Below are 56702 nucleotides of genomic sequence, written 5' to 3'. Positions count from 1 at the left end.
ACCATCGGGCTCGCCATCGGCGTGGTGCTGGACCGGGGCGGCGCGCGATTCGCGCGGCGCAGCCTCGACATCCTGGCGCCGGCCTACCTGCTGGCGGCGCTGGTGTGGGCGCAGCTCCACTTCCCCCTCTCGCTGGAGGTGTGGCCCCTGCCCGCCTTCATGTGGGATTTCGACAAGTCGTCGCTGGACCTGCCGCGCGTGCTGCACGTGCTGGCGCTCGCCTATTGCGCGGCGCGGCTGCCGGTGGAACGCTGGCTTCGCGCCACCCCCTTCAGCGCGCCGCTCACGCTCATCGGGCGGCACGGGCTGCCGGTGTTCTGCCTGGGCACGGTGCTGAGCCTCGGCGCCCAGGTGCTGCGGCCCGCATTCGATGGCGCTGTGTCGTTTGATTTGTTAATCGTTCTCGTCGGGTTTTCGCTTCAGTGGTTGCTCGCATGGGCGCTCGAATGGCAGAAGGGCGGACGCACGGCGGATGCACGTGCGCGAGGGGAAGGCGCGCCCGCGCCCCGGCCTCTCGCGCCGGGGGCGTGAGGGCGCTTCTGGCCCTGCTCCTGGCCGTCCTTCCCCTGCTGGCGGGGCCGGCGTGGGCGGATATGTCGAAGCCCTGCCGGGTGCCCGACATCCTCCTCACCTTCGACAGCGAGCTGAAGCGCACCGAGCGCCTGGTGGACCGTTCCCAGCCCGTGCGCATCCTGCTCATCGGCCCGCAGCCGGACCGGCAGGCATTCACCCCGCACAAGCGCAGCCGGCTGGAGGTGGAGCTGAACCGCCGCCTGCCCGACATCGCCTTCACCATCATCGAGGAAGGCCCCCAGCCGGGGCTGGCGCGGGAGGATTTCCAGCGCATCCGCAGCGCCATCGAGCAATACGAGCCCGACCTCGTGATCTGGCAGGTGGGCACGGGCGACGCCCTCGCCGCCACCGACCCCGAGGATTTCGGCCACACGCTGGAGCAGGCGTCCGATTATCTGAAGGGACGAAACATCGATCTCGTCCTCATCGATCCGCCGTTCGTGCCCAACGTCTCGCACGAGCAGCTCTACGGCCGCATCGTCAACCAGATCGACGCCGTCTCCGACCAGGAGAAGATGAACGTGGTGCAGCAATACGCGGCCACGAGCTACCTGCTCTCCCAGCCCGCCGCGCCCGGCCAGGCGCCGACACCGGTGAACGGCCCCTCCCCCGCCGAGCAGCGGACCCGCCTGTGCATGCCCGAGCTGGTGGCGGAAGCCATCGTGCGCGCCGTGACGCGGTGATGCGGAGGGCCCGCGACTTGGCGCATGGGCCTTTGCCAAGTCCGCGCTGCGCTTGAGCGAATGCGCCCGGCCCCGGCCGAAGAGCGGGCCGGCGGCACCGGGCGCCGCGCCCTTCACCCCGCCTTAACCCCTTGCAGCCATACTCCCTTTCGTGAGTAAGCGTTGCGTAGGGTTGCGTCATGCGTAGTGTGGTCAAGGGGGCACCCGCGCGGGCGCCCCGCCGGTCCGGCGAGCACCCGAGTGAGTTTGCGTCATTCGCCCCCTTGACCACAAAAACTCCGCCCGCATTGCCTCTCGACGAGGTGCTGGTGGGCGACAGCATCCTGGAGCTGTCCCGGCTGCCGGCCCATTCGGTGGACCTCGTGTTCGCCGATCCCCCGTACAATCTCCAGCTCGGCGGCGTGCTGAAGCGCCCGGACGAGAGCCGCGTGGACGCGGTGGACGACGCCTGGGACCAGTTCGAGAGCTTCCAGGCCTATGACGCCTTCAGCCGCGCCTGGCTCATGGCCGCGCGCCGCGTGCTGAAGCCGAACGGCACGCTGTTCGTCATCGGCTCCTATCACAACATCTTCCGCGTCGGCGCCACGATGCAGGATCTGGGCTTCTGGATCCTCAACGACATCATCTGGCGCAAGGCGAACCCCATGCCCAACTTCCGGGGCCGGCGCTTCACCAATGCGCACGAGACCCTGATCTGGGCCGCGCGCGACGCCGATGCCCGCTACACCTTCAATTACGAGGCGCTGAAGGCCGGCAACGAGGACGTGCAGGTGCGCTCCGACTGGCTGTTCCCCCTGTGCACCGGCCAGGAGCGGCTGAAGGACGAGAAGGGCCGCAAGCTCCATCCCACCCAAAAGCCGGAAGCGCTCCTGGCGCGCATCCTGCTCTCGGCCACCAAGCCGGGCGAGGTGGTGCTCGATCCCTTCTTCGGCTCCGGCACCACGGGCGCCGTGGCCCGGCGCCTGCGCCGCCGCTTCATCGGCATCGAGCGCGAGGAGAGCTATGCCGAGGCCGCCCGCGCCCGCATCGCGGCGGTGGAGCCCCTGCCCGAGCACACCCTGGTCGCCCCCCCGAGCGCGCGGGAAGCGCCGCGCGTCGCCTTCTCCGCCCTCGTGGAGCGCGGGCTGGTGACGCCGGGCGCCGAGCTCACCGACGCCAAGGGCCGCTTCCGCGCCGTGGTGCGGGCGGATGGCACCATCGCCCTTTCGGGAGAGGGGCAGAAGGTGGGCTCCATCCATCGCGTCGGCGCCCTCGCCCAGGGGGCCGAGGCCTGCAACGGCTGGACCTTCTGGCACGTGGAGCAGGACGGCCGGCGCCACCCCATCGACGTGCTGCGCGCCCGCCTGCGCTCGGAAATGGGCATCGCGGCGGAATAGGCCCCGCCCGCGTCAGCCCTTCGGCGGCGGCCGGTCGGCCCGGCCGTGGGCGATCACCTTGCGCATGAGGGAGGGCAGCGCCTCGCCCTCGAAATCGCGCGGCAGCACGAATCGCAGCCCCTCGGGGGCCCCGGCGCCGGCGGGAAGCTCCGCCCGCCACACCGTCATCTCCAGCGCGAAATGCGTGAAGACGTGCCGCACCGTGCCCGGCAGCGCGCGCCAGGGCGCCTTCACCGGCGCATGGCGGGCGGGATCCGTCGGAACCGTCCCCTGCGATGCGGACCAGGGAGTGGCCGGCACCTCGGTCATCTTCGCGAGCAGGCCCTTGTCCGGGCGGGTGCGCAGCAGCACCGCCCCGTCGGCCCGCACGGCCAGGAAGGCGACGGCGGCGCGCTCGGGCTTCGCCGCCTTCTTCTCCTTCAGCGGATAGCGCAGCGCCGTGCCCTCGGCCTCCGCCCGGCAGGCGCCGGTGAAGGGACAGAGCGCGCACGCCGGCGACTTGGGCGTGCAGATGGTGGCGCCGAGGTCCATCATCGCCTGGGCATGGTCTCCCGGACGCGCCCGCGCCACCAGGGCCGCCGCCAGCGCCTTGATGCGCGGCTTCGCCTTCGGCAGCGCCTCCTCCACCGCATGGAGGCGCGAGACCACCCGCTCGATGTTGCCGTCCACCGGGCTCGCCGGCAGGTCGAAGGCGATGGCGGCGATGGCGGCCGCCGTGTAGGGGCCGATGCCCGGCAGGTCCAGCAGTGCCGTCTCGTCGGCCGGGAAGCGCCCGCCGTGGCGCGCCGTCACCGCCTTGGCGCAGGCGTGGAGATTGCGCGCCCGCGCGTAATAGCCGAGCCCCGCCCAGGCCGAGAGCACTTCCTCCAGCGGCGCGGCGGCGAGATGCGTCACGCTGGGCCAGCGCCGCAGGAACGCGCCGAAATAGGGCACCACCGCCTTCACCGTGGTCTGCTGGAGCATGATCTCGGAAAGGAAGACGTGGTAGGGGTCCGCGCGCCGGCCCTTCTCCGCCCGCCACGGCAGGCGGCGGCGGTGGATATCGTACCAGGCGAGCAGGGCTGCGGGGTCGGGCGCCTTGGACGGCCTTGTCCCCGTGGCGGCGGCGGGCGAAGATGTCATGCGCCCAAGGTGGCCGCGCCGGCGCGTCGGAGCAAGGGGCGCGGCTGGGCGCGAGGCGCGTACCGCGCGCTCAACCCACAGCAAGCCGAACCCAGGACCCATGAAAAGCCCAGCCCCCCGCGTCTTCCGCCCGCGCGCCGCGCGCCCGCTCGCCGATTTCGTGGCCCCCACCATCGCCGACGTGTGCGGCAAGGCGGGCTTCTCGGTGGTGGAGGTGGTGACCCACTGGGACGAGATCGTGGGGCCGGATCTCGCCCCTCGCTCCCTGCCCGTGAAGCTGCAATGGGCGCGCGGCAGCGAGACAGAGCCGGCCACGCTGGTGGTGCGGGTGGAGGGTGCCTACGCCATCGAGATGCAATATGCGGCGCCGGTGGTGATCGAGCGCATCAACGTCTATTTCGGCTGGCGCTGCGTGGGGCGAATCGCGCTGCGCCAGGGGCCCGTTCCCCCGCGCCACGCCCGCCCCCGGCCCATGCCGCCGCCGGAACCCGCCACCGTGAGCGCGGTGCGCCGCGAGATCGGCGCCTTCGAGGACGAGGCGCTGGCGGCCTCCCTCGCCCGGCTCGGCGCCCTGGTGCGGCGCGAGCGCCGCGGGCCGGAGGGGGGCCGCAAGGGCGGCTCCTGACCCATCTGTGATCGCGCACCATTTGCCGCCGCCCGCCCGGCATGCTAGCGCGCTGCACATTGGCGTCAGGCCCCTCATTTCACGCGAATTCCCAGCGTTTTCGGCTTCCCATGGAGACGACCATGACCTTCGACCGCCGCCGCGTCCTTGCCGGAGCGGGCGTCGCCGCCCTCCTCGCCGGCTTCGGCCTGCCCCTCACCGCCCATGACGCGAAGGCCCAGTCGGCCGACGTGGCGAAGGTGATGGCGCCGGCCGCGAGCCCCCTCACCGTTCAGGCGCTGGGCAATCCCGACGCGCCGGTGACGGTGGTGGAATACGCCTCCATGACCTGCAGCCACTGCGCGGACTTCCACACCAAGGTGTTCCCGGAACTGAAGACGAAGTATGTCGACACCGGCAAGGTGCGTTTCATCTTCCGCGAGTTCCCCTTCGACCCGGTCGCCACCGCCGCCTTCATGCTGGCGCGCTGCGCCCCGCAGGACAAATACTTCCCCATGGTCTCGACCCTGTTCGAGACGCAGAAGACCTGGGCCTACGGCAAGGACCCGGCGGCCGCCCTGCTCGCCGTGGTGCGCCAGACCGGCATGAGCCAGGCCGAGTTCGAGAAGTGCCTGAGCGACAAGGACCTCGCCCAGAAGGTGCAGGATAGCGCCAAGTATGCCAACACCGAGCTGGGCGTGAACGCCACCCCCACCTTCTTCGTGAACGGCAAGAAGCTCTCCGGCACCCTCGACATCGCCGAGTGGGACAAGGAGCTGGCCCCGCTGCTGGCCGGCAAGTAATCTCCAAGCACGCCTCAAGTCATTCCATCGGAGGCGCCCTTCGACGGGCGGACCAGGAAACAAGAACGGCCCGGAGCCACCGCTCCGGGCCGTTCTGCCGTTCCGGCCTCCTCAGGCCGCAAGGCCCTCCTGCGCGAGGCGCCGCGCGATATAGCGCCGCTCCTGCGTCTGCCCGCCATAGCCGTAGGCGTCGGCCTTCACCTCGCGCACCAGAATGTAGCTTTCCGGGTCGAGGCCCGGCAGCAGGCCCGCCATGGCGGCGAACACCGCCTCCAGATAGGCGGCCTTCTCGTCCTTCGTATTGGTGCCGTCCACCACCAGAATGTCGAGCGAGAAGGAGGACGCCCCCCTCGCCGCCAGCGACACCCCGCCCGTGAACCAGCGCTCCGGAGGAACGAAGGCGACGGACACCGCCGTCACGGCGGGGTCCTTGCGCAGGATGCGGGCGGTGAGCGCGCTCAGGGTTTCGGCCACGGCGGCGGCCAGAGCGTCGTCGGGCGCGGCGGAAAGGGTCACGTTCAGCAAGGGCATGGGCGCCTCCTTTGGTGCTCGGGGGATGGGCTCACCCTAGCCGGCGCTCATCCATGAAAAAAATTGAATTCAAAAATTCAACTCTTTTGCTAATCTCATGGAATGATCCGGAACCTCGATCTCGATCTCCTGCGCAGCTTCGTGGCGGTGGCGGAGCTGGGCTCCATCTCCTCCGCGGCGCGGCGGGTGGGGCGCAGCCAGTCGGCCGTGAGCCTCCAGATGGACCGCCTCGCCGATACGCTCGGTTTCCCGGTGCTGGCGCGCAAGGGGCGCGGCGTGGTGCCCACCCCGCGCGGCGGCGCCTTCCTGGATGACGCCCGCCGCCTGCTCGACCTCAACGACCAAGTGCTCACCCAGCACGTCCACGGCAGCTTCGCCCAGCCGCTGCGGCTGGGCTTCGTGCAGGATGTGGGCGAGGCGGTGATGCAGCGCATCCTGGCGCGGGTGGCCTGCTCCTTCCCCCAGGCGCCCATCACGGTGCGGGTGTGCTCCACCGCCGCCATGCTGGAAAAGCTGATGGTGGAGGAGCTGGACCTCACCGTGGGCTTCCGCCACGACACCGACCTGCCCTCCACCGTGCTGCTGCGCGAGCCCATGGTGTGGATCGCCGCGCGCCACCTGAGGCTCGACCGAGAGGCGCCGGTGCCGCTGGTGCTGTTCGAGAACCCCTGCGTCTGCCGCAGCGCCGCCATCGCCGCGCTGACGGCGGCCGGGCGCGGCTTCCGCATCGCCTTCACCAGCCCTTCCCTGCCAGGGCTCATGGCGGCGGTGGGCGCCGGGCTCGGTGTCACCGTGCGCTCGCCCCGCTCGCTGCGGCACGATCTCGCGGTGGTGAACGACCTCGCCACCGCGCCGCTGCCGAACATGGAGTTCGTGCTTTATGCGCGGCCCGGCGCCCGCACCGCCGCCTTCATGAAGGTGGAGGAGATCCTCGGCGAGGAGATCCGCCGCGAGCATCCGCTCTACGCCGTGGCCTGAAGCTTGGCACATGTTGCGCTGGCGATGGGGCGCGCGATCTGTCACCTTGCGGCGCAGCACGGCGGGAGGCTTCGCGCATGGTGTTCTGGGTCCCGATCATCTCCTGGGCGGCGGCCCTGGCCTGCGCCCTCCTCGCCATCGCCCGCGCCCCGGCGCCGCGCACCTTCGGCCTGATCGCGGACCGGCTCATGCGCTACATCTGCCTGTTCCCGCTGGGGCTCATGGGGCTGTGGGGCGCCCTCGGCCACATCGCCTTCGCGCAGGAAGCGGCGCGCGCCATCGGCTGGGCGCCGAGCCCATTCCAGTTCGAGGTGGGGGTGGCGAATCTGGGCATCGGCCTCGCGGGCGTCATCGCCGCCATCTCTTCCAATCGGGGCTTCCGGGCCGGGGTGGCGGTGGTGGCCGCGGGCTTCCTGGGCGGCGCGGCGGTGGGCCACCTCGTGCAGATCTTCGAGACCGGAAACATGGCGGCCGGGAATGCCGGCCCCATCCTCTACACCGATGTGCTCACCCCCCTGTCGCTGCTGGTGCTGCTCGCGCTCACGGCGCGGACGGCGCGAAGCTGAGGCCGGGGCCCCGGCGCGGCGGAGGCAAGCATGGCTGACGACGAGAGAAACCGCTTTTCGGCCCGCGCCGCGCGCTACGCGAAGGTGGGCGCCAACGTGGGCGGGGTTGCCGCGCGCATCGCCGGCAACCGGCTGCTCGGCCGCGCCGACCGCGAGGGAGACAACGCCGCCGCCCTCGCATCCGCCCTCGGCGGGCTCAAGGGCCCGTTGATGAAGGTGGCCCAGCTCATGGCCACGGTGCCGGACCTCCTGCCCCCCGAATACGCGGCCGAGCTGCGGCGCCTGCAATCGGACGCCCCGCCCATGGGCTGGTCGTTCGTGAAGCGGCGCATGAGCGCCGAGCTGGGCCGCGACTGGGAGAAGCGCTTCGCCCGCTTCGAGCACCAGCCTTCCGCCGCCGCCTCCCTCGGCCAGGTGCACAAGGCGGTGACCCTCGACGGCGAGACCGTGGCTTGCAAGCTCCAGTACCCGGACATGCAGGCGGCGGTGGAAGCGGACCTGACGCAGCTCCAGATCCTGTTTTCCCTGCACCGGCGCATGGATTCCACCCTCGACACGCGGGAGATCGCCACCGAGATCGGCGCGCGCGTGCGCGAGGAGCTGGACTACCGGCGCGAGGCCCGCCACGCCGCCCTCTACACCTTGATCCTGAAGGACGAGCCGCGGGTGCGCGTGCCCTCCGTGCGGGCCGATCTCTCCACCGGCCGCCTGCTCACCATGCAGTGGCTGGAGGGCGAGAAGATCCTCGCCTTCACCCGCCACACCCAGGCCGAGCGCAACACACTGGCGCAGGCGCTGTTCACCGCCTGGTGGCAGCCCTTCAGCCGGTTCGGCGTCATCCACGGCGACCCGCACCTGGGCAACTACACCGTGTTCTTGGACGAGGCCGGCCATCCGGCGGGCATCAACCTCCTGGACTACGGCTGCATCCGCATCTTCCCGCCCTCGTTCGTGGCGGGGGTGGTGGACCTCTATCGCGGCCTTTTGGAAGGGGATGCGGCGCGGGTGGTGCACGCCTACGAGACCTGGGGCTTCAAGGGCCTCAACCGCGACCTGATCGACGCGCTCAACATCTGGGCGCGCTTCATCTACGGCCCCTTGATGGACGACCGTGTCCGCACCATCGCCGACGGCGTGGCGCCCGGCCAATACGGCCGCAAGGAGGCGTTCAAGGTGCACACGGAGCTGAAGCGTCTGGGGCCGGTGACGGTGCCGCGCGAGTTCGTGTTCATGGATCGGGCGGCGGTGGGCCTCGGCGCGGTGTTCCTGCACCTGCGCGCGCAGCTCAACTTCCACCGCCTGTTCGAGGCCGCCATCGGCGATTTCGACGCGGGCCGGGTGGCCGTGCGCCAGATGGCGGCGCTCGCCGCCACCGGCCTGCACTGAGGGGCGGCGCCGCGCGCCCGTGAGCGAACCCCGCTCTGGCCAGCGACCGGAGCCGATGCGATCAGAGCGCCCGGCCCTCGATGACGAGCCCGCCATCGGGCCCGCGCCGGGCCGGCAGGGGCGCGAGGCGGCGGTGCAGGTGCACCATGAAGGCGGTGCCGAACACCGGCACGATGAGGTTCAGCACCGGCACCAGCAGGATCGGCGTCATCACGAGGCCGGCGATGAACACCGCGGTGGCGTTGGCCTGCCGCAGGGCGCGCGCCTCCTCCGGGCTGCGGTAGCGCATGGCGGCCAGCTCGAAATATTCCCGGCTGATGAGATAGGCATTGGCCACGAAGAAGATGACCACGTTCACCCCCGGCACCAGCAGCAGCAGCAGGGCGGCGAGGTTCACCGCCAGCACCACGCCGAAGAAGCGCAGCGAATAGAGCAGCGAGCGCAGCACCGGCTGCGGCACGCCGCGCGGGTCCTGCGGATAGCTCGCTGCCTCCACCTTCTCGGCCACCTCGTCCAGGAACAGGCCGGCCACCAGGGAGGACACCGCCGGCACCAGATAGAACACCCCGAACACCAGGCCGAGCCCCGCCACCACCGCCAGCGTGGTCTCGATCCAGGGATAGGAGGGCACCTCGACGAAGCGGGTCAGCGCCGCCTCCAACCCGATGGCGAGCACCACCAGCAGGCCGAGGGCGAGGCCGACGGAACGCAGCAGCACGCCGCGCAGCAGGGGCGAGAAGGTCTGGCGCAGGGCTTCGAGGGCGGCGGCTAGCATGGGGCTTCGGGCTCCGGTGTCCGGCGAGAGGTAGGCGTTCCCGCCGCCGGGCTCAAGGGGCGGCGCCGCGCCGCAGCATGCGAACGAACGTTCGCTCTTGCCGGATGGAGCGGAAAGACGGTAGAAGCGCACTGAATGTGAACGAACGTTCGCTCACACCCTGGCGCCACGGCCCGCCGCCGGAACCGGAAACCGCTGCGAAGATGGCATCGCTCCCCACCGCGCGCCCCCACGCACCCCCTGCCGCGCCGCCGGCCGCCGCCGACCGGCGCGCGGAGCAGCGTCGGCGCATTCTTTCCGCGGCCATGGCCTGCTTCGCGCGGGAAGGGTTCCACGCCACCTCCATGCAGAAGATCTGCGCCGAGGCGGGCATGAGCCCGGGTGCCTTCTATCGCTACTTCCGCTCCAAGGAGGAGCTGATCGCCGCCATCGTCGCCGACGAGCGCAGCGCGCGCCAGCACCTGCTGGACGAGCTGGCGCAGGCCCCCTCGGTGCTGGACGCGCTGACGGACTGCATGCGGCTGATGCTGAACGAGCCCTCCCTGCCCACCGTGCAGCTCGGGCCGGAGATCATGGCCGAGGCGATCCGCAACACCGCCCTGCGCGAGGCCATCGAGCCCGCCGACGAGGAGGCCCGCGCCCAGCTGCGCGTGGCCCTCGGCGCCGCCATGGCGCGGGACGAGATCGACCCCGCCCTCGATCTCGACGACGTGATGATCATGCTCCAGGCCATGGCCGACGGGCTGATCCTGCACCACCAGCTCCATCCGGCCTGGAACGTGGCGGCGCGCGTCGATGCCCTCACGGCCCTGGTGCGCCGGATGCTCGCGCCCCGCACGCGGGACTGAGCCGCCATGACGCACCGTCCTTCCCGCCCCCTCCCCTGCCCCCGTCACGGGAATGCCGCCGTGGCCCGGCAGGGTGCCTTCCGCTTTCCGAACGAGGTTCGCTCCACCATGCCCGCCTTCGCCCGCCGCGCCCGCGCTCTCGCGCTCGCCACCTGCCTTCTGGGAACAGCGGGCAGCGCCTTCGGGGCAGCTCCCGTGCGCGCGGAGGGCGGACAGGCGGCCGCCGCCCCCGCGGCGCTCACCGTCTCGGTGCTGCGCCCGCGCCGCGAGACCCTGCCGGAAACCCTTCTCGTGACCGGCTCCCTGCTCCCGCGCGAGGAGATCGAGGTGGGGCCTGAGGTGGAGGGCCTGCGCCTGGAGAGCATCCTGGTGGAAGCCGGCGACCGGGTGGCGAAGGACCAGGTGCTGGCCCGCCTCTCCCGCGAGGTGCTCGACACCCAGCTCGCCCAGAACACCGCCAGCGCCGCCAAGGCGAAGGCCGCCATCGCCCAGCAGCGCGCCGCCCTCGACCAGGCCATCGCCCAGCAGACCGAGGCCGCCGCCGCCGTGGACCGCGCCCGCAAGCTGCGCGTGACCGGCACCGCCTCGCAGGAGACGCTGGACGAGCGCGAGCGCGCCGTGAAGGTCGCCACCGCGCAGGTGGCCGCCGCCCAGGAAAGCCTCGCGGCGGCCGAGGCGGAAGCCGTGCTGGTGAAGGCCCAGCGCGACGAGATCGAGGTGAAGCTCAAGCGCACCGAGATCCGCGCGCCGAAGGCCGGCATCATCCTCTCCCGCACCGCCAGGGTGGGCGCCATCGCCCTCTCCGCGCGCACCGCGCCCCTGTTCCGCATCGCCGAGGACGGCGCCATCGACCTCGACGCCGAGGTGCCCGAGGGCGCCATGCCGCACATGAAGACCGGCCTTTCGGCCGAGGTGACCCCCGCCGGCTTCGACACGCCGGTTCCCGGCACCGTCCGGCTGGTCTCGGCGGAGGTGGACAAGGCCTCGCGCCTCGGCCGCGCCAAGATCGCCCTGCCCGCCGATCCGCGCCTGAAGCCCGGCGCCTATGCCCGCGCGCAGGTGACCCTCGGTGCCCGCGAGGGGCTGGTGGTGCCCCAGTCGGCCGTGATGTTCGATGCCGACGGCGCCTATGTGCTGGTGGTGAGCGACGGCACGGTGGCGGCGCGGCGCATCACCCCCGCGCTCAAGAGCCGCGGCAGCGTGCTGGTCTCGCAGGGGCTCTCCGGCGACGAGCATGTGGTGTCCCGCGCCGGCGGCTTCCTGCGCGAGGGCGACAGGGTCAACCCGGTGGAAGCCCCGCTCTCCCTGGGCGAGGCGCGCTGATGGCCATCAACATCTCCGCCTGGGCCATCCGCAAGCCCGTCCCCACCCTGGTCCTGTTCGTCATCCTCACGGTGCTCGGCCTGGTGCACTTCCGCACCCTGCCGGTGACGCAGATGCCGAACATCGACGTGCCCATCGTCATGGTCACCATCACCCAGACCGGCGCCGCGCCGAGCGAGCTGGAAACCCAGGTGACCAAGAAGGTGGAGAATTCCATCGCCGGCGTGTCGGGGGTGAAGCACATCACCTCCTCCATCTCCGAGGGCACCAGCGTCACCACCGTGGAGTTCCACCTGGAGACCCAGGTGGACCGCGCGGTGAACGACACCCGCGACGCGGTCACCAAGATCCGCTCCGAGCTGCCGCGCTCCATCGATGAGCCGCTGATCCAGCGGGTGGACATCGAGGGCCTGCCCATCGTCACCTTCGCGGTCTCCTCCCCCTCCATGAGCACGGAGGAGATGTCCTGGTTCGTGGACGACACCATCGCCCGTGCCCTGCAGGGGGTGCGGGGCGTCGCCCAGGTGAAGCGCGAAGGCGGGCTCGACCGCGAGATCCGCATCGCCCTCGATCCCGACCGGCTGATGGCGCTGGGCGTCACCGCCGCCGAAGTCAGCCGCCAGCTGCGCGCCACCAATCTCGACGTCTCCGGCGGGCGCGGCGAGGTGGGCACCCAGGAGCAGTCCATCCGCACCCTGGCCGGCGCGGGCAGCGTGGACGACCTAGCGGAAACGCGCATCGTCCTTTCCAACGGCCGCTATGTGCGCCTCAAGGATCTCGGCACCGTCACCGACGGGGCGGCCGAGCCGCGGGTGTTCGCCCGGCTCGACGGCAAGAACGTGGTGGCCTTCGGCGTCTACCGTGCCAAGGGCTTCTCGGACGTGACCGTCTACGACCGGGTGCAGGAGGCGGTCGGCAGCCTGCGCGCCCTGCACCCCGACGTCACCGTCACCGAGATCGACACCACCGTGCGCTACACCAAGGCGGACTACCAGTCCGCCATGCACACCCTCATCGAGGGCGCCATCCTGGCGGTGATCGTGGTGTTCATCTTCCTGCGCGACTGGCGCGCCACCATCATCACCACCCTCGCCATCCCGCTCTCCATCCTGCCGACCTTCTCGGTGATGGACATGCTGGGCTTCTCGCTCAACGGGGTGAGCCTGCTCGCCATCACGCTCGTCACCGGCATCCTGGTGGACGACGCTATCGTCGAGATCGAGAACATCGTGCGCCACATGCGGCAGGGCAAATCCCCCTACCGCGCCGCCATCGAGGCGGCGGACGAGATCGGCCTCGCGGTGGTGGCGACCACGCTCACCATCGTGGCGGTGTTCGCGCCGGTGTCGTTCATGGGCGGCATCGCGGGGCAGTATTTCAAGCAGTTCGGCCTTACCGTAGCGATCGCGGTGCTGTTCTCGCTGGCGGTGGCGCGGCTGGTCACGCCGCTGCTCGCCGCCTACTTCCTGCGCGACAGCGGCCACCGCCACACCCACGACGGGCCGGTGATGGCCGGCTACATGCGGCTGCTGAACTGGTCGCTCCACCACCGCTTCCTCACCATCGCCATGGGGCTCGGCATCTTCGTCGGCACCATCTTCCTCTCGGCACTGCTGCCCTCCGGCTTCCTGCCCACCAACGACATCTCCCGCTCCATGGTCTCCATCGAGCTGCCGCCGGGCACCACGCTCGCGGAGACGCAGGGCGTGTCGGATCGCATCACCCGCATGCTGTTGGAGCGGCCGGAGGTGGCGAACGTCTTCTCCACGGCCGGCGCCGGGGGCGCGGGCGGGCTCGCCATGCTGGCCGGCGAGGTGCGCAAGGCGCAGATCGTCATCAACCTGAAGCCACGCGCCGAGCGGGCCCTGGACCAGAAGGCCTTCGAGGCCTCGTTCAACACGGCGCTCGCCGCCATCCCCGACATGCGCTTCACCTGGAGCTCCAACGGGCAGGCGGCCCAGCGCGGCTTCCAGATGGTGCTCTCCGGAAACGACGGCGAGGCGGTGGAGAAGGCCGCCCTCGCCCTCGAAAAGGAGATGCGCCACGGGGTGCCGGTGCTCACCAACGTGGTCTCCTCCGCCGCCCTGGACCGGCCGGAGATCCGCATCGTGCCCAAGCTGGACGAAGCGGCGGAGCTGGGCGTCTCCGTGGACACCATCGCCGAGACGGTGCGCATCGCCACCATCGGCGACGTCTCCGCCAACCTCGCCAAATTCTCCGCCAAGGACCGGCAGATCGACATCCGCGTGCAACTCGACGAGAAGGCGCGCACCGCCCTGTCCACCTTCGACGCCCTGAAGGTGCCCACCGCCTCCGGCGGCGCGGTGCCGCTCTCGGCGGTGGCGGACATCCAGTTCGGCAAGGGCCCCACCGCCCTCGACCGCTACGACCGCGCCCGCCGCATCGCGGTGGAGGCGGACCTCGTGGGCGACACCCCCCTCGGCACCGCCGTGGATGCGGTGAAGGCCCTGCCCACCGCCCGCGACCTGCCCCCCGGCGTGACCCTCAAGGAGGCGGGCGACGCCGAGATCATGGGCGAGGTGTTCACCGGCTTCGCGCTCGCCATGGGCGCCGGGCTCATGCTGGTGCTCGCGGTGCTGGTGCTGTTGTTCCACGACGTGCTGCAGCCCATCACCATCCTCATCTCGCTGCCGCTCTCGGTGGGCGGGGCGTTCATCGCGCTGCTCATCACCGGCAACTCCGTCTCCATGCCGGTGGTGATCGGCTTCCTGATGCTCATGGGCATCGTGACCAAGAACGCCATCCTGCTGGTGGATTTCGCCATCGAGTCCATCAAGCAGGGCGCGGACCGCTTCACCGCCTTGATGGAGGCCGGGCACAAGCGGGCGCAGCCCATCGTCATGACCACCATCGCCATGGCGGCGGGCATGCTGCCCTCGGCCCTGGCGCTGGGCGAGGGCGGTGGCTTTCGCGCGCCCATGGCCATCGCGGTCATCGGCGGGCTCATCACCTCCACCGTGCTGTCGCTGGTGTTCGTGCCGGCGGTGTTCACGGTGATGGACGACCTGAGCCGCCTGCTCGGCCGCCTGTTCGGCCGCTTCGTGGGCGGCAGGGACGAGCCTGACGAACACGCCGGGCACGGCACCGGCCGCCCCGTGCATCCGGCGGAATAGCCCGGAGCGTCTTCGTCACCGGCCGTGCGGGCGCGTTGCTCCGCCGGCCACGAGGCTCCCTCTCCCCGCGCGGGGAGAGGGCCTGGAAAGCGCCGCAGGGGCGCCTCCCCGAGGCCCAGCCCACATCTTCGTCCCTCCGGCGGAAAAACGCAGCGCCGCCCGTCTCAGGCGGCGTTCCGGTGGCGATGGTCGGGCGAAACGCCGGCCGCGGGAGCCCTCAGGCGGCTTCGGCGCACAGCCCGCGCAGCAGCACGTCGGCGCTCTGGCCCGCCAGCAGGGCCACGTTGGAATCCTTGGTAATCATGGCGGCGACGATCGCGCCGTCGATCAGCAGGCCGAGCTGGTGGGCGAGGCCGTGCGGATCGCGCGCGCCGGCCTTGGCGGCGAGCTCGGTCAGCGTGTCCAGCACCACTTTCTTGTGGTTGAGCGCGATCTGGCGCATGCGGTCGTCGCGCTTGTCGGTCTCGGCCACGGCGTTGATGAAGGGGCAGCCGAAGAAGGCGTCGTCGTTGAACCACTCGCGCAGCACCGGGAACACGCGCCGCAGGCGCGCCTGCGGCGTTGCCTCCCCTTTCAGCAGCTCGCCTATGAACCAATCACGCCAGGCGGCCCCCTCCTTCTCCAGCACTGCCTCCACCAGCCGCTCCTTGGAGCCGAAGGTCTTGTAGAGCGTCGCCTTGGCGGTGGCGGCCTCCGCCACCACGGCATCCACGCCCACGGCGGTGATGCCGTATTGGCAGAAGAGGCGGGTGGCGGCGGCGATGATGCGGTCGCGCGCCTTGGGCTCCGCGCCCTCGGCGCTCTGCGCGGGGGCGCCATGGGGATTGCGCGGCTTGGACGGCGCGGCCGTGGCGGGCGCCGCCGGAACAGGCGCGGCCTTCGAGGCCGTGCGGGAGGGGGGATTGGTCAAGCGCGCCATCTTCGCCTTCGCTCTTTCCTGAAGCAGATCCTGCATCGGGCCTCGCCACTCTGCCGCATTTGCAGGCAAAAAGACAGACCTGTCTGACTACATCTAGCAGGGATCGTGCCGAGACGCAGCCGGCGAATCCCGGCGGGAATGTAGGCCACATGGGCGCTTGAGGCGATTCTCCGAAATCATGGCCGCAGCTCCGTCCGCTTGGCACGCCATCTGCATAAGACAGACCGGTCTGTCTGCACAGGCGCACCAAGGAGATTGAGATGTCTGCACCCGCCCCCAACACCGTGCTCACCGGCTGCCTCGCGCCGGAAGTGGCCACGGGTTGCCTCGCCCCCATCAGCAAGGACGGCCTCGACAAGCTGATCGAAGCCGGCAAGGCCGATCCGAAGGTCATCAAGACCCTCAAGTGCAAGACGGTGGCCGAGGGCCGCTTCCGCCACGCCAACTACATCCGCAGCCTGCCCCCCTACATCGTGGATGAGCCTCCGGGACTGCTGGGCGACGACACCGCCCCCAATCCCTCCGAGGCCTCCCTGGCCGCGCTCGGCTCCTGCATCGCGGTGGGCCTGCACGCCAACGCCATCCACCGCGGCTGGACCGTGCGCAAGCTGGAGCTGCACCTGGAAGGCGACCTCAACATCACCGCCGTGTGGGGCACGGGCGACGTGAGCGAGAAGCCGGTGGGCTTCACCGACGTGCGCATCAAGGTGGAGATGGAGTGCGACGGCGTCTCCACGGAGGAGATCGACGCCCTCATCGCCCACGTGAAGAAGTGGTCGCCGGTGGCCAACACCTTCGTCCGCCCGGTGAACCTCGAGGTCGGCCTGTCCTGAGCCCCGCCGCCGACGACGAACGACGCGCCCGGCACGGGGCCGGGCGCGCGCCCTTCCCGCCTTCGAGGATCGACATGCTCGCCGCCACCGCATCCACGGCCGAAGCCACCATCGCCCCGCCGCCCGAGGCGGTGCTCGCCGAGATCGGCAAGATCGCCTCGGGCGACCTTGCGGCCTGGGCCCGCGCCATCGACGAAGGCACCTACCCCACCACCCTGCTGCAGCGCCTCGCCGAGGCCGGCGCCTTCCGCCTGCACCTGAACGAGGGCCACAGGCTGGGCGACGCCATCGAGGGCATGTCGCTGGTGTCGGCGCAGTGCGTGTCCACCGGCTTCATGGCGTGGTGCCAGAACACGCTGGTGTGGTACCTCGTGAATTCCGAGAACGCCGCCGCCAGCGGGAAGTATCTCGACGCGGCCGCCCAGGGCCGCATCCTCGGCGGCACCGCCCTCTCCAATCCCATGAAGTCGTTCTACGGCATCGAGGCGCTGAAGCTGAAGGGCAAGCGCGTCGCGGGCGGCTATCGGGTGAAGGGCATCCTGCCCTGGGTTTCCAACCTGGGCGCCGACCATTTCTTCGGCGGATGCTTCGCGGTGGAGGGCCGCGACACGCCGGTGATGGCGCTGTTCGACTGCGCCGATCCGGCCATCAGCCTGAAGCCCTGCGAGCGCTTCCTCTCCATGGACGGCACCGGCACCTACGGCGTGCAGGTGCGCGACATGTTCGTGCCCGACGAGATGGTGCTGGCCGACGACGCCATGCCCTTCGTGAAGAAGATGCGCGCCGGCTTCATCCTGCTGCAGGCGGGCATGGCGGTGGGCCTCATCCGCGACTGCATCGCGCTGATGCGCGAGGTGGAAGGCCCCCTCGGCCATGTGAACCGCTACCTCGAGGTCCAGCCCGGCCAGATGGCCGAGACGCTGGCCGCCATCGAGGCGGAAGTGGCCACGCTCGCCGCCGACCCGCTCAATACCTCCGACGCCTTCTGGCGGCGCGTCGTCTCGGCGCGGCTGCTGGCCGGCGAGGTCGGCGTGCAGGCCGCCCACAACGCCATGCTCCATTGCGGCGCGCGCGGCTACGTGGCCGCCCACCGCTGCCAGCGACGCCTGCGCGAGGCCTATTTCGTGGCCATCGTGACCCCGGCCACCAAGCAGCTCCGGCTGATGCTGGACCAGATGCCGGCCTGAGGCCGGTCCCTCCCGCCATTCAAGACGGACGAGGGAAGAATCCCTCGCCGAAAACAAGATGGCAAAGCCATCACACCTTCCAGCCTGTCCCGGTTCAGCCTGATTTCCAGAGGGGATTACCATGAGCGGAGTGCTGATTACGCCGTCCGAACTGTCCACCCTCATGTCGTCCGAGCCCACGGTGGTCATCGACACCCGTGATGCCGCGAGCTATGCGGCGGGGCACATCGCGGGGGCGGTGAACCTCAACGAGATCTTCACCTATCTCGCCACCTCCACCCCGGAGGGCCATGCGGAGCTGCGGCTGAAGTTCGCCGATGCCTTCGGCAAGGCCGGCCTTTCCGGCGCCGAGACGGCGGTGATCTACGAGCAGTCCATGGCCTCGGGCTTCGGCCAGTCCTGCCGCGGCTATTTCCTGCTCACCTTCCTGGGCTATCCGAAGATCAGGGTGCTGCACGGCGGTTTCGCGGCCTGGAGCGCCGCCGGCCTGCCGGTGAGCGCCGAGGTGCCGAGCCCCGCCCCCGCCGCCTTCCCGGTGGACGAGGCGGCCGGCGAGGTCGTCATCGACGCAGCCGCCATGCTCGCCGCCGTGGCCGACCCCAAGGTCGCCAAGCTCGACGTGCGCGACGTGGACGAGTGGATCGGCGAAAGCTCCTCGCCCTATGGCAAGGACTTCTGCCCGCGCAAGGGCCGCATCCCCGGCGCCGTCTGGATCGAGTGGTACCGCATGATGAAGCCCACGGGAGAGGGCCCGCGCTTCAAGTCCGCGCCCGAGATCCTGGCCGAGTGCGCGACCGTGGGCATCTCTCCCGAGACGCCGGTCTATCTCTACTGCTTCAAGGGCGCGCGGGCGTCCAACACCTTCCTGGCCCTCAAGGAGGCGGGGGTGAAGGACGTGAAGATGTACTTCGGCTCATGGAACGAGTGGTCGCGCGACCCCGCCCTGCCCATCGAGGAAGGGCACCCGGCCGCCGCCCTCTGAACGTCGCGGGCGCGGCCGCCCTTGCGGCCCCGGCCGGGGCGGCGCAGCCTCGGCCGATCCCGCTGCGTCCCGATCCGCCGCGCGGCGCCCCCGTGCGGCACCGAGAGGGTTTTCGAGCGTAGTGGAAACCGGTTCGCGTGAAGAAAACGCGTCGGCTCGAGAATCCGGAGCATTTCCCCGTTTCCAAGACGCGGGGAAATGCGCGAGGCGATGCCTCCCCTCTGCCATCCAGGAGACACCCCATGAGCGCGCCCCTCACCATCGTCGGAGCCGGCCAGGCCGCGGCCCAGGCCATCGCCTCCCTGCGCGCGGAAGGCTTCGCCGGCGACATCGCGCTCTATGGCGACGAGCCCTATTTGCCCTACCAGCGCCCGCCCCTCTCCAAGGCCTATCTGGGCGACGAGATGAGCGAGGAGCGGCTGGAGCTGAAGGCTCCCAGATTCTATGCGGAGAGCGGTGTCGAGGTGCATCTCGACACCCGCGTCACCCGCTTGCTGCCGGCAGAGAAGGCGGTGGAGCTGGCCGGCGGCGCGCGCCGGCCCTATTCCACGCTCATCCTCGCCACCGGCACCCGCGCCCGCGCGCTGCCGGTGCCGGGGGCGGACCTGCCCGGCGTCCATTCCATCCGCTCCATCGACGACGTGAAGCGCTTCCGCGCCGGGGCGGTGGCGGGCGCGCGGCTCGTCATCATCGGCGGCGGCTACATCGGCCTGGAGGTGGCGGCCAAGGCGCGGAAGCTCGGGCTGGAGGTGACGCTGGTGGAAGGCCAGCCGCGCCTGCTCGCCCGCGTCGCCTGCGCCACCATCTCCGATTTCGCCCGCGCCCTGCACGAAGGCCACGGCGTGACCCTCCTCACCGGCACGGGGGTCGCGCGCCTCGTCGGCACGGACCGGGTGAGCGGGGTCGAGCTTTCCGACGGCCGGGTGCTGCCGGCCGATCTCGTGCTCAGCGCCGTCGGCGCCGTGCCCAACACGGAGCTTGCCGCCGAAGCGGGCATTGCCCTCGACAACGGCATCAAGGTGGATGCCCAGGCGCGCGCCAGCATCGCGGACGTGTATGCCATCGGCGACGTCGCCTCCTTCCCGAGCGCGCTCTATGGGCGGCGGGTGCGCCTGGAATCCGTGCAGAACGCCATCGATCAGGCAAAGGCCGCGGCGAAGAGCATCGCCGGCGCCGCCGTCACCTATGATCCGGTGCCCTGGTTCTGGTCCGATCAATACGATGTGAAGCTGCAGATCGCCGGCCTGCTGGACGGCTTCACCCGCACCGAATGCGAGGGCGACATCGCCGCCGGGCGCTTCAGCGTGCGGTACTTCGCGGGCGAGCGGTTGATCGCCGTGTGCTCCGTCAACGATCCCAAAAGCCACATGCTGGCGCGCCGCGCCCTGGCCGCCCCCGCCCCCGCCTGAGCCGACCCAGCGTCACCCGCTGGCACGCCTGTTGCGAAGCGTGCGGCGCTTTCCCGTTTCAGCCCCCAGGAGATCTGTCGATGTCGATGTTCTCGAACCCGTTCTCAACAAAGTCGAAGCTGTCGGGGCGGTGCGCCTGCGGGCGCCATGAAAGCGCGGAGGCGCACCTGGCGGCCGAGCGGGCGGGGAACCTCGACGACGAAACCCGCTACCGGGAGGTGGTCGCCTCCGGCCTCATGCGCGCGCTGTTCCCGCAGGACATGAAGCGCCGCGCCTTCCTGAAGGCTGTGGGCGCCTCCACCGCCGCCGCCGCGCTCGCCACCTTCTTCCCCCTGGACGCGGCGACCGAGGCCTTCGCCGACACGGGCAAGCCGGAGAAGACCGACCTGAAGGTGGGCTTCATCCCCATCACCTGCGCCACCCCCATCATCATGGCGCACCCCATGGGCTTCTACACCAAGCACGGTCTCAACGTGGACGTGGTGAAGACCGCCGGCTGGGCGGTGATCCGCGACAAGACCATCAACAAGGAATACGACGCCGCCCACATGCTGGCGCCCATGCCGCTGGCCATCTCCCAGGGGCTCGGCTCCAACCCCATTCCGTTCGTGGCGGCGGCCATCGAGAACATCAACGGGCAGTCCTTCACCCTCGGCATCAAGCACAAGGACAAGATGGACGTGAAGTCGTGGAAGGGCATGAAGCTCGCCATTCCCTACGACTTCTCCATGCACAACTACCTACTGCGCTATCTCCTGGCCGAGAACGGCCTGGACCCGGACACGGACGTGCAGCTGCGCGTAGTGCCGCCGCCGGAGATGGTGGCCAACCTGCGCGCCGAGAACATCGACGGCTTCCTGGCCCCCGACAACGTGGCCCAGCGCGCGGTCTATGACGGCGTGGGCTTCATCCATTCGCTGTCGAAGTCCATGTGGGACGGGCACCCCTGCTGCTCGTTCGCGGCCAGCCGCGAGTTCATGGCCACCATGCCCAACACCTATGCGGCGCTGCTGCGGGCCATCGTGGATGCCACCGGCTATGCCTCCAAGGCCGAGAACCGCAAGGCCATCGCCGAGGCCATCGCCCCGGCCGCCTACCTCAACGCCCCGCCCATCGTGCTGGAGCAGGTGCTGGTGGGCAAGTATGCGAACGGCCTCGGCCAAATCAAGGACGACCCGAACCGCATCGATTTCGATCCCTTCCCATGGGAAAGCTTCGCGGTGTGGATGCTGACCCAGATGAAGCGCTGGGGCCAGGTGAAGGGCGAGGTCGATTACCAGGGCATCGCCAACCGGGTCTTCCTCGCCACCGACGCGGCCAAGGTGATGAAGGAGATGGGCCTCACCCCGCCCGCCGCCACCACCAAGAGCTTCTCGGTCATGGGCAAGGTGTTCGACCCGGCCCAGCCCGAGCAATACCTCAACTCCTTCGCCATCAAGCGGAGCTGACGCGATGAAGAGCCTCGGCGTGCGCGCCGGCATCCTGTCGGTGGTGCTGTTCCTCGCCTTCTGCCTCGCCTGGCAGATCGCCGTCACCCCGAGCGCGAGCTCGGGGCCGGCCCTCGACCCGGAATATGCGAAGCTCATGGGCATCACCACGGCCGGGGCCCAGTCCGCCATGCCGGGGCCGCTCGATGTGGCGCACAAGCTCTGGGATGCCATGAAGGACCCGTTCTACGACAACGGGCCCAACGACAAGGGGCTGGGCCTCCAGCTCCTCTATTCCATCGGCCGGGTCGCCATCGGCTACGGGCTGGCGGTGCTGGTGGCGGTGCCGCTCGGCTTCCTCATCGGCATGTCGCCTTTGGCCTATCGGGCGCTCGACCCGTTCATCCAGGTGCTGAAACCCATCTCGCCCTTGGCCTGGATGCCGCTCGCCCTCTACACCATCAAGGATTCCAACCTCTCGGCCGTGTTCGTCATCTTCATCTGCTCGGTGTGGCCGATGCTGCTGAACACGGCGTTCGGCGTTGGCGCGGTGCGCAAGGAGTGGCTGAACGTGGCCCGCACCCTGGAGGTGGGCGCGTGGCGGCGGGCGTTCACGGTCATCCTGCCGGCGGCCGCCCCCACCATCCTCACCGGCATGCGCATCTCCATCGGCATCGCCTGGCTCGTCATCGTGGCGGCGGAGATGCTCGTGGGCGGTACCGGCATCGGATACTTCGTGTGGAACGAGTGGAACAACCTGTCCATCTCCAACGTGATCGTCGGCATCCTGCTGATCGGCCTCGTGGGCATGGTCCTCGATCTCATCCTGGCGCGCCTCCAGCGGCGCGTGACCTTCCCGGAGTGAGCGCCATGGGCGAGACCGACAGCAAATTCATCTCCATCGAGGGCATCGCCCGGCGCTATCCCCGGCGCGAGGGCGGCGAGACCACCATCTTCGAGAATTTGTGGCTCCAGGTGCCGCGCGGCGAGTTCGTGTGCATCATCGGCCACTCGGGATGCGGCAAGACCTCCGTGCTCAACATCCTGGCGGGGCTGGAGACGCCCTCCGAGGGCGCGGTGATCGTGGACGGGCAGGCCATCTCCGGCCCCAGCCTCGACCGCGCCGTGATCTTCCAGGGCCACGCGCTGCTGCCCTGGAAGAGCGTGCTCGGCAATGTCGCCTATGCGGTCTCCTCCCGCTGGCGCAAGGCGGGCAAGGCGGAGGTGGAGGAGCGTTCCCGCCGGTTCATCGAGCTCGTGGGCCTCAAGGGCAGCGAGGCGAAGAAGCCGGCCGAGCTCTCCGGCGGCATGCGCCAGCGCGTGGGCATCGCCCGCGCCCTCTCCATCGAGCCGAAGATCCTGCTCATGGACGAGCCCTTCTCGGCCCTCGACGCCCTCACCCGCGGCACGCTGCAGGATGAGGTGCGCCGCATCTGCATCTCCACCGGGCAGACCGTGGTGATGATCACCCACGACGTGGACGAGGCCATCTACCTCGCCGACCGGATCGTGCTCATGACCAACGGCCCCGAGGCCATGGTGGCCGAGGTGGTGGAGAACCCGCTGCCCAAGGACCGCGCCCGCGACAGCATCCACCGCCACGAGGACTACTACACGGTGCGCAACCACCTCGTGGACTTCCTGGTGAGCCGCAGCCGCACCTTCCGCGACGAGAAGCCCACCGGCTACGACACCCGCCGTCCGCCCCTCGTCAGGCTCGGAGCCGCCGCCCGCGCGGCGGCGGCCGTCGAGGCCGCCAACACCATCCGCTTTCCCGCCGCAGCCGCCGGCCGCGACTGAGGCGCGAGGACCCCGCTCGCCGACGGTCACGCCGGCGCCGGCACACTCTCCGACATCCGACATCCAAGCGTGGAGACGAAAATGAAGCGTGAGCAGCTCACCGAGAAGATTCTCGATATCAAGCGCGAGAAGGGCTGGAGCTGGAAGTACATCTGCGAGCAGATCGGCGGCATCTCGCCCATCCTCGTCACCGGCGCCCTGCTGGGCCAGATGAAGCTGGTGAAGCCCCTGGCCAAGAAGGCCGCCACCCTGTTCGGCCTCTCCGAGATGGAGGAGCGGATGCTGAACGAGGTGCCCATGCGCGGCACCCCCATGCCCCCCACCGATCCGCTCATCTATCGCTTCTACGAGCTGATCCTGGTGAACGGCCCGGCCATCAAGGCGCTGATCGAGGACGAGTTCGGCGACGGCATCATGTCCGCCATCGACTTCAACATGGATATCGCCCGCGAGGCCAACGAGAAGGGAGACCGCGTCGCCATCTCCATGTCCGGCAAGTTCCTGCCCTACAAGTATTACGGGGCGGAGCAGGGCATCCAGCAGCTCGGCTACAAGGAAGACTGAAGCCGGGAGAGCGGCGGCGCCCCGCGGGCCTGCCGCTCATCTGCCGCGCGCGGCGCGTCCCTTGTCGCGAAGCGTGAGATTCAAGAAAGGCCGGCGCCCTCGGGCGCCGGCCTTTCTCACATCAGCTGCAGCGCACGTAGACCATGGTGCCGTAGCGCTTGGCGACCTCGGAATCGACCCAGCGCAGCACTAGAACGTTGCCGTCGAAGCGCATCACCTGGCGGTCGGTCTGGGCGCCGGCGGGCTCGTCGGGCGGGCCGAGGAAGATGGGGCCGTTGCCCACCTGCTTCGACACCACCTCGGTCAGCTTGTTGTCGTCCGCGAGATACATCATCACGCCCCCGCCGGTGCCGGCGGTGATGACATACGGATTCGAGCACTGGGCCTTGGCCTGGGTCTCGGTGCGGCCGGCGTCATCGGGGCGGTGGTAGGCGGCAAGGCCCCAGCGGCCCACGAGGCGATCCGGCGGAATGGGGCTGGTGAACACCGGCCTTGCGGGCGGCGGCGGCTCGGAAGGCGTGGTGCTGCAGGCAGCGAGCGTCAGCGCCAGCGCGGTGGCGGCGACCCCGGCGAGGCCGGCGCGAGAGGACTTCCCGGAGCGCGCGTTCGATCGTGCAAGCGTGATGTTCATGGGATATTCCGAGGCCTCCGCCGTCTCAACTCCGGTCCTTGCCATCGCCCACACGGGTGCCGGCCGGCGCGCCGACCATAACTGCTCATCCCCGCGGCGTCGATAATGCTTCGTGCCGGCTGCCGCCGCGCGGGGCGAACCGCCTCGCCGGCCTTCGGAAATCGACTTTACGCGGCGCCGGTTACCGGTTCGTATCCCACCCCCGCGCGCAGCGAGTTTCAGCCGCCCGCCTTGACGGAGCGGGGAGGCGCGCTTATCTCCCCGGCGAGCTTGGCACTCCGCTTCGGAGAGTGCCAGCAGTCTGGGCAGCGGCGCGAGCCGCGGCAAATCCATGTTCCGAGAGGAATAGACCCATGTCCTTCCGTCCCCTGCACGACCGCGTGGTGGTCAAGCGCATCGAAGCCGAGCAGAAGACCGCCGGCGGCATCATCATCCCCGACACCGCCAAGGAAAAGCCCCAGGAGGGCGAGGTGGTGGCCGTGGGTCCCGGCGCGCGCGACGAAGCCGGCAAGCTCATTGCCCTCGACGTGAAGGCCGGCGACCGCGTGCTGTTCGGCAAGTGGTCCGGCACCGAGGTCAAGATCGACGGCCAGGACCTGCTCATCATGAAGGAAAGCGACATCCTCGGCGTCATCGCCAAGTGAGTCGTCGCCAGGGGGCCGCCGCCGGGTGCGTCGTCGCCGGGTGATGTGACCCCTCCGGTCGTTTAGAAATTCAAGTCAGGAGGCCGAAATGGCTGCCAAAGAAGTGAAGTTTTCCGCCGACGCGCGCGAGAAGCTGCTGCGCGGCGTGGATATCCTCGCCAACGCGGTGAAGGTGACCCTGGGTCCCAAGGGCCGCAACGTGGTGATCGAGAAGTCGTTCGGCGCCCCGCGCATCACCAAGGACGGCGTCTCCGTCGCCAAGGAGATCGAGCTCGAGGACAAGTTCGAGAACCTCGGCGCCCAGCTCGTGCGTGAGGTCGCCTCCAAGACCAACGACCTCGCCGGCGACGGCACCACCACCGCCACCGTGCTGGCCCAGGCCATCGTGAAGGAAGGCGCCAAGGCGGTTGCCGCCGGCATGAACCCGATGGACCTGAAGCGCGGCATCGACATCGCCGTCGCCGCCGCCCTCAAGGACATCCAGGGCCGCTCCAAGAAGGTCTCCTCCTCCGCCGAAGTGGCGCAGGTGGGCACCATCTCCGCCAACGGTGACTCGTCCATCGGCGAGATGATCGCCGGCGCCATGCAGCGCGTGGGCAACGAAGGCGTCATCACCGTCGAGGAAGCCAAGACCGCCGACACCGAGCTCGACGTGGTCGAAGGCATGCAGTTCGACCGCGGCTATCTCTCTCCGTACTTCATCACCAATGCGGAGAAGATGATCGCCGACCTGGAAGAGCCCTACATCCTCATCTTCGAGAAGAAGCTCTCCGGCCTCCAGCCGATCCTCCCGGTCCTCGAGGCCGTGGTGCAGTCCGGCCGTCCGCTGGTGATCGTCGCCGAGGACGTCGAGGGCGAGGCCCTGGCCACCCTCGTGGTCAACAAGCTGCGCGGCGGCCTGAAGGTCGCGGCGGTGAAGGCTCCCGGCTTCGGTGATCGTCGCAAGGCCATGCTGGAGGATATCGCCATCCTCACCGGCGGCCAGGTGATCTCCGAGGATCTCGGCATCAAGCTCGAGAACGTGACCCTCGCCCAGCTCGGCCGCGCCAAGAAGGTCATCCTCGAGAAGGAGAAGACCACCATCGTCGACGGCGTCGGCGAGAAGGCCGACATCGAGGCGCGCGTCGCCCAGATCAAGGCGCAGATCGAAGGCACCACCTCCGACTACGACCGTGAGAAGCTCCAGGAGCGTCTCGCGAAGCTCGCCGGCGGCGTGGCCGTGATCCGCGTGGGCGGCTCCACGGAAGTGGAAGTCAAGGAGAAGAAGGACCGCGTGGACGACGCGCTCAACGCCACCCGCGCCGCGGTGGAAGAAGGCATCGTCCCCGGCGGCGGCGTGGCCCTGCTGCGCGCCAAGGCCGCGGTGGAGGCTCTCACCTCCGACAACGCCGACATCAAGGCCGGCATCAAGATCGTGCTGCGCGCCCTTGAGGCCCCGATCCGCCAGATCGCCGAGAATTCCGGCGTGGAAGGCTCCATCGTGGTGGGCAAGGTGCTCGAGGCGACCGATCCGAACTTCGGCTTCAACGCCCAGACCGAGGAATATGTGGACCTCGTCGCCGCCGGCGTCGTGGACCCCGCCAAGGTGGTGCGCACCGCGCTGCAGGACGCCGGCTCCGTGGCCGGCCTGCTGGTGACCACCGAAGCCCTCGTGGCCGAGCTGCCGAAGAAGGACGCGGCCCTCCCCGCCATGCCCGGCGGCGGCATGGGCGGCATGGGTGGCATGGACTTCTGAGGACGTCCCTGCCGACCGAGACTTCGGGTGCCGAAGCCGGCTGGGCCGGCTTCGGTGGCGGCGTGGACTTCTGATCCAGCCGCCCCGTCGGTCTGTGAAAAAAGAAAAGGGCGCGGCTTCGGCCGCGCCCTTTTCTTTTGGCTGGAGGCGCCCGGCCTCCCCCGCCCTCGGCCCGGTCCCGCCCACCGGCCTTCGGAGCCCCCACGCGGCGTTCAAGCGAAAGCTGCTTGGGTACCGGTCAGGAACCGGGTCCGTGGCCTCACGTCCCGCAGAAGGTCTGGTAGTCCTTCATCTCCGGCGGCAGATCGGCATAAGCGGAAAAGCGCGGCTGCTCCTCGTAGGGCCTCTGGATCACGCCCAGCAGCTCCTCGAACGGGGCGTAGTCGGCGTTGTCCACCGCCGCCTCCAGCGCCCATTCCACCTGATGGTTGCGCGGAATGTACCTGGGGTTCACGCGGTCCATGGCGGCCCGGACGGCGGCGCCGTCGCGCCCCGCCTGCGCGAGCCGCGCCCGCCAGCGCTCCACCCAGGCGTCGAACGCCTCGCGATCGAGGAACAGGTCGCGCGCCGGGTCGGGGCCCTCGGTGCCTTCCGCGGCCGCGCCCAGGCGGCGGAAGAGAAGGGTGAAGTCCGCCTTCCCCGCCTGCATCACCTGCAACAGCTCCAGCGCCAGCGCCACATCCTCCGCCGTGCCGCCGGAAAGGCCGATCTTCTCCAGCAGGCCCGCGTGGTAGGCCGCCTCGAAGCGGCGCGGGAAGGTGCCCAGCAGCGCGTTCGCCTCCTCCACCGCCGGCTCCCGCTCCGCGTTCAGCAGCGGAATGAGGCATTCGGCCAGGCGCGCGAGGTTCCAGTGGGCGATCTGCGGCTGGTTCTTGTAGGCGTAGCGGCCCATGTAATCGATGGACGAGAACACGGTCGAAGGGTGGTACGCATCCATGAAGGCGCAGGGTCCGTAGTCTATTGTTTCGCCGGCTATGGACATATTGTCGGTGTTCATCACCCCGTGGATGAAGCCGATGAGCTGCCAGCGCGCCACCACCGCCGCCTGGCGTTCCATCACCTTTTCCAGCAGCCCGGCATAGGGCCGCGTGGTGGCGGCAAGCTCGGGATAATGGCGCGCGATGGCATAGTCGGCGAGCGTGCGCAGGCCCTCCACGTCCTTGCGCGCGGCGAAGAACTGGAAGGTGCCGATGCGGATGTGGCTCGCCGCCACGCGCGTGAGCACCGCGCCCGGCAGGGCCCGCTCGCGCCACACCGGCTCGCCGGTGGTGACGGCGGCGAGCGTGCGCGTGGTAGGCACGCCGAGGGCGGCCATGGCCTCGCTCACGATGTATTCGCGCAGCACCGGGCCGAGGGCCGCGCGCCCGTCGCCACGGCGGGAGAAGGCCGTGGGACCGGCGCCCTTGAGCTGGATGTCGCGCCGCCGCCCCGCCCGGTCGATCACCTCGCCGAGCAGGATGGCGCGCCCGTCGCCAAGCTGCGGCACGAACTGGCCGAACTGGTGCCCCGCATAGGCAAGCGCGATGGGCGTCGCCCCTTCGGGCACGCGCACGCCAGCGAACATCTCCACCGCCTCGGGCGTGGAGAGCGCAGCGGGGTCGAGCCCCAGCTCCTCCGCCAAGGCGGTGTTGAGCTTCACGAGGCGCGGCGCGGCGACCGGTGTCGGCCGGGCCGGAGCGAAGAAGCTCTCCGGCAGGCGGGCATAGGAATTGTCGAACGGAATGCGGAACGTCGGCGACGCGTCAGTGAGCGTGGACATGGCAATGCGTTTCTCCCCCGGGGGAAAATTGGGGCAGCCCCGGGACCTGGAAGGGAGGGTGATCGCTTCCGCCGGGCGTGTCCAGCTGCCGCTCATGTCATCGGCCCCGGTCCCGACCGGTGCCATGTGGGCTTTGGCCCTCGGCCTCAGTAGCGGAGCGCCCGGAAGCCGACCGCGCCGCCCTCCGCATCGTAGAGATAGTCGTAAGCGTTCAGGAAGCGCACGGAGGTGTTGAGGAAGGCCGGCTTGCCGGGGCGCCGCACCACGATCACCTCCGTCGGCGCCACCGGATTCATCCAGTCGCCCACCGTGTAGCCGTAGCGGGGCGCGGCGGCACCGGGCGCGGGCTCCACATCCACGCGTGTGCCGTCGGCGAGCCGGGGCGCGCCATCGGGCACGAGCAGGTCCGCGAACTCCGCCTCCGGCACCGTGAGGAAGCTGCGGACGACGCCCGTGTCCACCAGCATCGTGCCGCACGCCGGCGGGGTGCGGCCAGCGAGGGCGTAGCAGGCCGGCGCCGCCTGCCACTCGCCGGGAACGCTGCCCGGCGCCAGCGCCACGCGGGTGAAGCCCGTCCCGGCGGCGGGTGAAAGCCCCACCTGCACGCCCGTGCGCGAGACGATGTAGCCCCGCCCCAGCGGCCCGGCCGGGCCGCCCGGCGCGCCCATGCCCGGCAGGCTGAGGAAGGGGTTCTTTTCGGGCGTGCCTCCGCTCTGGTGATCGCTCTCGCGGGCGAAGCCCACCCCCAGCATGGCGACATGTTCCGGCGCCGCGCTGGGCTCGCAGTCGCGCGCGGTCGCCAGGCAGTCGATGCGGGTGACGGCAAGCACCGGCAGCGGCCGGGTGGTGAGGCTGGCGCCGTCCGCGCCCTTGATCGTCACGGCCGCCTCCACATAGCGCCCCACCATCACGCGGCCGGAGCTGGAATAGGTGAGCGTACCCGGCCCCAGGTCGGGCAGCGATTGCCAGCCGGGAATGGCGCTCGCGGAGATGACGATGCCGGTGGAGCCCGTGTCCATCACCGCCCGGCGCCAGCCGCCGTTGATGGAGAGGCCGAGCTGCGGGCTGCGCAGCAGCGGCTCGCCGTCCGGCGGCGCGTTCAGATAGCGCAACGCCACCGGCTGGGCGGCGCCGGGCGAGGCGGCACGCGCCGGAAGGGCGCCACCCCAGAAGGCGCTTCCGGCGGCTGCGAGCGCCAGCAAGGCCCGCGTCAGCGGCCGGGCCATGAACGGAAAGCGGATGCAGGCCATAAGTCCCCCTCGCCGAAAGGCCGTGCCGACGGCACAAGCCGCATCAAAGCACGCGCCGCCTCCGGCGCGCCGTGGCGTGATACCGCAGGGAACAGCCGCGAACACCGCCGCCGGCCGCGTTGCCGCCACGCCGCGATGCTGCTTGTCTGGGCCGGCGGCACGCCCCCTTCCGGCCGCCGCGCCCCGTCGTGAGCGAGGACGCCATGCGCAGCGAGATCACCGGCACCACCCTTCCCATCGTCACATTCACATTGGAGCCGGGAGAGGGCGTGCTCGCCGAGCCCGACCGCCTCTCCTGGATGACGCCCAATGTCTCCATGCGCACCACCGCCGCCACCGGCGGCGCGAGCGGGCTGTTCTCGGCCATCGGCCGCGCCATCTCCGGCGGCGGCCTGTTCATGACCGAATTCGTGGCGGAGGGCGGCGAGGGGCTGGCGGCGTTCGCCGCCACCGTGCCCGGCAATATCATCGAGGCCAAGGTGGCGCCCGGCCGCGGCTTCCTCATCCACCGGCACGGCTTCCTCGCGGGGTCGCTGGGGCTTTCGCTCGCGGTGGGGGTGCAGCAGTCCCTGGGCGCCGGGGTGTTCGGCGGCAACGGCTTCGTGCTCCAGCATCTCACCGGCTCGGGCAGCGCCTTCGTGGAGCTGGGCGGGGAAATCGTGAGCTACACCCTGCAGCCGGGCCAGGAGCTGCTGGTGCATCCCGGCCATGTGGGCATGTTCGAGGAGAGCGTGTCGTTCGAGATCACCACCATCGCCGGGGTGAAGAACGTGCTGTTCGGCGGCGACGGGCTGTTCCTGGCGCGCCTGCGCGGGCCCGGCAACGTGTGGCTGCAGACCCTCACGCCCGCCAAGCTCGCCCACGCCCTCGCGCCCTACATGCCGGCCCAGCCGCACTGAGGAAGCCGCTCCCGGCCCCGCCGCGGGGACGGGAGCGCCCGGCTCAAGCCGGCTTCGCCGCCTCGCCCCTGGTCTGGTCGTCCACCGTGGCGCCAGGGGCGTTCTTCTTGATGGATTCGATGGCGTCGAGGGCCGAGGCCCGGGCCTTGTAGCCCTCCGAGGAGAACATGATCTCCCCATTGGACGCCTTGTAGCGGAAGCGGAACTCGCCCGCCTTGTCCTTGAAGACCTCGAACTTCGCCATGGCTCGTTCTCCCGCTGACCGGCCGAAGCCGTGCGATGCGTGAACAGTGCAGCAAGTCGCGGTCACACGCCAGACGGCAATGCGACGGATAGCGCGACCATCAAGTGATATGCTTCGAGGGCAGCAACTGGTGCTCTGCTGGTTCAACCAAGGTGACCGAATGCCACGGCGCCATGGTCTACATGCGTTTGCACTACATCAGAGAATTGAATAAATGCAAACTGGCACCAGCTTCCTTGAGGCCCTGGCACGCCCACATCGTCAGCCCTTCTTTTGATTACAGTGTCTATGCACTAATTGTGCATTTTCTGGCACCGTTTTTCCACCATCCCAGTATCGCACGTCATGATCCATTGCTGCATCATCAATCAACATGATCTTCTGATTGCAAATTGCGCACGTTGAGTTACGTTCAAACAGTTCCATTTTTAAATTTTTTGAAAAAACACGAACCTTATCATTTCCATCGCGATTTTTCATAACTTCAGAAAGCCGATTGTTCCAAGTTTCGAATGTATAAAAAAGACGCGTAGTTTCCCCAGTTGCACGCCTAACACGATCAACCCACAACTGATCCGTATTGATTAAATCAACATACTCTTCGTAAATTGCATCTGAAGCCCTCGTAATTGCACCTAGATCATATTTTGCAAATGACGTAGCCATTACCTGAAAAATCGCCGCATTAGGCCTTGTCGACCATTCCCCAGAACTTTTAGAATTTGGTTTAGCTACATCAGACTTCAGGCGAAAACCCGAACGTCCAAAAACAGTTAGACATGCACGCATACATTTTGAGAAAACTTTTCTATATTCATCAATTTTATCTCCCCCCGCACTCCGATATGTTTCCAAAAATTCGTTTAGAAATCTTTTTAGGCCGTGGTCACATTTGAGATAAGTTCTTTCATAAAATGCCAGAAAACGCAAAACCAGAGCGCGATCTTGCATTCTATCACTATAAAGACGCTGATTTAAAGTTGATACAAAATCTCCATTAGTTGAAAGCTCCTTCAGTAGATTATTTAACGGCCCACGAAATAAGCAATTTCGAATCTCCATATCATTAAGCTTGACACTTCCTGTATTTATTCTCTCAAACACAATGAAGTGTACGTCACTAGACGTACTTGCAAGCTCAAATGAGCGCAAAACAGATGTTTCCAACTTGTCCTGATATTTTGCTCCGATATCTTTAAAAAATTTTCCAGATAAATCAGGTAGTAGCTCCATTTTTTGGAGCTCTATTTCATTATTCATAAATCGAAAAATAGACGTCAATCTTTGCAATCCATCTATAACTTCGTATTTTTCATCCTTAGTTTTTGCCAAGTAAATTACAGGGACGGGTATATCAATCAGGAAAGACTCGATAAGCTTCGAAGCCATCGAGTTTTTCCAAACATAATTTCTCTGCCATTCGGGATCGACAACAATTCGACCGTTTTTATACCATCTATGCAACTCAAATAGACTACGATCTGCCTTCTCAAGGATAACTTTTCTCTCTCCCGAAAACTCGAGTTCCCCTTCATCATCGGCCTCAAGAACAGAAACCGAATCAAATGCGCCAATCTGCTCGCCGCTCATCAATGCCTCCGGACACACGAATCCGAGATTCGTGCTGTATATGTCCAAACATAGATTGCGCACAAAATTTATTCAACTAAAAATTGATGACGATTTAGTTATGCAGACTCACATTTGTCGCATGCAGATTTAGTCCAAAGCCACACTCATCAAATCTACTCGTCCATCTTCAGCGCGGCGATGAAGGCTTCCTGCGGAATCTCCACCTTGCCGAACTGGCGCATCTTCTTCTTGCCTTCCTTCTGCTTCTCCAGGAGCTTGCGCTTTCTGGTGATGTCGCCGCCATAGCACTTGGCGGTCACGTCCTTGCGCAGCGCCCGGATCGTCTCGCGGGCGATGATCTTGGCGCCGATGGCGGCCTGGATCGGGATCTGGAACAGGTGCTGGGGAATGAGATCCTTCAGCTTCTCGCACATCACCCGCCCGCGCGCCTCGGCGCGGGTGCGGTGCACCAGCATGGAGAGCGCGTCCACCGGCTCGGCATTCACCAGGATCGACATCTTCACGAGATCGCCGGTGCGGTATTCGGTGATCTGGTAGTCGAACGAGGCGTAGCCCTTGGAGATGGACTTCAGCCGGTCGTAGAAGTCGAACACCACCTCGTTGAGCGGCAGGTCATATGTGACCATGGCGCGGGCGCCCACATAGGTCAGCTCGATCTGGTTGCCGCGCCGGTCCTGGCACAGCTTGAGCACCGCGCCGAGATAGTCGTCCGGCGTGAGGATGGTGGCGCGGATCCAGGGCTCGCGGATCTCCTTGATCTTCACCACGTCCGGCATGTCGGCCGGGTTGTGCAGGTCGATCACGGAGCCGTCCGTCATCTCGATCTCGTAAATGACCGAGGGCGCGGTGGCGATGAGGTCGAGGTTGAACTCGCGCTCCAGCCGCTCCTGAATGATCTCCAGGTGTAGAAGGCCCAGGAAGCCGCAGCGGAAGCCGAAGCCCAGCGCGGCCGAGGTCTCCATCTCGAAGGAGAAGCTGGCGTCGTTGAGGCGCAATTTGCCCATGGCGGCGCGCAGGTCGTCGAAGTCCGCCGCATCCACCGGGAACAGGCCGCAGAACACCACCGGCTGCGCCGGCTTGAACCCCGGCAGGGCCTCGTCGCACGGGCGCTTTTCCTCGGTGATGGTGTCACCCACGCGGGTGTCCGCCACCTCCTTGATGGAGCCGGTGAGGAAGCCGATCTCGCCCGGCCCCAATTCGCTCATGGCCACCATCTTGGGGGTGAACACGCCCACGCGGTCCACGTCATAGGCCGCGCCCGAGCCCATCATCTTGATGTGCTGCCCCTTCTTCAGCACGCCATCGACGATGCGCACCAGCACCACCACGCCGAGATAGGTGTCGTACCAAGAATCCACCAGCAGCGCCTTCAGGGGCGCGTCGCGGTCGCCCATGGGCGCCGGCAGGCGGGTGACGATGGCCTCCAGCACCTGATCGACATTGAGCCCGGTCTTGGCGGAGATGCCAATGGCATTGGAGGCGTCGAGGCCGATCACGTCCTCGATCTGCGCCTTCACTTTCTCCGGCTCGGCGGCGGGCAGGTCCACCTTGTTGAGGACCGGCACGATCTCGTGATTGTTGTCGATGGCCTGGTAGACGTTTGCGAGCGTCTGCGCCTCCACGCCCTGGGAGGCGTCCACCACCAGCAGCGAGCCCTCCACGGCGGCGAGCGAGCGGTTCACCTCATAGGCGAAGTCCACGTGCCCGGGGGTGTCGATGAGGTTCAGCGTATAGGTCTCGCCGTCATGCGCCTTGTAGGAGAGGCGGACCGTCTGCGCCTTGATGGTGATGCCGCGCTCGCGCTCGATGTCCATGTTGTCGAGCACCTGGTCCGTCATCTCGCGCTCGGAGAGCCCGCCGGTGATCTGGATCAGGCGGTCGGCGAGGGTCGACTTCCCATGGTCGATGTGGGCGACGATGGAAAAGTTGCGGATGTTCTTCTGGGCGCTGGCGGTCATCCGCGCCGCATAGCACCGGCGTGCAAAGCCCACAAGGCGCCGCGCGCGGCCTCAAGGCGCACGCCGCCCGGCGCGGCACGCGAAACCGCCGCCGAGGTCCAGCCGCACGCCCTTCGCCGTCTACGCACTTTCCCCGAATTGTTCGTGCCCGCCTTGGGGCGAAATATTTGCGCCAGATCAAAACGGGCTTCGGCGTGAGGTTCGTTTGCGTTTTGCGGATCGATCATTTTGTTGCCTGGAGGTTCATCGTGCCCATTGCCCAGAGCGCGGAAGAGGCCGCGGAAGCTGAAGGCCCGCTCGCCTTCTTCAAGGCCCAGCACAGCGGCTTCCTCGAAACCTTCGCCGCCCACCGGACCCGGCCCGACCTTCTCGACCGCCTCTGGATGCAGGCCTTCAGCAGCTTCGAGCGCAACGTGGAGGAGCAGACGCGCGAGCTGCCCCAGCTCGCCTGCCGCAAGGGCTGCGGCACCTGCTGCCAGATCCTCGTGGCCGCCACCGCCCCCGAGGTGCTGATGGTGGCCCGCTACGTGCGCGGCATGGCATCCGGCTTCAAGACCGTTGGCATCGATCTGGTGGGCCGCCTCTACGGCGCCGCCGATTTCGTGGAGCCCTCCGGCAACGTGCGGCCCATGGCGCTGGTGCGCGAGTGCCCGTTCCTGGCCGAGGGCATCTGCGTGATCTATCCGGTGCGCCCCCTCGCCTGCCGCGGGCATGCCTCGTTCGACGAGGAATCCTGCGTCTCCGCGCTCAAGGGCGGGCTCGACAACGTGCCCGTCTCCGAGCCGCACCGCACGGTGCGCGGGCTGGTGCAGAACGCCCTGCAATCCGCCATGCGCGACGCCGGCTTCGCCTGGGGGCTCTATGATCTGGTGGCGGCGCTGAAGATCGCCCTCGCCCGCCCCGATTGCGAGGCCGCGTTCGCGGCCGGCGCAGACCCCTTCGCGGCGGTGGCGCTGGACGTGGTGAGCCGCGAGGAGATGGCCTCCACCTTCGACCGGCTCAAGAGCTGAGCGCGCGGGGCGCCTTCAGCTCGCCCTTGACCCCGGCCACGGAAGGTCGCACCACAGGGGCGAACCCCTGGACGAGCCATGCGCATCCGCCGCCACCTTCCGATTCTCGCTCTGGCCGGGCTGCTGGCCGCGCCGCTCGCCCCTGCGCCGCTCGGCGCCATGGGCTCCGCCGCCGCTGCGCCCATGGCCGAGGGGGCCGCGCCGCCCTATGACGACGACCTGCTGCGGCTCGCCGAGATCCTCGGCGGCCTGCACTATCTGCGCCCCCTGTGTGGCGCGACGGCCGAGGCGCAGCGCTGGCGCGACGAGATGGCGGTCCTGATCGAGACCGAGCAGCCCTCCGAGGCGCGCAAGGGCAAGATGATCGCCTCCTTCAACCGCGGCTATTCCAGCTTCGCGCAGGTCTATCGCGGCTGCACGCCCGCCGCGCGCTCGGCCGTGGAGCGCCAGCTGGAGGAAGGCGCGCGCCTCGCCCACGAGATCGTGGTGCGCTACGGCGGCAACTGATTAACGGTCCCGATGCCCGTTAACCTTTTGGTTAGAATTGGCATTCACATGCCGCGCACCGTGGTAATGTCTTGCTGTCGCCGCCAGCGCGCGGCCGGAGGCCAAGACGTGTCCACACTGCCGAACCTAGCCATCGACCTTCCCGATATCGCGGACATGGCGGCGGACGATCGCCACGTGGCTCTGACCTATCTGAACGAGGCCTGGGTGGAGGCCGTGCGCGACGGCCTGGAAGAGGATTGCCTCGTGCAGGCGGCGCTGTTCATGGCCCTGCGGAATCTCGTCGCCGATTACGGGGAGGAGGCCTGCGCCGAATTCGTCGAGCGCCTGTCCGAGCGGGTGCGCGCGGGCGAATACACCGTCGCCATCAGCCGTCACTAGAGGCTTTTCCGCTCGCATCGGCGCGCGGCAACCGCCGCACACTTTCGCTGGAATTGCTCCAGGCCCCGTCCCTTTCCCTCGAAGGCGATCAGCACGGCACCTTCGAGATCTTGTTTCGAGTTTCAGGAACGCTTCCACCTGGGCGGATCGGCGCATAACCGGTCCGCCCTCTTTTTTTGCGCACCACGGCAGCGCCCCGCCGAAAACGAAACCGGCGCCCCGAAGGGCGCCGGCCGGTTCACGCACGCTTGCGAAGAGTAGCCTCAGGCCGCCGCGTCGCGCTTGTTCTGGCGGTTGGTGATGAGATCCTCCACCACCGTCGGGTCGGCGAGGGTCGAGGTATCGCCCAGGCTCTCGAACTGGTCCTCGGCGATCTTGCGCAGGATGCGGCGCATGATCTTGCCCGAGCGGGTCTTGGGCAGGCCCGGCGCGAACTGGATCAGGTCCGGCGAGGCGATGGGGCCGATCTCGCGGCGCACCCAGGCCACCAGCTCCTTGCGCAGCTCCTCGGTCGGCTCCTCGCCGTCCATCAGGGTCACGTAGGCGTAGATGCCCTGGCCCTTGATGTCGTGCGGGAAGCCCACCACCGCCGCCTCGGACACCTTCGGATGGGCGACGAGGGCGCTTTCCACCTCCGCCGTGCCCATGCGATGGCCGGAGACGTTGATGACGTCGTCCACGCGGCCGGTGATCCAGTAATAGCCGTCCTCGTCCCGGCGGCAGCCGTCGCCGGTGAAGTATTTGCCTGGATAGGTGGAGAAGTAGGTCTGCTCGAAGCGCTCATGGTCGCCGTAGACCGTGCGCATCTGGCCCGGCCACGAGTCGGCGATCACGAGGTTGCCTTCGCAGGCGCCGTTCAGCACCTTGCCCTCGGCATCCACAACTTCCGGCAGCACGCCGAAGAACGGGCGGGTGGCGGAGCCGGGCTTCAGCTTGGTGGCGCCGGGCAGCGGGGTGATGAGGATGCCGCCGGTCTCGGTCTGCCACCAGGTGTCGACGATGGGGCAGCGCTCATCGCCCACCACGCGGTGATACCACTCCCACGCCTCGGGATTGATGGGCTCGCCCACCGAGCCGAGCAGGCGCAGGGAGGCGCGCGAGGTCTTCTTCACCGGCTCCTCGCCGCCCTGCATCAGCGAACGGATCGCGGTGGGGGCGGTGTAGAAGATGGTGACCTTGTGCTTGTCGATGACCTCCCAGAAGCGGGAGGTGCTGGGATAGTTGGGCACGCCCTCGAACATCAGCGTGGTGGCGCCGTTCGCGAGCGGGCCATAGACGATGTAGGAGTGACCCGTCACCCAGCCCACGTCGGCCGTGCACCAGTAAACATCGCCGTCGTGATAGTCGAAGATGTACTGATGCGTCATGGACGCATAGACGAGATAGCCGCCGGTGGTGTGCAGCACGCCCTTCGGCTTGCCGGTGGAGCCGGAGGTGTAGAGGATGAACAGCGGGTCTTCCGCGTGCATGTGCGCGGGCGGGCACTCGTCGGTCACCTGCGCGGCGGCGTCATCGTAATAGACGTCGCGGCCGGGGGTCATGTCCACCTTGCCGCCGGTGCGGCGCACCACGATCACGTGGTCCACGCTGTCGCCGCCGATCTGGTTGATGGCCGCGTCCACATTGGCCTTCAGCGGCACCTTGCGGCCGCCGCGCAGGCCCTCGTCGGCGGTGATGATGACCTTGGAGCCGCAGTCCGAGACGCGGCCCGCGAGGCTGTCCGGAGAGAAGCCGCCGAACACGATGGAATGGACGGCGCCGAGCCGCGCGCAGGCGAGCATGGCATAGGCCGCCTCGGGGATCATCGGCAGGTAGATGGTGACGCGGTCGCCCTTCTCCACGCCGCGGTTGCGCAGCACGTTGGCGAGCTTGTTCACCTCGGTGGAGAGCTCGCGGTAGGTGATGACCTTCGATTCGTCCGGGCCGTCGCCTTCCCAGATGATGGCGGGCTGGTCGCCACGCGCTTCCAGGTGCCGGTCGACGCAGTTGTAGGCGACATTGGTGATGCCGTCCTCGAACCACTTGATGGAGACGTGGCCGGGATCGAACGAAGTGTTCTTCACCTTGGTGTAGGGGTGGAACCAGTCGATTCGCTTGCCGTGCTCGCCCCAGAAGGTGTTCGGATCCTCGACGGAGGCGGCATACATGGCCTTGTAGCGGGCATCGTCCACATAAGCCTTCTCGGCCCAGATGGACGGCACATCATAGACTTTATCGGACATGGCTTTTGCCTCCCTCCAGCGGGCCGGCCGGCCCGCAACCTTGGTTATTTCCACCGCCTGCGCGTCGCCGTGAGCACGGATCGTGGCGCCTGCAATCTTTGGTTTTCGGCGATTTGGGTTCGCCATTATTTGGCGGGATTATGCTGGCCTCCATCCCGCTCCACAAGGCACCCGGAAGCCCGACTTTGGGTGCATATCCTTCGCGCCGCGCCTGCGGCCTCCCGGCCGATTTCCCCGCCGGTGCTAGCGCCCTATAACGACATTCATGTGGAGGTATCGCGGCGATGGATCTGTGGATACGATTCCTGCTCCTGCTGGCGGGGCTCATGGGCGCCAGCGGCGTCGCGGCGGCGGCCGTCTCCGCCCATGTGGGCGGCGGCACCATGCTGGAAACCGCCGCCTATTTCCTGATCCTGCATGCCGCCGCCGTGGCCGCGCTGGCGGCGCTGGCGCTGCAGATCGGCCGGGGCGGGGTGCCTTTGCGCCTCGGGGCTTCGGCGCTGGTGCTGGGCGCGGTGCTGTTCTGCGGCGATCTCTCCTCCCGCGCCCTGCTGGAGGCAAAGCTCTTCGGCGGCAGCGCGCCGTTCGGCGGCAGCCTCATGATCGCCGGCTGGCTGGTGGTGGCGGGCTCCGCGCTGGTGGCGCGCCGCGCCTGAACTTTAAGCCCCCGCGCGCGGACGCCAGACGCAGGTGCGCTTGATCTCCATGTCCTCCAGCTCGCGCGTTACCGGAACATGGTACTCGGCGAGCTGCTCCAGCCGGTCCTTGGGCAGGTAGGTGCGGCCGGGATCGCCGATGAGCACCCGCGCCCCGCGCCGGGAGAGCGCCAGCAGCCACGCATACACCCGCTCGGCCAGATCCTTCTCGTAGCAGATGTCGCCGGCGAGCACCGTGCCCCAGCCAAGGTCGCGGCCGATGAGGTCCTCTCCCATCGGCGCGAGGGTCACGGCATTGGCTTCGCCGTTCAGGGCGATGGCGGCAAGGGCGAAGCCGTCGACATCCGCGCAGGTGACGCGCCGCGCCCCCGCCTTCATGGCGGCGATGCCCACGAGCCCGGAACCGGAGGCGAAATCAAGCACATCCTCCCCCGCCACCAGCTCGGGATGGTCGAGCACGTGGCGCGCCAGCGCCTGCCCGCCCGCCCAGGCGAAGGCCCAGAACGGCGGCGGCAGGCCCATCTCCCCCAGTTCCTCCTCGGTGCGATGCCAGATGGGCACGGCCTCATCCGCCACATGCAGCGAGATCTCCGGCACCAGGGCGGTGGGGCGAAGGCGCGTCTCGGCGCGGATGAAGGCGGCGGGGTCGGCGATGGCGCGGCTCACACGCCACCCATGGCGCAGAGAATCGCCCACTCCTCGTCGGTGACCGGCTGCACCGAGAGGCGGGAATACTTGATGAGCGCCATGTCCTGGAAGCGCGGATCGGCCTTGATGGTCGCGAGGCTGATGGCGTGCTCCAGCGGCTTCACCGCCTTGAGGTCCACCATCACGAACTTGCCGGTGGGGTCGGAGGGGTCGGGATAGGCCTCCTTGATGACCTCCACGATGCCGACGATCTCCTTGCCCTCGTTGGAGTGGTAGAAGAAGCCGGTGTCGCCCACCTTCATGGCCAGCATCTGCTGCTTGGCGAGGTGGTTGCGCACGCCGTCCCAGTGGGTGCCCTTTTCGCCCGCCTTCACCTGCATGTCCCAGGACCATTTGAAGGGTTCGGATTTGTAGAGCCAATGGGCCATGGGCGCGCTCGAAATGCTGGTGGGAAAAACCGCACCGGTGTGCCGCGTTCGCCGCCCCATTGCAAGCCGCGCGGGCGGGGCGGCAACGCGCGGCGGGGCCGGATCATGCAATGCCAAAGCCCGCGCGGCGCTTGAGCGGGCCCACTTGGCACCGGTCAAAGACCGGGGCCGATGGTATATGAAGGGGCCGGCGGCGCCGGGCCGCCGCAACCGAGGATGTCAGCATGGTCTATGAGGTCGCAACCATCGAGGTGAAGGACGGCGCCGGCGCGGCCTTCGAGGCGGCGGTGAAGGAAGCCGCGCCCTTCTTCCAGCGCTCGCGCGGCTGCCGGGGCCTCCGGCTGGAGCGCTCGGTGGAAGCGCCGAACCGCTATTTCCTGGTGGTGACCTGGGACAGCGTGGAGGACCACATGGTGCACTTCCGCGAGGCCCCGGAATTCCAGGAATGGCGCCGGCTCGCCGGGCCGCACATGGCCGCCCCGCCCCAGGTGGAGCACCACGAGGCCCTGTTCACCGCCTTCTGAGCCCCCGCGCACATGAAAAGGCCCCGGCGAAACCATCGCCGGGGCCTTTTCGATTCGTGCCCCTCGCAGCGGCCCCGGCGCTCCTGCCAGGGGCCCGCGCGCTTTCCGCCCGAGCCCTTGGCCTTCATGAGCTTCCGGCCAAACCCGCGGGGCGTGGAGCGGATGCGCTCAGATGCCGAAGAAGCGGCGCTTGGGCGCGGGCGGCTCCGGCTCCTCGGAACCCGGCCCCGGATCATCCGGCAGGGGCGGCATGGCGACGATGGGCGCGGCGGCCCGCCGGCGTGGCTGGGCCTCGGCCTCCCCCACCGCCGGCTCGGCCGGACGGTCCTCGGTGTGGACGTCCGCCGCTGACTTGTCCGCCGGATGATCCTCATCCGAGGGCCTGCCGGCATCTGGCCCGTCCGTTGCGCCCACGGGGTCGGCAACCGGAGCGGCGACGTGAAGCGCTTCGCTCTCCGCCGCGCGGGCGGCGGCTTCCGCCAGCGCCTTGGCCTGCTCGCCGGCGCGCACGGCGGCGATGGCGGCCATCACCCGCTCCGCGCCATGCTCCAGGATCGGCGCGGCCGAGACGCCGGGCGGCACCGCCCAGGTGAAGGCATCGAGCCGGCCGGTGACCGGGGAGATGGGCCTCCAGTGATCGGAAACCACCCCGTCGGCGATCCAGGCGGGATCGCGATCGGCGTGCACGGCGCGGGCGGTCCACTCGCGGGCCTTGCCCACGTCGCCGTTCTCGGCGGCCTCCAGCTCGGCCATCAGCAGGCACACCCGCTGGGTGGGCGCCTCCAGCAGCGGCTCCAGGGTGCGGCGGGCCTCGTCATATTCGTGGGCGTCGAGGGCGGCGCGGGCGAGCGCGATGGCGCTTTCCACATGGCCGGGCGCCTTGCCCGCCAGCATCCGCACCCGCCGCAGCCGATCGAGGGCGGCATCGCCGGGGCGCAGGTGCGCCTCCACCTCCGCCAGCTCGGGATGCGGGTTGGCGGCATAAGCGGTCTCGACGATCTTCGCCGCCTTCTTCAGCTCCCCGGCCGCGCCCATGAGCCGGCCGGCGCACGCGGCGGCGGGCACCAGGGTGGGCGCGAGGCGCACCGCCTCCTGCGCCAGCTCGCGCGCCACCAGCGGGTCGGAATGCTCCAGCGCCAGGGCCTCGGCGGTCAGCAGCACCGCGCGGCGGCGGCGATACTGGGCCTTGTCGATGCCCTTCTGCGCCATCTGCCGTTCCAGCACCGTGCGCGCGGCGCGGTAGTCGCCGGCCGCGCAATGGGCCTCGATGACGGCATCCGCCGCCCAGCCGAGCGTCGGCGCGTCGGCCACGGCCTCGGCGGCGATAGTGGCGGCAGCGGCGCGGTCACCCGCCTTGCGTGCCTCCATGTGCAGGCCGCGCAGGCCCAGAAGGCGCGTCTCCGGCCGCGCGGCCATGGCCGTGAAGGCGGCGATGGCGGCCTCGGGGTCGTTGTCGAACTGGGCGGCCTGGGCGGTCAGGAGGTGGGTGAGCGGCTCGTGCGGCAGCAGCCGCGCCGCCTCGGCCCGCGCCTTGCGGGCGGTGGCGGCATCGCCGGAGCCGATGGCGAGCAGGCCCCGGCTCACGGCCTTCAGGCCCTGGTCGCGCCGCTTGCGCCGCGAGAGCGCCGCCAGCAGCTTCGGCGAGGCGATGAGCAGAGCGAGCAGCCGCCAGATGGCGAGCATCACGCCCGTCACCACCGCGACGGCGGCGAGCGCCACCGGCACCGTGGTCTCCACCCGCCAGCCCTGCCAGACGACGGAAATCTCGCCCGGCCGGTCGGCGATCCAGGAGGCGCCGAAAGCCAGCGCGGCGAGAATAACGAGGATGAGGACGAGGCGGGTCACGGCGTCTTCCCCGAAATGGCGGCGAGCGCCTGCTGGTAGAGCGTGGTGGCGGCTTCGGCCGCGCGGCGGCGGGCGTCGAGCTCGGCCGTCACGGCGGCCAGCTTCTCCTGCACCGGGGGCGGAAGCTGCCTCAGGGCGGCGAGCGCGCCCGCGATGTCGCCGAGGCGCACGGCGGCCACCGCGCGGTCGAGGAGGCCGCGCAGGCTTTCCGGGTCCACGCCGTCGGCGGGGCGCACCTTCACGAGGCTCTGGGCGCTCGCGAGGAAGCGCGTCATCAGCGAAGCATCCGCCGCCGGCGCCTCGGGCGCGGGGGCGAGGCTCTCGATGGCGGCGCCACCGGTGCGGGCGAGCTGGTCGGCGAGCTGCGGCAGGGGCGGGAAACCCGCCTGCGCCTTGCCGGCGAACGGCTCCAGCGCCGCCGCGCGCGGACCCAGCAGGGCACGCGCGGCATCAAGCTCGGACGCGAACGGGCGGCCCGCGTCTACCGACTGCTTGAGGGTGCCGAGCACCAGCACGGAGGCCGCGCCGCGGTTGATCGCAGCGGCGGCGCTCGCCGCATCGGCCGCTTCCTTGCGCACCGCGTCGATGTGGCTGCCGAGACCGTCGAGCCGGGGGCCGAGCACCTGCGCCTGCGTCTGGGCCTGCTGCGCGGCCGAGGCCGCGGCGGCGACGGCGGACTGCAGGGCATCCTGGACGGATTTCAGGCCGTCCTGGCTGGTCTTCAGCGCGGCCACCCGCGCGGCGACATCGGAAACGGCGCCATCGGTCTTGCCGAGGGCCGCCTTCAGCGCATCCACGTTCGGCGCGGCGGGGGCAGCGGCGGCCGGGGCCGCCTTGAGCCCGGACACGGCTTTATCGAGGGCAGAGACGCGGGCATCCGCCTGGCTCAGGCCCTGCCGCAGGGCCGCAAGGGCGGCGCCATCGGCCACCGGGCGCGCCTCCAGCACGGCGATGCGGGCGGCAAGCGGAGAAAGGTCCACTGCCGGCGGTCGTGGCGCATTCTGCGCGAGATAATAGAACACACCGCCGCCGGCGGCGCCACCGGCGAGCGCCCCCAGCACCAGGGCCGCGACCACCGTTCCGGCCCCACCCCGGCGCGGCGCCTCCGCACGCGGTGCATCCAGGCTTCGGGCATCCGGGCTTCGAGCATCCGGGCTTGGGACCTCCGGAGCGGCGGGCCCCGGCGCCGAGGCGGCCTCGGAGGGAGCGCCTTCCGGCGTGCCGGCCGGGCTGGCCTCTCCCATGGCGGGCGCGACATCCGCCGGCGCCTCGGCGCCAGGAGCCCGCGATTCGGTGCCGGGCGCGGAAGGCGCCCTTCCCTCGGCGGCAGCTTCGCCTAGGGCCTCGGCGGCGGTCTCGCCGGCGGCCTGGGCAGGCGTCGCGGCTTCGGTGCCGGGCTCGGCGCGCATCTCCTCGGCCTTCAGGTCGAGGGTCGGCGGAGTGCGGGTGCGACGGGATGAACCGCCGGCCGCGTTGGGATTGTCGCTCGCCATGGGCCTCCTCGTGGGGTCGATCCGTCTTTTGCTCCCGATAGACCGCCCGGCGGTCCATCGCAACCTTCGGCGGGCGCGGCGCGATCAGAACAGCGCGAACAGCGCGTCCTCATTGGGCGCGGACGCCGCTTCTATAGGATAGCCGGCCTTCACCAGAGGACCGCCCACCTGCTCGGACAGGCAGAACTCCCGCACCGCCGCGAGCCGGCAGCCGAGCCCCGCCGCCGTCACGCAGGCGAGCAGGGTCTTCACCGTGCGCTGGGAGAAATGAAGCGCGGCATCGATGCGCCCCGCCTCCAGCGCGGCCCGCGCCTCGGGCGAGAGGGCGTCCGCCGGCTCGGCGGCGTAGATGATGGTGAGCACCAGCTCCAGCCCCGGCGCCTTCAGCAGCTCCGCGAGGTCCGCCGCGCGGTCCTCGCCGGCCGGGTTGAGCACGCGCGCGCCCTCCGGCAGCGCCTGCGCGAGGCGGCCGGCGAGGGCATCGGCATCGCCGGCGCAATCGGTGACATGGCTGAAGCCCACCGCCCGCGCCTCCTTGGCGGTGCGGGTGCCCACCGCGAACGCCGGCAGGCGGAACAGGCCCGGCCCCTCCGGATGGGCCGCGAACGCCTTCACCCCGTTGATGGAGGTGAAGGCCACCGCATCGAACGGCCCCGCCGGCAGCGGCGCGGTGGTGGGGGCGATGCGCAGCATGGGGTCCACCGTCGCCTCGTGGCCGAGCTTGCGCAGGCGCTCCGCGGTCTGGCTCGCGGCAGGCTCCGGACGGGTGATCAGGAAGTGCATGGCGTCTTGTCCCGTTCGCTCTGGCCGGCACGCGGGAGCTTTCCGTCGCGCGGCCAGAGCAGATCCACCAAAACCGCGCAGCGATTTTGCCGCCGGATTTGCGATCCCGCAAAGGGGTCGAGCCTGTCCAGTGAGCCGGCATTCGCCGGACAGGCCCTGGAGCGCTTCCCGCTCGCGTCTGCGCGCGGCAACCGTTCCAGGCTATGGAGAAGATTCCTGCGAACCGGCATCCACTTCGCAGGAAAAGGCCTTAAAGCCCGAGGGCACGGGCGGGCGCGCTCTGCCGCAGCCGCGCGCCGCAGCGCGCGCCGAGGGCCGCGGCCTCCGCGAGGGGGGCGCTCTCCTCGGTCTCGGCGGCGTCCGTGCCGTCGAGGGCCAGCACCAGGCCGGAAAGGCGCACCAGCCCCCCCTCCACCGTGGCGAGCCCCGCGATGGGGGTGCGGCAGGAGCCGTCGAGCGCCGCCAGAAAGGCGCGCTCGGCATCAAGCGCGATGCCGGTATCGCGGCAGGCGATGGCGCCGATGGCGGCATTGGTCGGCGCATCCGCCATGCGGCACTCGATGGCCACCGCCCCCTGCCCCACCGCCGGCAGGAAGTGACGCGTCTCCAGCACGGCGCTCGCCTCATGGGCGAGGCCGAGCCGGGTGAGGCCGGCGAGCGCCAGCAGGGTGGCGTCGAAATCCCCTTCCCGCACGCGGGCGAGGCGGGTGTGCACGTTGCCGCGCAGCAGCTCCACGGTCAGGTCCGGCCGCAGGCGCTTCATCTGCGCCGCGCGGCGCAGGGAGGCGGTGCCCACCTTCGCGCCGGGGGCGAGGTCGTCCAGGTGCGCGCCACGCTTCAGGATGAGCGCGTCGCGCACGTCGGCGCGCGGCAGGTAGCCGGCAAGGTGCAGGCCCTCGGGCAGCACGGTCGCCACGTCCTTGGCCGAATGCACCGCCAGATCGATGCGCCCTTCGAGAAGCGCGTCCTCGATCTCCTTGGTGAAGAGGCCCTTGCCGCCCGCCTCCGCCAGCGCACGATCCTGGATGGTATCGCCCGTGGTGCGGATGATCTCGACGGCGATCGTCTCTTCCGCCCGGCCGAGAGCCGCCGCAAGCGCCGCGCGCACGGCATGGGCCTGCCACAGCGCCAGCGGGCTACCACGGGTGCCGATGGTGAGCCGCGGCGCGGGCGCATCTGCGGAAATGCCTGAGGAATGGCGCTTTTGGGTGTTCGTGTCTGCACTCATGGGCGCGTACAATGCGCGCAGGAATCAAATCGGGGTAGAGCGGCGTTCCGGCGCAGCGCGGAAAGCGGGGGCAACTTGGCGGATCTTCTCGTTCTCGGCATCGAGACCACCTGCGACGAGACCTCCGCCGCCGTGGTGTCGCGCTCGCCCTCCGGCGCCAGCGCCATCCGCTCGAACGTGATCCGCTCGCAGATCGCCATCCACTCGCCCTATGGCGGCGTGGTGCCGGAGATCGCCGCCCGCGCCCATGTGGAGATCCTCGACCACGTGATCGCCGAGGCCATGCGGCAGGCGAATCTCTCCTTCTCCGAGCTGTCGGGCGTCGCGGCGGCGGCGGGTCCGGGGCTCATCGGCGGGGTCATCGTCGGGCTCACCACGGCCAAGGCCATCGCCCTCGCCGCCCGCAAGCCGCTGGTGGCGGTGAACCACCTGGAGGCCCACGCCCTCACCGCCCGCCTCACCGACGGGGTGGCCTTTCCCTACCTCCTGCTGCTGGTCTCCGGTGGCCACACCCAGCTTCTGGCGGTGGAGGACGTGGGCCGCTACACCCGCCTCGGCACCACCCTGGACGACGCCGTGGGCGAGGCCTTCGACAAGGTGGCCAAGATGCTGAGCCTGCCCTACCCCGGCGGCCCGCAGGTGGAGGCCCAGGCCGCCCAGGGCCACGCCGCCCGCTTCGCCTTCCCCCGCCCCATGCTCGGCCGGCGCGAACCCGACTTCTCCCTCTCCGGCCTCAAGACCGCCGTGCGGCTGGAGGCGGAGAAGCTCGCCCCCCTCACCGACGGCGACGTGGCGGACCTGTGCGCCGGCTTCCAGGCGGCGGTGGTGGAGGTGATCGTGGACCGGGTGAAGGCCGGCGCCCGCGCCTTCCGTGACCGGCTGGGGCGCGGCCCCACGGCGCTGGTGGTGGCCGGCGGCGTCGCGGCCAACGGCGCCATCCGCGCCGCCCTCGCCCGCCAGGCGGCCGAGCTCAACACCCGCTTCGCCATGCCCGCCCCGAACCTGTGCACCGACAATGGCGCCATGATCGCCTGGGCCGGCGCCGAGCGCCTCTCCCGCGGGCTGCAGGACACGCTGGAGGTGAGCCCCCGCGCCCGCTGGCCGCTCGATCCCGCGGCCGCCGCCTCCGCCCACGCGCGGGCCTGAGCCGTGGCGTCCTTCCAGACCATCGGCGTGGTGGGCGCCGGCGCCTGGGGCACCGCCCTCGCCAATGCCGCCGCCCGCGCCGGCCGGCAGGTGCGCCTCTATGCGCGCGACGCCATCCAGGTGGCGGACATGCTCGCCCGCCGTAACAATCGCCGCGCCCTGCCCGGCATCGCCCTCGATCCGGGCGTGACGCCCACCGCCAGCCTCGCCCTGACGGCGGAATGCGATGCCGTGCTGCTGGTGGTGCCGGCCCAGGCCTGCCGCACCGTGACGCGTGAGCTGGCGCCGCTGCTCGCGCGCGGCACGCCCGTGGTCTCCTGCGCCAAGGGCATCGAGCGGGGCACCCGCGCCTTCATCACCGAGGTGATCGCCGCCGAGGCGCCGGCCGCCGTTCCCGCCGTGCTCTCCGGCCCCAGCTTCGCGAGCGACGTGGCCGCCGGCCTGCCCACCGCCGTCACCCTGGCCAGCGCGGACGAGGCGCTGGCGCGCGCGCTGTGCGACGCTTTGGGCTCCTCCACGCTGCGGCTCTATTTTTCTACCGACGTGCGGGGCGTGGAGATCGGCGGCGCCACCAAGAACGTGCTCGCCATCGCCGCCGGCATCGTGGCCGGGCGGCGGCTCGGCGCCAGCGCGGGCGCGGCCCTGGTGGCGCGCGGCTTCGCCGAGCTGACGCGCTTCGCGACGGCCTATGGCGGACGGCCGGAGACCATGACCGGCCTTTCCGGCCTTGGCGACCTGATCCTCACCACCTCCGGCCCCCAGTCCCGCAACTTCGCCTTCGGCGCGGCTTTGGGCGCCGGCACGGCGGCGCCCGACAAGCTGGCGGAAGGCGCCTTCACCGCCGGCGTGCTGGTGGAGATGGCGGCGGCGCAGGCGGTGGAGATGCCGGTGAGCGCCGCCGTGGACGCGGTGCTGCGGGAGCGCCTCTCCATCGACGCCGCCATCGAAGCCCTCATGGCCCGCCCGCAGAAGGCGGAGCGCTGAGGCCGGCGCGCAGCCGGCCGCTCGCTTCCAGCCTGAGCGTCACGCCGAAGGACCGGGAACCAGAGAGGGCGGCCGCGCCCCTCAGCGGAACGACACTCGGGAACAGGCCCGACACGACATGGCGCGCGTCGTTTCGATCCATCCCGATGGTGATACCCGATCCCATGACGACGGACGGCCCGCGTCGATCCGCGTGGCGCCATCGCCGCGCGAGAGGCACCTTTTGCATCATGCCGGCAAGACCGCCCGGATGCTCTCCTGCGACGCCGGGGCGCACCGGCCAGCCTCGACGACATTACCCGCATATGCTCGCATGAGTTGTCATTCTTCGCGATTCGCGTTGCGGCCGGCAGTGCCCGGTTTCGGCGGCGAGAGGCGACTCCGGGAGCTTGCAGGCCGCCGCATGACGATGAAGCCCACCATCTCCGCTTTCTACGCGCACTCGACAGAACGGAACGACCAGGCGAACTGGGAGCCGCTGCAGGAGCACCTCGAAGCCGTGGCGCGCCTCGCCGCCGCTTTCGCCGCGGCGTTCGGCGGGTCCGCGGCGGCCTATCTTGCGGGCCTGCTGCATGACCTCGGCAAGTTCAGCATCCTTTTCCAGGCTTACATTAACGGCCAGGGGTCGAGCGTCGATCACTCCACGGCGGGAGCGCGCGCCATCATGCGCGCGGCGGAAACGGGCTCGCTCTACGACAAGCTCATGGCCGAGCTTGTCGCCTACGGCATCTGCGGGCACCACGCCGGCCTTCCCGACAAGCTCGGCGGCAGCGATTCCACACTCGAAATGCGGCTCAAGACCAGCACCGCGATCCCCGCCCTGGCCGACGCCTGGCGCGAGCTGCCCGTCCCACCGGTGCAGGGCCTGCTGCCGGAGGGCTTCAAGCTCGACCTGAAGGACAAGGACGCATTCGCCTTCCGCCTCGCAACGCTCGGGCGCATGCTGTTCTCCTGCCTCGTGGACGCGGATTTCATCGGCACCGAGTGCTTCTACGACTCCGTGGGCGGGCAGGCGCACGAGCGGGAATGGCCCCCCCTCGGCGCACGCATCGACACGCTGATCGCAGCGTTCGATACCCATATGGAAGCCATGCGCGCCGCCGTGCCGGAAGAGAGACGCGCGGAGCCGCTGTACCAGCTGCGGCAGGAGGTTCTCGCCCATGTGCGGGAGCGCGCGACGCTGAAACGCGGGGTGTTCACCCTCGATGTCCCCACCGGCGGCGGCAAGACGCTGGCTTCCCTCGCCTTCGCGCTGGAGCATGCGAAGCAGCACGGCATGGATCGTATCATCTACGCGATCCCCTTCACCTCCATCATCGAGCAGACGGCGGACGTGTTCCGCCGCGTGCTTGGCGACGAACTCATCCTGGAGCATCATTCCGCGCTGGAGCCAGGAGACGGCGCGGCGCTGTACAACGATCAGCGGCTCGACGCGAAGCGGCGCCTCGCCATGGAGAACTGGGCGGCGCCCATCGTGGTCACCACCAATGTGCAGCTGTTCGAGAGCCTCTTTTCCCACCGCACGTCGCGGTGCCGCAAGCTGCACAACATCGCCAACAGCGTCATCATCCTGGACGAGGCGCAGGTGATCCCGCTCAACGTGCTGCGCCCCTGCGTGGCCATGCTGGACGAGCTTGCGCGCAACTACGGCTGCACCGTCGTGCTGTGCACGGCCACCCAGCCGGCCCTGCTGGCCCCGCGCTTCAAGGGCGGCTTCTCTCCCGAGACCACCCAGGCGCTCGCGCCCGATCCCGAGCGCCTCGACGCCGCCTTCCGGAGGGTGACGCCGGAGGTCCGCCCCGGCAAGCTCGACGACGCGGCGCTGGTGGAGGAGATGCGGGAGCACCCCCAGGGCCTCGTGATCGTCAACGGCCGCCGCCACGCGCTGGAGCTCTACCGGGCAGCGCAGGCGGCGGGGCTGTCCGGCCTCATCCACCTCTCCACCCGCCAGACCGCCACCGACCGCCGGACAATCCTCGCCGAGGTGCGCCGGCGGCTTTCCGGCGGCGAGGCATGCCGGGTGATCTCCACCAGCCTCATCGAGGCGGGGGTGGACGTCTCCTTCCCCCGCGCCTGGCGCGCCATGGCGGGGCTGGATGCCATCATCCAGGCCGCCGGCCGCGTCAATCGGGAATGGCGCTGGAGCCGGGAGGAGAGCCGTATCATCGTCTTCACCCCCGCCGACGCGAAGCCCCCCAGCGAGATCGCCCGCTTCGCGCAGGCCATGGAATGGGTGGCGGGAAAGCACGACGACCTGTTCTCCAAGGCCGCCATCGAAGCCTATTTCAAGCAGGTCTACTGGCAGGCGGGGGACGCGCTCGACCAGATCTGCGTGCCGGATGCCGATGGAAAGCGGGTGGGAAAATCCGTGCTGTCGCATTTCGGGCTCAGCAACGGCACAGCTTTCGCCTATCGCACCGTGGGCGAGAACTTCCGCCTGATCGAGGACGGCATGGCGCCGGTGATCATCGCGCGCGCGGCGGAGGTGCAACAGGTCCTCGATGCACTGCGCGCCGGCGCGATGCCGGCCAGCGCTGCCGCGCGGCGGCTGCAAGGCCATGTGGTGGGCGTGCCGCCGCGCGACCGCGACACCTTGATCCGCAACAGCCATGTCGCCTACGTGGAAGGCTTCGCCGACCAGTTCGCGGTGCTGCGAACGGACAGCCTCTACAGCCCGGAAACCGGCCTCGCATGGGAGCGGGCGGACGAGCTGGGCGAGGACTTCATCCTGTAGCGCCGAGCCACGAATCAACCTAACCGTGTATTCCTACTTCCGTAGAGGGAAGGCATCCTCGGGAGCCCGCAGATGGGGTTTGGTGTCCGTCTCAAGGTCAGCGGCGCGCGAGCCTGCTATACGCGCCCGGAGATGAAGGTGGAAAGGGTCTCCTACGACGTGATGACCCCCTCCGCCGCGCGGGGCATCCTGGAGGCGATCCACTGGAAGCCGGCGATCCGCTGGGTGGTGGACGAGATCCGGGTGCTGAGGCCCATCCGCTTCCAGTCCATCCGCCGCAACGAGGTGGGCGCCAAGGCGCCCACGCGGGCCATCGCCACCGCCATGAAGAGCGGAGACATCTCCGATCTCATGCTGGTGGTGGAAGACAACCGCCAGCAGCGGGCCGCCACGGTGCTGGTGGACGTCGCCTACATCATCTCAGCCCATTTCGAGATGACGGGGCGGGCGGGGCCGGACGACAACCCGGCCAAGCACCTCGACACCTTCAGCCGGCGGGCACGGCGCGGCCAGTGCTTCCACCAGCCCTGCCTGGGCACACGGGAGTTCGCGGCCGATTTCGAGCTGATCGAGCCGGACATGCCCATGGGGGAGGCGGAGGACCGGAAGCCGGAAGACATGACGCCGGACCTGGGCTTCGGCCACCCGCGCGACCTCGGCTTCATGCTCTACGACATCGACCACGCGGGCGACCGCGCCTCGCTCTTCTTCCGGGCCACCTTGAAGGACGGCGTGCTGAAGGTGCCCGCGCCGGATTCGCCGGAGGTGATGCGATGAGCGCTATCACAAACGACCGTGTTTGGAATGGCGTGGAATCCATCCCAAACACGGTGATGATGAGCAGCGAGAGCATGGGGTGGAGACCGGACTCTTCTGCGCAGCCGCTCAGCTGCAGCTTCGGGATAATTACCCTGATGCGGACTGAGTGTCAACGCATCTGCTACGCACATCATTCATCAGTTTTCAAAAGTGGATGCCGGTTTTCAGTTTTCAAAAGTGACATCGTGGAATGGCGCGGTATATTGGCTTGGGCTCACCTGAGCGATCCACAGTCACACGTCGCCTCCCGTGCGGAGGCGTGGATCGAAACTGAAAACTGAAAAATGAGTGTGCGGTAGCTGATCTGGTGAGCCCACCCTAACGCGAAGCCTGTCCATGACAATCCTGACCTCACTGGCCCTCGCCTACGACAACATGGCATCGCGGGGAGAGGTGCCGGCGTTCGGCTTTTCCCAGGTGGGGATCGGCTTCCTCATTTCCCTGAACGCGGACGGCACCCCGGATGGCGTGCCCATCGACCTGCGGCAGGGCACGGGCAAGAAGAAGGTGGCGCCGCCGATGGCGGTGCCCCAGCCGCCCAAGCGCACCTCCGGCATCGCCCCCAGCTTCCTGTGGGACAAAACGGCCTATGTGCTCGGCGTCACCGCCGGCGAGGGCAAGCGCACCGCGCAGGAGCACCAGGCCTTCATCGACAAGCACCAGGAATGGCTCGCCGGCACCGGCGACCCCGGCCTCAAGGCGTTCCTGGGCTTCCTCGGCTGGTGGAGCCCGGAGCGGTTCGAGGCGCTGGGCTGGCCGGAGGAGATGAAGGACCAGAACCTCGTCTTCGCCCTGGAGAGCGAGCGGCTCGACAACATCCGCATCCACGACCGCCCGGCGGCGCGGGAGCTGTGGGCGCGCCTGTCTGCGGAGGGGGAGAAATCGCAGGCCGCGTGCCTCGTCACGGGCGCCCACGCGCCAGTGGCGCGACTGCACCCGGCCATCAAGGGGGTGTGGGGCGCGCAATCCTCCGGCGCCTCCATCGTCTCCTTCAATCTCGACGCCTTCACCTCCTACGGCCACGAGCAGGGTGACAACGCGCCGGTGTCGGAGGCGGCGGCCTTCGCCTACACCACCGCGCTCAACCACTTCCTCGAACGCGGCAGCGGCCACCGCATCCAGATCGGTGACGCCTCCACCGTCTTCTGGGCCGAGGCCGAGGATGCCGCCGCCGCCGACAAGGCGGACGAGCTGGCGGCGCTCCTCATGGACCCCGACCTGAAGATCGAGGCCGAGAAGGTCTCCGCCATCCTTGAGCGGCTGAAAGAGGGAAAATCCATCGGCGAGTTCCAGCCCGCGCTTGCGCCCGGCGTGCGCTTCCATGTGCTGGGCCTCGCGCCCAATGCCTCGCGCCTGTCCATCCGCTTCTATGTGGAGGACGAGTTCGGCGCCATCGCCCGGCGCTATGCGGAGCACCACGAGCGCCTGCGGGTGGAGCCCCCGCCGCGAGAGCCCGCGCCCTCCATGTGGCGCCTGCTGGTGGAAACGGCCAGCCTGCGCAAAACCGAGAACATCCAGCCCAACCTCGCGGGCGAATGGATGCGCGCCATCCTCACCGGCGCGCCCTATCCGCTCACGCTCCTGTCCTCAGTCATCACCCGCCTGCGCGCAGACCACGATGTGAACGCGCTGCGCGTGGGCATTCTCAAATCCGTCCTCATCAGGAATTTCGACGTGGAGGCGCCCGTGTCGCTCGACCTCACATGCAAGGACCCCGGCTATCTCCTCGGGCGCCTGTTCGCCGTTTACGAGCGGGCACAGGAAGATGCGCTGGGCCGAAACGTCAACGCCACCATCAAGGACAAGTTCTACGGCGCCGCCTCCGCCCAGCCGCGCAAGGTGTTTCCGTATATCGATTCCAACTCGATCAACCACCTGTCCAAGGTGGGAAAGCAGAATCCCGGCCGCCGCGTGAATCTCGAAAAGCAGATCGGCGCCATCATGGAGCTGATGGAGCCGGGCGCCGACCCCTATCCTGCCAGCCTGCCCGATCGCAGCCAGGCCCTGTTCGCGCTCGGCTACTACCACCAGCGCAACGATTTCTTCCGCAAACCCGAGAAACCCGAGACCGCCGAGGCCGGGGAGGCCGCCCAATGACCGCGCTCGCCAACCGCTACGACATCGTGTTCCTGTTCGACGTCACCAACGGCAACCCCAATGGCGACCCCGACGCCGGCAACCTGCCGCGCATCGACCCCGAGACCAGCACCGGCCTCGTCACCGATGTCTCGCTGAAGCGCAAGATCCGCAACTACACCGAGCTCGCCAAGGGCAGCGAGCCCGGCTACCGCATCTATGTGCAGGAAGGCGCCATCCTCAACCAGCGCCACCGCGAGGCCTATAAGGCGCTGCGCAAGGACGACCCCAAGGTCGACAAGGACGCCAAGCTCAATCCCAAGGATGAGGCGGAAGGCAAGGCGCTCACGGCCTTCATGTGCAAGAACTTCTTCGACATACGCACCTTCGGCGCCGTCATGAGCACCGGCATCAATGCCGGGCAGGTGCGCGGGCCGGTGCAGGTGACCTTCGCCTCCTCGGTGGAGAAGATCCTGCCGCTCGAGATCTCCATCACCCGCATGGCCGCCACCACCGAGAAGGAGAAGGCGGACCGCGACAAGGACAGCGGCGACGAGCGCACCGAGAACCGCACCATGGGCCGCAAGCACATCGTGCCCTACGGGCTCTACCGGGCGCACATCTTCGTCAATGCCAAGCTCGCCGAGCGCACCGGCTTCGGCGAGGCGGACCTCGCCCACCTGTTCGAGGCGCTGAAGGTGATGTTCGAGCACGACCGCTCCGCCGCCCGCGGCGAGATGGAGACGCGCCGGGTGATCGCCTTCAAGCACGCCTCCGCGCTCGGCAACGAGGCCGCCTCCCGCCTGTTCAAGCGGGTGAGCGTGAAGCGGCGTGTCGAGGGGGAGCTTTACGACCTCGACAATTCGCGCCTCTCCAATTATCCGCCCGCCCGCCGCTTCGAGGACTATGAGGTGCTCCTGGACAAGGAGGGCCTGCCGGAGGGGGTGGAGATCGTGGACGTTCTCTGAACCAAAAAAGACCGCCCCCCTGCATTTCTACAGGGGGGCTTTCTTCACTGGAACTTCAACTACGATGTTTCAACCCACGCGCGTTGATGCGCGACTATATAGGCTCCCATTCGACATCAAGTACGGGGATGCCGAAGAGGCGGACTCGAAGCGTTGTTTTACGGCGCATGCTAAACCTCCTTTCTATCCGCTTCATCGTGGTTGACGTTCTAAACCATGTCAATCTCACCCCCGGCACCCACAGACGATCCCATCCCCCTCTCCGCGCTCCAGCACGCGGTGTTCTGCCTGCGGCAGGCGGCGCTCATCCATCTGGAGCGCCTGTGGGAGGAGAACCGCTTCACCGCCGAGGGGCGCGTGCTGCACGAGAAGGCGCACACGCCTTCCAGCCACGCCCGCGGGGTGGTGCGCCGCGTCACGGCCCTGCCCCTCGCCTGCCGCAGGCTCAATCTCTCCGGCGTCGCCGATCTCGTGGAATTTCACGCCGGGCCCGAGGGCGAGACGCCCTATCCGGTGGAATTCAAGCGCGGCAAGGCCAAGCTCCACCGCGCCGACGAGGTGCAGCTCTGCGCCCAGGCCCTGTGCCTGGAGGAGATGACCGGCCGGCCGGTGCCGGAAGGCGCGCTCTTCTATGGCGAGACGAAGCGCCGCGTGGTGGTGCCGTTCGATGCCGGGCTGCGCCGCCTCACCGAGGACACGGCCGCGACCCTCGCCGCCCTGTTCGCCTCCGGCCGCACGCCCCCGGCCCAGTACAAGGCGGAGCGGTGCCGCCCCTGCTCCCTGGTGGAGCTGTGCCGGCCGCGGCTCGGCGGACGCAGCGCCCTCGCCTTCCGCGCCGCCGCCGTCGGGGACGCGCTCGAACAGACAGGGGACGCGCCTTGAAGAAGCTCCTGAACACGCTCTACGTGACCACCGAGGGCGCCGCCCTGCGCAAGGACGGCGAAAACCTCGTGGTGGACATCGAGAATGCGGAGCGGGCGCGCGTGCCGTTCCACATGCTCGGCTCGGTGGTGGTTTTCGGCGCCATCCTCCTCTCCCCGCCGCTGATGGAAGCGCTGGCCGAGCGCGGCGTGGCGCTGGTGCTGCTGGACCGGGTCGGGCGCTTCCGGGCGCGGCTGGAGGGGCCGGTTTCCGGCAATGTGCTGCTGCGCCGCGCGCAATACCGGGCCTCCGATGCGCCGGACGAGATCGTGCGCTCCATCGTCTCGGGCAAGATCGCCAACCAGCGCGCGGTGCTGCAGCGCGCCCTCCGGGACTATGGGGCGGAGATGGCGCCCGAGGCGCGCGGCGCCGTCGATGCCGTGGTGGAGCGGATGGCCCGCATCCTGCGCCGGGTCGCCTTCGAGAAGGAGGGGCTGGACGCGATGCGCGGCGCGGAGGGCGAGGCCGCGCTCGCCTATTTCTCGGTGTTCGACCATCTGGTGCGCTCGCCGGACGAGGCGCTGCGCTTCCGCGGGCGGAGCCGGCGGCCCCCGCGTGATCCGGTGAACGCGGTGCTGTCCTTCCTCTACACCCTGCTCACCCATGATTGCCGCAGCGCCGCGGAGGGGGTCGGCCTCGACCCCGCGGTCGGCTTCCTCCACCGCGACAGGCCGGGCCGGCCCAGCCTCGCGCTCGACCTGATGGAGGAGCTGAGGCCCATCCTGGCCGATCGCCTCGCCCTCTCCCTCATCAACCGGCGCCAGCTGCGCTCGCGCGACTTCGAGGAGAAGGA

The 56702-nt window shown here is 69.1% G+C and carries 52 protein-coding genes (2 of these 52 cut by a window edge); 35 read left to right on the top strand and 17 right to left on the bottom strand.

The annotated features are described in order from the left end of the window. The 3 genes from V5F75_RS11300 to V5F75_RS11290 form a co-directional block, all read left to right on the top strand. Nucleotides 1-531, top strand: partial view of an OpgC family protein gene (locus V5F75_RS11300; protein ID WP_394034949.1) — the 3' portion only. Its footprint begins 612 nt before the window's first position; the window shows 531 of its 1143 coding nt (coding positions 613-1143); its start codon lies beyond the left edge, outside the window; the stop codon is at nt 529-531. Further along, entirely contained in the window at nt 528-1256 is a 729-nt protein-coding gene (locus tag V5F75_RS11295; RefSeq protein WP_394034948.1) for an SGNH/GDSL hydrolase family protein, read from the top strand. Before V5F75_RS11300 ends, V5F75_RS11295 begins: the two co-directional genes overlap by 4 nt. A gap of 179 nt (nt 1257-1435) precedes the next feature. Further along, complete coding sequence (locus tag V5F75_RS11290; RefSeq protein WP_394034947.1) at nt 1436-2632, top strand: site-specific DNA-methyltransferase; 1197 nt, start codon at nt 1436-1438, stop codon at nt 2630-2632. A gap of 12 nt (nt 2633-2644) precedes the next feature. Here V5F75_RS11290 and mutY read toward each other — a convergent pair whose 3' ends face one another. Next, nucleotides 2645-3754, bottom strand: coding sequence for an A/G-specific adenine glycosylase (mutY, locus tag V5F75_RS11285; RefSeq protein WP_394034946.1), 1110 nt, complete (start codon nt 3752-3754; stop codon nt 2645-2647). Between the two features lie 100 nt (nt 3755-3854). Between mutY and V5F75_RS11280 the strand changes: the two genes are divergently transcribed. Together V5F75_RS11280 and V5F75_RS11275 are read left to right on the top strand one after the other, a co-directional pair. Beyond that, a complete protein-coding gene (locus V5F75_RS11280; protein ID WP_394034945.1) occupies nt 3855-4379 on the top strand; it encodes a DUF721 domain-containing protein in 525 nt (174 codons plus the stop codon). Nucleotides 4380-4501: 122 nt separating this feature from the next. Further along, nucleotides 4502-5161: a DsbA family protein gene (locus V5F75_RS11275; protein WP_393987346.1), complete on the top strand. Its 660-nt coding sequence runs from the start codon at nt 4502-4504 to the stop codon at nt 5159-5161. Nucleotides 5162-5272: 111 nt separating this feature from the next. On the opposite strand, the gene V5F75_RS11270 is transcribed toward V5F75_RS11275, so the two are convergent. Beyond that, complete coding sequence (locus V5F75_RS11270) at nt 5273-5692, bottom strand: tautomerase family protein (protein WP_394034944.1); 420 nt, start codon at nt 5690-5692, stop codon at nt 5273-5275. A gap of 102 nt (nt 5693-5794) precedes the next feature. Here V5F75_RS11270 and V5F75_RS11265 point away from each other — a divergent pair, with 102 nt between their 5' ends. From V5F75_RS11265 to V5F75_RS11255, 3 genes are all read left to right on the top strand, one after another. Beyond that, on the top strand, nt 5795-6670 hold the full coding sequence (locus V5F75_RS11265; RefSeq protein ID WP_394034943.1) for a LysR substrate-binding domain-containing protein: 876 nt from the start codon (nt 5795-5797) through the stop codon (nt 6668-6670). A 77-nt stretch (nt 6671-6747) separates the two neighbouring features. Then, nucleotides 6748-7236, top strand: a complete 489-nt coding sequence (locus V5F75_RS11260; protein WP_394034942.1) for a DUF6790 family protein — start codon at nt 6748-6750, stop codon at nt 7234-7236. Between the two features lie 30 nt (nt 7237-7266). Continuing rightward, nucleotides 7267-8622 (top strand): ABC1 kinase family protein, encoded by a 1356-nt coding sequence (locus V5F75_RS11255; protein WP_394034941.1) that lies wholly within the window; start codon nt 7267-7269, stop codon nt 8620-8622. Nucleotides 8623-8683: 61 nt separating this feature from the next. Here V5F75_RS11255 and V5F75_RS11250 read toward each other — a convergent pair whose 3' ends face one another. Next, a complete protein-coding gene (locus V5F75_RS11250) occupies nt 8684-9397 on the bottom strand; it encodes a sulfate transporter family protein (protein ID WP_394034940.1) in 714 nt (237 codons plus the stop codon). A gap of 203 nt (nt 9398-9600) precedes the next feature. Between V5F75_RS11250 and V5F75_RS11245 the strand changes: the two genes are divergently transcribed. The 3 genes from V5F75_RS11245 to V5F75_RS11235 are packed head-to-tail and all read left to right on the top strand — an operon-like array spanning nt 9601 to nt 14702. Then, nucleotides 9601-10245: a TetR/AcrR family transcriptional regulator gene (locus tag V5F75_RS11245; RefSeq protein WP_394034939.1), complete on the top strand. Its 645-nt coding sequence runs from the start codon at nt 9601-9603 to the stop codon at nt 10243-10245. 60 nt (nt 10246-10305) lie between these two features. Further along, the gene (locus tag V5F75_RS11240) at nt 10306-11568 is read left to right on the top strand and encodes an efflux RND transporter periplasmic adaptor subunit (protein WP_394034938.1); all 1263 of its coding nucleotides are present in this window, start codon (nt 10306-10308) and stop codon (nt 11566-11568) included. Then, nucleotides 11568-14702 carry an efflux RND transporter permease subunit gene (locus V5F75_RS11235; RefSeq protein WP_394034937.1) on the top strand — a complete coding sequence of 1045 codons (3135 nt, stop codon included), beginning with the start codon at nt 11568-11570 and terminating at the stop codon, nt 14700-14702. The genes V5F75_RS11240 and V5F75_RS11235 overlap by 1 nt, the downstream gene beginning before the upstream one ends. Before the next feature lie 217 nt (nt 14703-14919). On the opposite strand, the gene V5F75_RS11230 is transcribed toward V5F75_RS11235, so the two are convergent. After that, a complete protein-coding gene (locus V5F75_RS11230; protein ID WP_394034936.1) occupies nt 14920-15621 on the bottom strand; it encodes a TetR/AcrR family transcriptional regulator in 702 nt (233 codons plus the stop codon). 260 nt (nt 15622-15881) lie between these two features. Here V5F75_RS11230 and V5F75_RS11225 point away from each other — a divergent pair, with 260 nt between their 5' ends. The 8 genes from V5F75_RS11225 (at nt 15882) to cynS (ending at nt 23823) form a co-directional block, all read left to right on the top strand. Further along, on the top strand, nt 15882-16454 hold the full coding sequence (locus tag V5F75_RS11225) for an OsmC family protein (protein WP_394034935.1): 573 nt from the start codon (nt 15882-15884) through the stop codon (nt 16452-16454). A 74-nt stretch (nt 16455-16528) separates the two neighbouring features. Continuing rightward, on the top strand, nt 16529-17641 hold the full coding sequence (locus V5F75_RS11220) for an acyl-CoA dehydrogenase family protein (protein WP_394034934.1): 1113 nt from the start codon (nt 16529-16531) through the stop codon (nt 17639-17641). A 121-nt stretch (nt 17642-17762) separates the two neighbouring features. Beyond that, a complete protein-coding gene (locus tag V5F75_RS11215; RefSeq protein ID WP_394034933.1) occupies nt 17763-18623 on the top strand; it encodes a sulfurtransferase in 861 nt (286 codons plus the stop codon). Between the two features lie 242 nt (nt 18624-18865). Then, nucleotides 18866-20032: an NAD(P)/FAD-dependent oxidoreductase gene (locus V5F75_RS11210; RefSeq protein ID WP_394034932.1), complete on the top strand. Its 1167-nt coding sequence runs from the start codon at nt 18866-18868 to the stop codon at nt 20030-20032. An 80-nt stretch (nt 20033-20112) separates the two neighbouring features. Beyond that, entirely contained in the window at nt 20113-21480 is a 1368-nt protein-coding gene (locus tag V5F75_RS11205) for a CmpA/NrtA family ABC transporter substrate-binding protein (RefSeq protein ID WP_394034931.1), read from the top strand. Between the two features lie 4 nt (nt 21481-21484). Continuing rightward, nucleotides 21485-22324, top strand: coding sequence for a nitrate ABC transporter permease (ntrB, locus tag V5F75_RS11200; protein WP_394034930.1), 840 nt, complete (start codon nt 21485-21487; stop codon nt 22322-22324). 5 nt (nt 22325-22329) lie between these two features. Beyond that, the gene (locus V5F75_RS11195) at nt 22330-23259 is read left to right on the top strand and encodes an ABC transporter ATP-binding protein (protein ID WP_394034929.1); all 930 of its coding nucleotides are present in this window, start codon (nt 22330-22332) and stop codon (nt 23257-23259) included. 81 nt (nt 23260-23340) lie between these two features. After that, entirely contained in the window at nt 23341-23823 is a 483-nt protein-coding gene (cynS, locus tag V5F75_RS11190; RefSeq protein ID WP_394034928.1) for a cyanase, read from the top strand. A gap of 121 nt (nt 23824-23944) precedes the next feature. On the opposite strand, the gene V5F75_RS11185 is transcribed toward cynS, so the two are convergent. Continuing rightward, nucleotides 23945-24454: a hypothetical protein gene (locus V5F75_RS11185; RefSeq protein WP_394034927.1), complete on the bottom strand. Its 510-nt coding sequence runs from the start codon at nt 24452-24454 to the stop codon at nt 23945-23947. 353 nt (nt 24455-24807) lie between these two features. Here V5F75_RS11185 and groES point away from each other — a divergent pair, with 353 nt between their 5' ends. After that, a complete protein-coding gene (gene groES, locus V5F75_RS11180) occupies nt 24808-25098 on the top strand; it encodes a co-chaperone GroES (protein ID WP_394034926.1) in 291 nt (96 codons plus the stop codon). Nucleotides 25099-25186: 88 nt separating this feature from the next. After that, entirely contained in the window at nt 25187-26833 is a 1647-nt protein-coding gene (gene groL, locus V5F75_RS11175) for a chaperonin GroEL (protein WP_394034925.1), read from the top strand. A 259-nt stretch (nt 26834-27092) separates the two neighbouring features. On the opposite strand, the gene V5F75_RS11170 is transcribed toward groL, so the two are convergent. Beyond that, nucleotides 27093-28592 carry a protein adenylyltransferase SelO gene (locus tag V5F75_RS11170; protein WP_394034924.1) on the bottom strand — a complete coding sequence of 500 codons (1500 nt, stop codon included), beginning with the start codon at nt 28590-28592 and terminating at the stop codon, nt 27093-27095. Nucleotides 28593-28738: 146 nt separating this feature from the next. After that, nucleotides 28739-29842 (bottom strand): hypothetical protein, encoded by a 1104-nt coding sequence (locus V5F75_RS11165; RefSeq protein ID WP_509212060.1) that lies wholly within the window; start codon nt 29840-29842, stop codon nt 28739-28741. A 203-nt stretch (nt 29843-30045) separates the two neighbouring features. Between V5F75_RS11165 and V5F75_RS11160 the strand changes: the two genes are divergently transcribed. Further along, complete coding sequence (locus tag V5F75_RS11160; protein WP_394034922.1) at nt 30046-30741, top strand: AIM24 family protein; 696 nt, start codon at nt 30046-30048, stop codon at nt 30739-30741. 43 nt (nt 30742-30784) lie between these two features. Here V5F75_RS11160 and V5F75_RS11155 read toward each other — a convergent pair whose 3' ends face one another. The 3 genes from V5F75_RS11155 to lepA form a co-directional block, all read right to left on the bottom strand. Then, nucleotides 30785-30985, bottom strand: coding sequence for a YegP family protein (locus V5F75_RS11155; RefSeq protein WP_394034921.1), 201 nt, complete (start codon nt 30983-30985; stop codon nt 30785-30787). Nucleotides 30986-31246: 261 nt separating this feature from the next. After that, nucleotides 31247-32575, bottom strand: coding sequence for a GmrSD restriction endonuclease domain-containing protein (locus tag V5F75_RS11150; RefSeq protein ID WP_394034920.1), 1329 nt, complete (start codon nt 32573-32575; stop codon nt 31247-31249). A gap of 155 nt (nt 32576-32730) precedes the next feature. Continuing rightward, complete coding sequence (lepA, locus tag V5F75_RS11145) at nt 32731-34536, bottom strand: translation elongation factor 4 (protein WP_394034919.1); 1806 nt, start codon at nt 34534-34536, stop codon at nt 32731-32733. Between the two features lie 248 nt (nt 34537-34784). Here lepA and V5F75_RS11140 point away from each other — a divergent pair, with 248 nt between their 5' ends. From V5F75_RS11140 to V5F75_RS11130, 3 genes are all read left to right on the top strand, one after another. Continuing rightward, a complete protein-coding gene (locus V5F75_RS11140; protein ID WP_394034918.1) occupies nt 34785-35546 on the top strand; it encodes a YkgJ family cysteine cluster protein in 762 nt (253 codons plus the stop codon). A 78-nt stretch (nt 35547-35624) separates the two neighbouring features. Further along, nucleotides 35625-36053, top strand: coding sequence for a TIGR02301 family protein (locus tag V5F75_RS11135; RefSeq protein ID WP_394034917.1), 429 nt, complete (start codon nt 35625-35627; stop codon nt 36051-36053). A gap of 108 nt (nt 36054-36161) precedes the next feature. Next, entirely contained in the window at nt 36162-36434 is a 273-nt protein-coding gene (locus V5F75_RS11130) for a hypothetical protein (protein WP_394034916.1), read from the top strand. Between the two features lie 263 nt (nt 36435-36697). On the opposite strand, the gene acs is transcribed toward V5F75_RS11130, so the two are convergent. Continuing rightward, nucleotides 36698-38656, bottom strand: a complete 1959-nt coding sequence (gene acs, locus V5F75_RS11125) for an acetate--CoA ligase (RefSeq protein WP_394034915.1) — start codon at nt 38654-38656, stop codon at nt 36698-36700. Nucleotides 38657-38940: 284 nt separating this feature from the next. On the opposite strand from acs, the gene V5F75_RS11120 reads away from it, so the two are divergent. Next, nucleotides 38941-39312: a DUF423 domain-containing protein gene (locus V5F75_RS11120; RefSeq protein ID WP_394034914.1), complete on the top strand. Its 372-nt coding sequence runs from the start codon at nt 38941-38943 to the stop codon at nt 39310-39312. Between the two features lie 3 nt (nt 39313-39315). Here V5F75_RS11120 and V5F75_RS11115 read toward each other — a convergent pair whose 3' ends face one another. Both V5F75_RS11115 and V5F75_RS11110 read right to left on the bottom strand, forming a co-directional pair. Continuing rightward, nucleotides 39316-40008 (bottom strand): 50S ribosomal protein L11 methyltransferase, encoded by a 693-nt coding sequence (locus V5F75_RS11115; protein ID WP_509212059.1) that lies wholly within the window; start codon nt 40006-40008, stop codon nt 39316-39318. Beyond that, the gene (locus tag V5F75_RS11110; protein WP_394034912.1) at nt 39975-40388 is read right to left on the bottom strand and encodes an EVE domain-containing protein; all 414 of its coding nucleotides are present in this window, start codon (nt 40386-40388) and stop codon (nt 39975-39977) included. The genes V5F75_RS11115 and V5F75_RS11110 overlap by 34 nt, the downstream gene beginning before the upstream one ends. 224 nt (nt 40389-40612) lie before the next feature. Between V5F75_RS11110 and V5F75_RS11105 the strand changes: the two genes are divergently transcribed. Continuing rightward, a complete protein-coding gene (locus V5F75_RS11105) occupies nt 40613-40912 on the top strand; it encodes an antibiotic biosynthesis monooxygenase family protein (protein WP_394034911.1) in 300 nt (99 codons plus the stop codon). A gap of 168 nt (nt 40913-41080) precedes the next feature. Here V5F75_RS11105 and V5F75_RS11100 read toward each other — a convergent pair whose 3' ends face one another. The 4 genes from V5F75_RS11100 to hemC form a co-directional block, all read right to left on the bottom strand. Continuing rightward, nucleotides 41081-42757, bottom strand: coding sequence for a heme biosynthesis protein HemY (locus tag V5F75_RS11100; protein WP_394034910.1), 1677 nt, complete (start codon nt 42755-42757; stop codon nt 41081-41083). Continuing rightward, nucleotides 42754-44250 carry a hypothetical protein gene (locus V5F75_RS11095; protein ID WP_394034909.1) on the bottom strand — a complete coding sequence of 499 codons (1497 nt, stop codon included), beginning with the start codon at nt 44248-44250 and terminating at the stop codon, nt 42754-42756. Before V5F75_RS11095 ends, V5F75_RS11100 begins: the two co-directional genes overlap by 4 nt. Before the next feature lie 84 nt (nt 44251-44334). Further along, a complete protein-coding gene (locus V5F75_RS11090; protein ID WP_394034908.1) occupies nt 44335-45033 on the bottom strand; it encodes a uroporphyrinogen-III synthase in 699 nt (232 codons plus the stop codon). Between the two features lie 250 nt (nt 45034-45283). Then, on the bottom strand, nt 45284-46261 hold the full coding sequence (gene hemC, locus V5F75_RS11085; RefSeq protein WP_394034907.1) for a hydroxymethylbilane synthase: 978 nt from the start codon (nt 46259-46261) through the stop codon (nt 45284-45286). 75 nt (nt 46262-46336) lie between these two features. Here hemC and tsaD point away from each other — a divergent pair, with 75 nt between their 5' ends. From tsaD to cas1c, 8 genes are all read left to right on the top strand, one after another. Further along, nucleotides 46337-47407: a tRNA (adenosine(37)-N6)-threonylcarbamoyltransferase complex transferase subunit TsaD gene (gene tsaD, locus V5F75_RS11080; protein WP_394034906.1), complete on the top strand. Its 1071-nt coding sequence runs from the start codon at nt 46337-46339 to the stop codon at nt 47405-47407. 3 nt (nt 47408-47410) lie between these two features. Next, complete coding sequence (locus tag V5F75_RS11075; RefSeq protein ID WP_394034905.1) at nt 47411-48391, top strand: NAD(P)H-dependent glycerol-3-phosphate dehydrogenase; 981 nt, start codon at nt 47411-47413, stop codon at nt 48389-48391. Nucleotides 48392-48794: 403 nt separating this feature from the next. Then, the gene (cas3, locus tag V5F75_RS11070; RefSeq protein WP_394034904.1) at nt 48795-51125 is read left to right on the top strand and encodes a CRISPR-associated helicase Cas3'; all 2331 of its coding nucleotides are present in this window, start codon (nt 48795-48797) and stop codon (nt 51123-51125) included. 132 nt (nt 51126-51257) lie between these two features. After that, nucleotides 51258-51902: a type I-C CRISPR-associated protein Cas5c gene (gene cas5c / locus V5F75_RS11065; RefSeq protein WP_509212175.1), complete on the top strand. Its 645-nt coding sequence runs from the start codon at nt 51258-51260 to the stop codon at nt 51900-51902. 378 nt (nt 51903-52280) lie between these two features. Beyond that, a complete protein-coding gene (gene cas8c / locus V5F75_RS11060) occupies nt 52281-54041 on the top strand; it encodes a type I-C CRISPR-associated protein Cas8c/Csd1 (RefSeq protein WP_394034902.1) in 1761 nt (586 codons plus the stop codon). Beyond that, nucleotides 54038-54988: a type I-C CRISPR-associated protein Cas7/Csd2 gene (gene cas7c / locus V5F75_RS11055; protein WP_394034901.1), complete on the top strand. Its 951-nt coding sequence runs from the start codon at nt 54038-54040 to the stop codon at nt 54986-54988. Before cas8c ends, cas7c begins: the two co-directional genes overlap by 4 nt. A gap of 216 nt (nt 54989-55204) precedes the next feature. Further along, complete coding sequence (cas4, locus tag V5F75_RS11050) at nt 55205-55870, top strand: CRISPR-associated protein Cas4 (RefSeq protein WP_394034900.1); 666 nt, start codon at nt 55205-55207, stop codon at nt 55868-55870. Continuing rightward, nucleotides 55867-56702, top strand: the 5' portion of a protein-coding gene (cas1c, locus tag V5F75_RS11045) for a type I-C CRISPR-associated endonuclease Cas1c (protein ID WP_394034899.1). 199 nt of this gene lie beyond the right edge of the window; the window shows 836 of its 1035 coding nt (coding positions 1-836); it begins with the start codon at nt 55867-55869; the stop codon falls past the right edge of the window. The genes cas4 and cas1c overlap by 4 nt, the downstream gene beginning before the upstream one ends.

The organism is Xanthobacter albus (assembly GCF_043194895.2).
Classification (GTDB): domain Bacteria; phylum Pseudomonadota; class Alphaproteobacteria; order Rhizobiales; family Xanthobacteraceae; genus Xanthobacter.
The sequence above is the reverse complement of the archived record's forward strand: the minus strand, read 5'-3'. Positions and strand labels throughout refer to the sequence as shown.

Coding starts and splice junctions, on each gene's coding strand:
- V5F75_RS11290 (WP_394034947.1), top strand. CDS start 1,436: ATGCGTAGTGTGGTCAAGGGGGCACCCGCGCGGGCGCCCCGCCGGTCC.
- mutY (WP_394034946.1), bottom strand. CDS start 3,754: ATGACATCTTCGCCCGCCGCCGCCACGGGGACAAGGCCGTCCAAGGCG.
- V5F75_RS11280 (WP_394034945.1), top strand. CDS start 3,855: ATGAAAAGCCCAGCCCCCCGCGTCTTCCGCCCGCGCGCCGCGCGCCCG.
- V5F75_RS11275 (WP_393987346.1), top strand. CDS start 4,502: ATGACCTTCGACCGCCGCCGCGTCCTTGCCGGAGCGGGCGTCGCCGCC.
- V5F75_RS11270 (WP_394034944.1), bottom strand. CDS start 5,692: ATGCCCTTGCTGAACGTGACCCTTTCCGCCGCGCCCGACGACGCTCTG.
- V5F75_RS11265 (WP_394034943.1), top strand. CDS start 5,795: ATGATCCGGAACCTCGATCTCGATCTCCTGCGCAGCTTCGTGGCGGTG.
- V5F75_RS11260 (WP_394034942.1), top strand. CDS start 6,748: ATGGTGTTCTGGGTCCCGATCATCTCCTGGGCGGCGGCCCTGGCCTGC.
- V5F75_RS11255 (WP_394034941.1), top strand. CDS start 7,267: ATGGCTGACGACGAGAGAAACCGCTTTTCGGCCCGCGCCGCGCGCTAC.
- V5F75_RS11250 (WP_394034940.1), bottom strand. CDS start 9,397: ATGCTAGCCGCCGCCCTCGAAGCCCTGCGCCAGACCTTCTCGCCCCTG.
- V5F75_RS11245 (WP_394034939.1), top strand. CDS start 9,601: ATGGCATCGCTCCCCACCGCGCGCCCCCACGCACCCCCTGCCGCGCCG.
- V5F75_RS11235 (WP_394034937.1), top strand. CDS start 11,568: ATGGCCATCAACATCTCCGCCTGGGCCATCCGCAAGCCCGTCCCCACC.
- V5F75_RS11230 (WP_394034936.1), bottom strand. CDS start 15,621: ATGGCGCGCTTGACCAATCCCCCCTCCCGCACGGCCTCGAAGGCCGCG.
- V5F75_RS11225 (WP_394034935.1), top strand. CDS start 15,882: ATGTCTGCACCCGCCCCCAACACCGTGCTCACCGGCTGCCTCGCGCCG.
- V5F75_RS11220 (WP_394034934.1), top strand. CDS start 16,529: ATGCTCGCCGCCACCGCATCCACGGCCGAAGCCACCATCGCCCCGCCG.
- V5F75_RS11215 (WP_394034933.1), top strand. CDS start 17,763: ATGAGCGGAGTGCTGATTACGCCGTCCGAACTGTCCACCCTCATGTCG.
- V5F75_RS11210 (WP_394034932.1), top strand. CDS start 18,866: ATGAGCGCGCCCCTCACCATCGTCGGAGCCGGCCAGGCCGCGGCCCAG.
- V5F75_RS11205 (WP_394034931.1), top strand. CDS start 20,113: ATGTCGATGTTCTCGAACCCGTTCTCAACAAAGTCGAAGCTGTCGGGG.
- ntrB (WP_394034930.1), top strand. CDS start 21,485: ATGAAGAGCCTCGGCGTGCGCGCCGGCATCCTGTCGGTGGTGCTGTTC.
- V5F75_RS11195 (WP_394034929.1), top strand. CDS start 22,330: ATGGGCGAGACCGACAGCAAATTCATCTCCATCGAGGGCATCGCCCGG.
- cynS (WP_394034928.1), top strand. CDS start 23,341: ATGAAGCGTGAGCAGCTCACCGAGAAGATTCTCGATATCAAGCGCGAG.
- V5F75_RS11185 (WP_394034927.1), bottom strand. CDS start 24,454: ATGAACATCACGCTTGCACGATCGAACGCGCGCTCCGGGAAGTCCTCT.
- groES (WP_394034926.1), top strand. CDS start 24,808: ATGTCCTTCCGTCCCCTGCACGACCGCGTGGTGGTCAAGCGCATCGAA.
- groL (WP_394034925.1), top strand. CDS start 25,187: ATGGCTGCCAAAGAAGTGAAGTTTTCCGCCGACGCGCGCGAGAAGCTG.
- V5F75_RS11170 (WP_394034924.1), bottom strand. CDS start 28,592: ATGTCCACGCTCACTGACGCGTCGCCGACGTTCCGCATTCCGTTCGAC.
- V5F75_RS11165 (WP_509212060.1), bottom strand. CDS start 29,842: ATGGCCTGCATCCGCTTTCCGTTCATGGCCCGGCCGCTGACGCGGGCC.
- V5F75_RS11160 (WP_394034922.1), top strand. CDS start 30,046: ATGCGCAGCGAGATCACCGGCACCACCCTTCCCATCGTCACATTCACA.
- V5F75_RS11155 (WP_394034921.1), bottom strand. CDS start 30,985: ATGGCGAAGTTCGAGGTCTTCAAGGACAAGGCGGGCGAGTTCCGCTTC.
- V5F75_RS11150 (WP_394034920.1), bottom strand. CDS start 32,575: ATGAGCGGCGAGCAGATTGGCGCATTTGATTCGGTTTCTGTTCTTGAG.
- lepA (WP_394034919.1), bottom strand. CDS start 34,536: ATGACCGCCAGCGCCCAGAAGAACATCCGCAACTTTTCCATCGTCGCC.
- V5F75_RS11135 (WP_394034917.1), top strand. CDS start 35,625: ATGCGCATCCGCCGCCACCTTCCGATTCTCGCTCTGGCCGGGCTGCTG.
- acs (WP_394034915.1), bottom strand. CDS start 38,656: ATGTCCGATAAAGTCTATGATGTGCCGTCCATCTGGGCCGAGAAGGCT.
- V5F75_RS11120 (WP_394034914.1), top strand. CDS start 38,941: ATGGATCTGTGGATACGATTCCTGCTCCTGCTGGCGGGGCTCATGGGC.
- V5F75_RS11110 (WP_394034912.1), bottom strand. CDS start 40,388: ATGGCCCATTGGCTCTACAAATCCGAACCCTTCAAATGGTCCTGGGAC.
- V5F75_RS11105 (WP_394034911.1), top strand. CDS start 40,613: ATGGTCTATGAGGTCGCAACCATCGAGGTGAAGGACGGCGCCGGCGCG.
- V5F75_RS11095 (WP_394034909.1), bottom strand. CDS start 44,250: ATGGCGAGCGACAATCCCAACGCGGCCGGCGGTTCATCCCGTCGCACC.
- V5F75_RS11090 (WP_394034908.1), bottom strand. CDS start 45,033: ATGCACTTCCTGATCACCCGTCCGGAGCCTGCCGCGAGCCAGACCGCG.
- hemC (WP_394034907.1), bottom strand. CDS start 46,261: ATGAGTGCAGACACGAACACCCAAAAGCGCCATTCCTCAGGCATTTCC.
- cas3 (WP_394034904.1), top strand. CDS start 48,795: ATGACGATGAAGCCCACCATCTCCGCTTTCTACGCGCACTCGACAGAA.
- cas5c (WP_509212175.1), top strand. CDS start 51,258: ATGAAGGTGGAAAGGGTCTCCTACGACGTGATGACCCCCTCCGCCGCG.
- cas8c (WP_394034902.1), top strand. CDS start 52,281: ATGACAATCCTGACCTCACTGGCCCTCGCCTACGACAACATGGCATCG.
- cas7c (WP_394034901.1), top strand. CDS start 54,038: ATGACCGCGCTCGCCAACCGCTACGACATCGTGTTCCTGTTCGACGTC.
- cas4 (WP_394034900.1), top strand. CDS start 55,205: ATGTCAATCTCACCCCCGGCACCCACAGACGATCCCATCCCCCTCTCC.